General features: G+C 71.6%; 46 protein-coding genes (2 of these 46 only partly in view). 30 read left to right on the top strand and 16 right to left on the bottom strand.

Going from position 1 to position 57671, the window contains the following annotated elements:
* Together IEY88_RS13310 and IEY88_RS13305 are read right to left on the bottom strand one after the other, a co-directional pair.
* Positions 1-510 carry the 5' portion of a carbohydrate ABC transporter permease gene (locus IEY88_RS13310; protein ID WP_229693337.1) on the bottom strand. 441 nt of this gene lie to the left of the window's left edge, so 510 of the gene's 951 nt are visible here — the first part of the coding sequence; it begins with the start codon at positions 508-510; its stop codon lies off the left edge, out of view.
* Positions 511-521: 11 nt separating this feature from the next.
* Entirely contained in the window at positions 522-1475 is a 954-nt protein-coding gene (locus tag IEY88_RS13305; protein WP_189154999.1) for a carbohydrate ABC transporter permease, read from the bottom strand.
* Positions 1476-1659: 184 nt separating this feature from the next.
* Between IEY88_RS13305 and IEY88_RS13300 the strand changes: the two genes are divergently transcribed.
* The 3 genes from IEY88_RS13300 (at position 1660) to IEY88_RS13290 (ending at position 5406) form a co-directional block, all read left to right on the top strand.
* Positions 1660-3594 carry a DUF4832 domain-containing protein gene (locus IEY88_RS13300; protein WP_229693336.1) on the top strand — a complete coding sequence of 645 codons (1935 nt, stop codon included), beginning with the start codon at positions 1660-1662 and terminating at the stop codon, positions 3592-3594.
* Between the two features lie 77 nt (positions 3595-3671).
* The gene (locus tag IEY88_RS13295) at positions 3672-4895 is read left to right on the top strand and encodes a Gfo/Idh/MocA family protein (protein WP_189154997.1); all 1224 of its coding nucleotides are present in this window, start codon (positions 3672-3674) and stop codon (positions 4893-4895) included.
* A gap of 274 nt (positions 4896-5169) precedes the next feature.
* A complete protein-coding gene (locus tag IEY88_RS13290) occupies positions 5170-5406 on the top strand; it encodes a hypothetical protein (RefSeq protein WP_189154996.1) in 237 nt (78 codons plus the stop codon).
* Between the two features lie 104 nt (positions 5407-5510).
* On the opposite strand, the gene IEY88_RS13285 is transcribed toward IEY88_RS13290, so the two are convergent.
* Complete coding sequence (locus tag IEY88_RS13285; protein ID WP_189154995.1) at positions 5511-6371, bottom strand: hypothetical protein; 861 nt, start codon at positions 6369-6371, stop codon at positions 5511-5513.
* Between the two features lie 192 nt (positions 6372-6563).
* Here IEY88_RS13285 and IEY88_RS13280 point away from each other — a divergent pair, with 192 nt between their 5' ends.
* Together IEY88_RS13280 and IEY88_RS13275 are read left to right on the top strand one after the other, a co-directional pair.
* Entirely contained in the window at positions 6564-6923 is a 360-nt protein-coding gene (locus IEY88_RS13280; RefSeq protein WP_229693413.1) for a PadR family transcriptional regulator, read from the top strand.
* 43 nt (positions 6924-6966) lie between these two features.
* Entirely contained in the window at positions 6967-7923 is a 957-nt protein-coding gene (locus tag IEY88_RS13275; RefSeq protein ID WP_189154993.1) for a hypothetical protein, read from the top strand.
* Between the two features lie 56 nt (positions 7924-7979).
* On the opposite strand, the gene IEY88_RS13270 is transcribed toward IEY88_RS13275, so the two are convergent.
* Entirely contained in the window at positions 7980-8537 is a 558-nt protein-coding gene (locus IEY88_RS13270) for a fibronectin type III domain-containing protein (protein WP_189154992.1), read from the bottom strand.
* Between the two features lie 349 nt (positions 8538-8886).
* Between IEY88_RS13270 and IEY88_RS13265 the strand changes: the two genes are divergently transcribed.
* From IEY88_RS13265 to IEY88_RS13225, 9 genes are read left to right on the top strand one after another with little or no spacing between them, the layout of a single operon-like run.
* Positions 8887-10101, top strand: a complete 1215-nt coding sequence (locus tag IEY88_RS13265; protein WP_189154991.1) for a GlnX family signal transduction membrane protein — start codon at positions 8887-8889, stop codon at positions 10099-10101.
* Positions 10098-11072: a glutamate ABC transporter substrate-binding protein gene (locus IEY88_RS13260; RefSeq protein WP_189154990.1), complete on the top strand. Its 975-nt coding sequence runs from the start codon at positions 10098-10100 to the stop codon at positions 11070-11072. The genes IEY88_RS13265 and IEY88_RS13260 overlap by 4 nt, the downstream gene beginning before the upstream one ends.
* A gap of 10 nt (positions 11073-11082) precedes the next feature.
* Positions 11083-12384 carry a GlnX family signal transduction membrane protein gene (locus IEY88_RS13255; RefSeq protein ID WP_189154989.1) on the top strand — a complete coding sequence of 434 codons (1302 nt, stop codon included), beginning with the start codon at positions 11083-11085 and terminating at the stop codon, positions 12382-12384.
* Positions 12381-13379, top strand: coding sequence for a glutamate ABC transporter substrate-binding protein (locus tag IEY88_RS13250; RefSeq protein WP_189154988.1), 999 nt, complete (start codon positions 12381-12383; stop codon positions 13377-13379). The genes IEY88_RS13255 and IEY88_RS13250 overlap by 4 nt, the downstream gene beginning before the upstream one ends.
* Positions 13380-13381: 2 nt before the next feature.
* Positions 13382-13750, top strand: a complete 369-nt coding sequence (locus tag IEY88_RS13245) for an effector-associated constant component EACC1 (RefSeq protein WP_189154987.1) — start codon at positions 13382-13384, stop codon at positions 13748-13750.
* Positions 13747-15009 carry a caspase family protein gene (locus tag IEY88_RS13240; RefSeq protein ID WP_189154986.1) on the top strand — a complete coding sequence of 421 codons (1263 nt, stop codon included), beginning with the start codon at positions 13747-13749 and terminating at the stop codon, positions 15007-15009. Before IEY88_RS13245 ends, IEY88_RS13240 begins: the two co-directional genes overlap by 4 nt.
* Entirely contained in the window at positions 15006-17219 is a 2214-nt protein-coding gene (locus IEY88_RS13235) for a serine/threonine-protein kinase (RefSeq protein WP_189154985.1), read from the top strand. Before IEY88_RS13240 ends, IEY88_RS13235 begins: the two co-directional genes overlap by 4 nt.
* Positions 17220-17238: 19 nt before the next feature.
* The gene (locus tag IEY88_RS13230) at positions 17239-18525 is read left to right on the top strand and encodes a vWA domain-containing protein (RefSeq protein WP_189154984.1); all 1287 of its coding nucleotides are present in this window, start codon (positions 17239-17241) and stop codon (positions 18523-18525) included.
* Between the two features lie 4 nt (positions 18526-18529).
* Positions 18530-19261 carry a phosphotransferase gene (locus IEY88_RS13225; protein ID WP_189154983.1) on the top strand — a complete coding sequence of 244 codons (732 nt, stop codon included), beginning with the start codon at positions 18530-18532 and terminating at the stop codon, positions 19259-19261.
* Between the two features lie 36 nt (positions 19262-19297).
* Here IEY88_RS13225 and IEY88_RS13220 read toward each other — a convergent pair whose 3' ends face one another.
* The 4 genes from IEY88_RS13220 to IEY88_RS13205 all read right to left on the bottom strand — a co-directional run bounded on the left by IEY88_RS13220 (position 19298) and on the right by IEY88_RS13205 (position 23406).
* Entirely contained in the window at positions 19298-20650 is a 1353-nt protein-coding gene (locus IEY88_RS13220) for a maltokinase N-terminal cap-like domain-containing protein (RefSeq protein ID WP_189154982.1), read from the bottom strand.
* Complete coding sequence (gene treS / locus IEY88_RS13215; protein ID WP_189154981.1) at positions 20647-22314, bottom strand: maltose alpha-D-glucosyltransferase; 1668 nt, start codon at positions 22312-22314, stop codon at positions 20647-20649. Before treS ends, IEY88_RS13220 begins: the two co-directional genes overlap by 4 nt.
* A gap of 120 nt (positions 22315-22434) precedes the next feature.
* On the bottom strand, positions 22435-22893 hold the full coding sequence (locus IEY88_RS13210) for a nuclear transport factor 2 family protein (RefSeq protein ID WP_189154980.1): 459 nt from the start codon (positions 22891-22893) through the stop codon (positions 22435-22437).
* Positions 22894-22989: 96 nt separating this feature from the next.
* Complete coding sequence (locus tag IEY88_RS13205) at positions 22990-23406, bottom strand: DUF6892 domain-containing protein (protein ID WP_189154979.1); 417 nt, start codon at positions 23404-23406, stop codon at positions 22990-22992.
* A 207-nt stretch (positions 23407-23613) separates the two neighbouring features.
* Here IEY88_RS13205 and IEY88_RS13200 point away from each other — a divergent pair, with 207 nt between their 5' ends.
* Together IEY88_RS13200 and IEY88_RS13195 are read left to right on the top strand one after the other, a co-directional pair.
* Positions 23614-24183, top strand: a complete 570-nt coding sequence (locus IEY88_RS13200) for a hypothetical protein (protein ID WP_189154978.1) — start codon at positions 23614-23616, stop codon at positions 24181-24183.
* Positions 24184-24426: 243 nt separating this feature from the next.
* On the top strand, positions 24427-27306 hold the full coding sequence (locus IEY88_RS13195; RefSeq protein ID WP_229693335.1) for an AfsR/SARP family transcriptional regulator: 2880 nt from the start codon (positions 24427-24429) through the stop codon (positions 27304-27306).
* Between the two features lie 97 nt (positions 27307-27403).
* Here IEY88_RS13195 and IEY88_RS13190 read toward each other — a convergent pair whose 3' ends face one another.
* Entirely contained in the window at positions 27404-27844 is a 441-nt protein-coding gene (locus tag IEY88_RS13190; RefSeq protein WP_189154976.1) for a hypothetical protein, read from the bottom strand.
* A 118-nt stretch (positions 27845-27962) separates the two neighbouring features.
* On the opposite strand from IEY88_RS13190, the gene IEY88_RS13185 reads away from it, so the two are divergent.
* The gene (locus IEY88_RS13185; protein WP_189154975.1) at positions 27963-28796 is read left to right on the top strand and encodes a MerR family transcriptional regulator; all 834 of its coding nucleotides are present in this window, start codon (positions 27963-27965) and stop codon (positions 28794-28796) included.
* A 59-nt stretch (positions 28797-28855) separates the two neighbouring features.
* On the opposite strand, the gene IEY88_RS13180 is transcribed toward IEY88_RS13185, so the two are convergent.
* A complete protein-coding gene (locus tag IEY88_RS13180) occupies positions 28856-29920 on the bottom strand; it encodes an amidohydrolase family protein (RefSeq protein ID WP_189154974.1) in 1065 nt (354 codons plus the stop codon).
* Positions 29921-29982: 62 nt separating this feature from the next.
* Between IEY88_RS13180 and IEY88_RS13175 the strand changes: the two genes are divergently transcribed.
* Positions 29983-30450 carry a MarR family winged helix-turn-helix transcriptional regulator gene (locus IEY88_RS13175; RefSeq protein ID WP_189154973.1) on the top strand — a complete coding sequence of 156 codons (468 nt, stop codon included), beginning with the start codon at positions 29983-29985 and terminating at the stop codon, positions 30448-30450.
* A gap of 22 nt (positions 30451-30472) precedes the next feature.
* Here IEY88_RS13175 and IEY88_RS13170 read toward each other — a convergent pair whose 3' ends face one another.
* The gene (locus tag IEY88_RS13170; protein ID WP_189154972.1) at positions 30473-31141 is read right to left on the bottom strand and encodes a DUF4386 domain-containing protein; all 669 of its coding nucleotides are present in this window, start codon (positions 31139-31141) and stop codon (positions 30473-30475) included.
* A 168-nt stretch (positions 31142-31309) separates the two neighbouring features.
* Here IEY88_RS13170 and IEY88_RS13165 point away from each other — a divergent pair, with 168 nt between their 5' ends.
* The 8 genes from IEY88_RS13165 (at position 31310) to IEY88_RS13130 (ending at position 44083) form a co-directional block, all read left to right on the top strand.
* On the top strand, positions 31310-32509 hold the full coding sequence (locus IEY88_RS13165; protein ID WP_229693334.1) for a sensor histidine kinase: 1200 nt from the start codon (positions 31310-31312) through the stop codon (positions 32507-32509).
* Positions 32497-33168: a response regulator gene (locus IEY88_RS13160; protein ID WP_268241232.1), complete on the top strand. Its 672-nt coding sequence runs from the start codon at positions 32497-32499 to the stop codon at positions 33166-33168. Before IEY88_RS13165 ends, IEY88_RS13160 begins: the two co-directional genes overlap by 13 nt.
* 136 nt (positions 33169-33304) lie before the next feature.
* A complete protein-coding gene (locus IEY88_RS13155) occupies positions 33305-33817 on the top strand; it encodes a YbaB/EbfC family nucleoid-associated protein (RefSeq protein ID WP_189154971.1) in 513 nt (170 codons plus the stop codon).
* Positions 33814-34125 (top strand): WXG100 family type VII secretion target, encoded by a 312-nt coding sequence (locus IEY88_RS13150; protein ID WP_189154970.1) that lies wholly within the window; start codon positions 33814-33816, stop codon positions 34123-34125. The genes IEY88_RS13155 and IEY88_RS13150 overlap by 4 nt, the downstream gene beginning before the upstream one ends.
* A 17-nt stretch (positions 34126-34142) precedes the next feature.
* A complete protein-coding gene (locus IEY88_RS45075) occupies positions 34143-39713 on the top strand; it encodes a TNT domain-containing protein (protein ID WP_189154969.1) in 5571 nt (1856 codons plus the stop codon).
* A complete protein-coding gene (locus IEY88_RS13140) occupies positions 39706-41637 on the top strand; it encodes a TNT domain-containing protein (protein ID WP_189154968.1) in 1932 nt (643 codons plus the stop codon). The genes IEY88_RS45075 and IEY88_RS13140 overlap by 8 nt, the downstream gene beginning before the upstream one ends.
* 184 nt (positions 41638-41821) lie before the next feature.
* Positions 41822-43438, top strand: coding sequence for a RecQ family ATP-dependent DNA helicase (locus IEY88_RS13135; protein ID WP_189154967.1), 1617 nt, complete (start codon positions 41822-41824; stop codon positions 43436-43438).
* Between the two features lie 87 nt (positions 43439-43525).
* Positions 43526-44083 (top strand): DUF2231 domain-containing protein, encoded by a 558-nt coding sequence (locus IEY88_RS13130; RefSeq protein ID WP_189154966.1) that lies wholly within the window; start codon positions 43526-43528, stop codon positions 44081-44083.
* Between the two features lie 33 nt (positions 44084-44116).
* Here IEY88_RS13130 and IEY88_RS13125 read toward each other — a convergent pair whose 3' ends face one another.
* Genes IEY88_RS13125 through IEY88_RS13115 form a run of 3 tightly spaced genes read right to left on the bottom strand, consistent with a single transcriptional unit; the run spans position 44117 to position 47352 of the window.
* Entirely contained in the window at positions 44117-45541 is a 1425-nt protein-coding gene (locus tag IEY88_RS13125) for a pyridoxal phosphate-dependent decarboxylase family protein (RefSeq protein WP_189154965.1), read from the bottom strand.
* Entirely contained in the window at positions 45534-46802 is a 1269-nt protein-coding gene (locus IEY88_RS13120) for an ATP-grasp domain-containing protein (protein ID WP_189154964.1), read from the bottom strand. The genes IEY88_RS13125 and IEY88_RS13120 overlap by 8 nt, the downstream gene beginning before the upstream one ends.
* 4 nt (positions 46803-46806) lie before the next feature.
* Complete coding sequence (locus IEY88_RS13115; protein WP_189154963.1) at positions 46807-47352, bottom strand: hypothetical protein; 546 nt, start codon at positions 47350-47352, stop codon at positions 46807-46809.
* Between the two features lie 170 nt (positions 47353-47522).
* Here IEY88_RS13115 and IEY88_RS13110 point away from each other — a divergent pair, with 170 nt between their 5' ends.
* Complete coding sequence (locus tag IEY88_RS13110; RefSeq protein ID WP_229693333.1) at positions 47523-47750, top strand: DUF2188 domain-containing protein; 228 nt, start codon at positions 47523-47525, stop codon at positions 47748-47750.
* A gap of 103 nt (positions 47751-47853) precedes the next feature.
* Here the strand turns inward: IEY88_RS13110 and IEY88_RS13105 are convergent, their stop codons facing one another.
* Together IEY88_RS13105 and IEY88_RS13100 are read right to left on the bottom strand one after the other, a co-directional pair.
* Complete coding sequence (locus IEY88_RS13105) at positions 47854-49647, bottom strand: ABC transporter ATP-binding protein (protein WP_229693332.1); 1794 nt, start codon at positions 49645-49647, stop codon at positions 47854-47856.
* 105 nt (positions 49648-49752) lie between these two features.
* Positions 49753-51033 (bottom strand): MFS transporter, encoded by a 1281-nt coding sequence (locus IEY88_RS13100; protein WP_189154962.1) that lies wholly within the window; start codon positions 51031-51033, stop codon positions 49753-49755.
* A gap of 163 nt (positions 51034-51196) precedes the next feature.
* Here IEY88_RS13100 and IEY88_RS13095 point away from each other — a divergent pair, with 163 nt between their 5' ends.
* The 3 genes from IEY88_RS13095 to chvE form a co-directional block, all read left to right on the top strand.
* Positions 51197-53416 (top strand): ATP-binding protein, encoded by a 2220-nt coding sequence (locus IEY88_RS13095; protein WP_189154961.1) that lies wholly within the window; start codon positions 51197-51199, stop codon positions 53414-53416.
* An 83-nt stretch (positions 53417-53499) separates the two neighbouring features.
* Complete coding sequence (locus IEY88_RS13090) at positions 53500-56478, top strand: RHS repeat domain-containing protein (RefSeq protein WP_189154960.1); 2979 nt, start codon at positions 53500-53502, stop codon at positions 56476-56478.
* 197 nt (positions 56479-56675) lie between these two features.
* Positions 56676-57671, top strand: the 5' portion of a protein-coding gene (chvE, locus tag IEY88_RS13085; protein ID WP_189154959.1) for a multiple monosaccharide ABC transporter substrate-binding protein. The gene runs 99 nt beyond the window's last position; 996 of the gene's 1095 nt are visible here — the first part of the coding sequence; the start codon lies at positions 56676-56678; its stop codon lies beyond the right edge, outside the window.

Raw genomic sequence — 57671 nt, 5'->3', positions numbered from 1 at the left:
GTTCTTCACGAGCACGAAGTTGGGCAGCAGGGTGAAGATCGGCGGCACCATGAGCGCGGCGACCAGCAGGCCGAAGACCAGGTCCCTGCCGGGAAAGCGGAGCCGGGCGAAGGCGTAGCCGGCCATCGCGCAGCACAGCGTCTGCACGACCGTGATCAGTCCGCAGTAGACGAACGAGTTGAGCAGGTAGCGCAGGAAGTCCACCTTGGCACCGGAACCGCCGGCCTCCCGCGACTCCGCCACGCTCGTCAGCCCGAGCACCCGGAGGAAGTTGATCATCGTGGGGTTGTCCGGCAGCAGGCCGACGCCGTCCGAGTACAGGTCGGCCGCGGGGGTGAGCGCGGTGCGCACCATCCAGTAGAACGGGAAGATCGTCGCCACGGCGGCCAGGGCCAGCAGGACCCAGGCAGCGATCCGGCCCAACGGGATCCGGCCCTGCGACATTCGAGCCAGCGGGCTTCGAGCCGGCGCGATCCGGCCCGGCGAGACCTGGGTGCGAGTCGGTGTCACAGGCGCTCTCCTCATGCCAGATCCGAGCGGGAAGCACGCAGGAGCCGCATCTGCACGACGGTCAGCAGCCCGAGCAGCAAGGCGAGCACCACGGCGATGGCAGAGGCGTAGCCCATGCGGAAGTTCGTGAACGCCTGCTCGTAGATGTAGTAATAGATGACCCTGGTGACGCCGCCCGGGGTGTTCCTGATGGTCACCGCCACGGTGTCGAAGATCTGGAACGAGCCGATCAGGGAGACCACCAGCACCAGGGCCAGCACCGGGCGCAGCAGCGGCAGGGTGATCCGGGTGAACATCCGCCACTCGCCGGCACCGTCCAAAGAGGCGCTCTCGTACAGGTACCGGGGGATCTGCAGCATGCCCGCGTACAGCAGCAGAGCCGTGTAGCCGGTGTAGGCCCAGGTGTTGATGCCCGCGATGGTGGGCATCGCCCACGTCGGCGACGTGAGGAAGCCGGTGGTGCCCAGTCCCACGGCGCGCAGGACGTGGTTGACGAAGCCGATGTTGGCGTCGAGCATCCACATCCACAGCAGACCCACGGTGACGTTGGGAACCAGCCAGGGCACCAGCAGCATCGCGCGCACCGCCACCGACTGGGTCAGCCGGTGCATCACCGTGGCCAGGGCGAGTGCGAGCACGGTCTGCGAGACGATGTTCAGCACCACGTAGTAGCCGGTGACCTTGAGCGCGTTCCAGAACTTGTCGTCGTTCACGAGGTCGCGGTAGTTCTCCGCGCCCACGAGGTTCGGCGGGGCCAACAGGCCGTAGTCGGTGAGCGAGTAGTAGACGCCCAGCACGGTCGGATAGGCGTAGAACAACGCGAAGCCCACCAACACCGGCGCCAGGAACAGCCACGCCACTTTGCGGTCGTCACGTCGCCGTGGTCTCGCGGCAGGCGCGCCCGCGCCGAGGAACACTTCGCGATCATCACGGTGCCGTGGTGTCGCGGTCTTGCTGGCGACCATGAACACGCCTCCGCATCAGGGCCCTCGCACCTCACCTCTTGCCAGTGGGGCGCTGTTGCTACATATTGATGAGGAATAGTGAAACTTTGTCAATCCTCAAGCGGAACTATTTGGACCCTGCAGCTCTCCTCGTCCCCCTGGAGGTCGCTCCATGTCCACAGCCACATCCAAACGCAGGAGGTTGGTGGCCGCTCTGTGTGCCGCGGCTGTCGCGTTCCTGCCCTCCGCGATGCCCGGCCTCACCCACGCCGCGGACGTGTCCGCGCAGGGCGTCCCTGACCGCCCGGCGCCGGGCCCCGCCCCGGATCCGAGCCTGCCCGCCCACGCCCTCGCCACCGCCGACGCACCGCTGGACAACCCGCTCAAGGGGTTCGCCCGCTTCCTGCAACCGGGCACCGACCCGAACGCCGGCTACCCGCTCTCGCTGACCTGGGCCTACTTCGGCCTGTCCGAGGTCATGACGGACCCGAACAACTGCTCCAGCTACAACTGGAGCATCGTGGACAACGCGCTCAACACCATCGCGGCGGCCGGCAACCACGCGGCGATCCGCCTGTACATGGAGTATCCCGGCGGCGGCACGGGCACCCACCCCGGCAACGCGATCCCCGCGTGCTTCAACGGGCAGGTCGCCATGAGGCACAACGCCTACTGGGACGTCACGAGCCCGGACTACGACAACCCGTTCCTGATGACGGGGCTCAAGAACTTCATCACCGCGTTCGGCGCGCGCTACGACGGCGACCCGCGGCTCGGTTACATCCACTTGGGACTGATCGGTCTGTGGGGTGAGTGGCACACCTGGCCCTACGACACCGACACGTCGAGCGACACCTATCCCAACTACATGCCCACCAACGCGAACGCGGCCGACATCCTCAACACCTACAACCGCGCGTTCACCCGCACCAGGCTCGAGCTGCGCTACGCGGACAACGCGGGTGGTGCGTCGAGTTCCCTGCCGCGCATCGGTTACCACGACGACTCCTTCTGCTACCGCGAAGGCGGTCAGGGCGTGACGCTGCCGGTCTCGATGGGCGGCGCACCCTGGGCCCAGTTGCAGAAGGCCCTGGAGAACGGCGTGGAGAACCGGTGGATCACGGCCTCGATGGGCGGTGAGGTCCGGCCCGAGATCCAGCCGGTCGCGTTCGCCAGCTGGCCTGGCGGCTCCGGACCCGTCGACAACATGAAGGCGTGCATCGAGCTCGAGCACACCACGTGGAAGATCAACGAGCGCAGTCTGGAGTACTCCCCTGCCGATCCCAACGTGGCCGCGGCCGTCCGGTTGATGGGCTACAACCTCACCGTCCGCAACGCCTACTTCCACAACACCGCGCAGGGCACCACCAAGGTGGGCGTGCAGATCGACAACACCGGCGTGGCCCCGTTCTACTACCCCTGGACCATGAGCCTCGGGCTGAAGGACGCAGCCGGCAACGTGGTCAGGACGTGGGACACCTCCTGGGACCTGCGGCAGGTCATGCCGACCCGCATCCGCGCCTTCCCCGACTGGCAGGTCGGCGCCGACCCCACGTACCGGGACTTCGGGTACGCGAGGTACTTCGACGCCCCGGTCGACCTGAACGGCCTGAACACCGGCAACTACCGGCTCGTCCTGAAGGCCAAGAACCCGCTGGAGACGATCAACGCCAACGCCAAGAAGCTGCGCTTCGCCAACGCGGGCCAGAACGCCGACGGGTGGCTCGACCTCGGCGGGATGACCGTCGGCGCCGGCCAGTCCGCGAGGAGCTACGAGGCCGAGGCCTCGGGCAACACCCTGGCGGGAGGCGCCGTCACCGGTGCGTGCGGCGGATGTTCGGGCGGCACCAAGGTCGGCTACATCGGCAACGCCGGCACCCTCAGGTTCAACAACGTCGACGGGGGCACCGGCGGTACGCGCACCGTGACGCTGCACTACGCCAGCCAGGAGTCCCGTTCCGCCAGGATCCAGGCCAACGGTTCGGCCGCGCAGACCGTCAGCTTCCCGTCCACCCCGGACTGGGTCACCCCGCGGACCACCACCGTGACGGTGACCCTGCGCGCCGGGCAGGGGAACACCGTCACCATCTCGAACCCGTCCGGCTGGGCACCGGACATCGACAGGATCACCGTGAGCTGACCACGGGCGGCCCGGGGTGCCTGCGCCTCGGGCCGCCTTTCCCACTCCACCACCAGCGCCGCGCGGAAGGCTTCTCCATGACCGTCACCACCCACCGCGACCTCCGTCTCGGCGTCCTCGGCTTCGGGCTTCGCGGCTCGATCGCCCGCACCGCCCACCGCCCCGGCGCGGGCAGCCGGGTCATCGCACTCGCCGAGCACGACGCGGCCGCGCGGGCGGAAGCCGACAAAGCCTTCCCCGGAGCGCTGATCACCGCTGACCACCGGGAGGTCATCGAGTCCCCGCACGTGAACGCGGTCGTCGTGCTCACCCCCGACCACACCCACGCCGATCTCGCCTGCCTGGCCCTCAAAGCGGGCAAGCCCGTCTTCGTCGAGAAGCCCCTCGACATCTCGATCGAGCGGTGCGACGAACTGCTGCGCACCGCCTACGAGACCGGCAGCCGCCTCTACGTCGGGCACAACATGCGGCACATGCCGGTGGTCCGCCTGATGCGCGACATCATCACGCGAGGTGAGATCGGACAGGTCAAATCGGTGTGGGTGCGGCACTTCGTCGGATCCGGCGGCGACTTCTACTTCAAGGACTGGCACGCCGAACGCCGTTACACCAACGGCCTGCTGCTGCAGAAGGCCAGCCACGACCTCGATGTCCTGCACTGGCTCGCGAACGGCTACACCCGGCAGGTGCAGGCGTTCGGAGACCTGATGGTCTACGGCGACAACCCGCACCGCCGCGCCCCTGGCGAGCCCAAGCACGCCGACTGGCACAACGAGGACGGCAACTGGCCGCCGCACACCCAGCGCGGACTGAACCCCGACATCGACGTCGAGGACGTGTCAGTGGTGAACCTGCGCCTGGACAACGGAGTGCTGGCCGCCTACCAGCAGTGCCACTTCACCCCCGACTACTGGCGCAACTACACCGTCATCGGTGACGCCGGCCGCCTGGAGAACTTCGGCGACGGACCCGGCGCGGTGGTGAAGGTCTGGAACTCCCGCCGTTCCGCCTACCGCGAGCGAGCCGACGCCGAGTACCCCGTGCCGGACGCCGAGGACGACGGGCACGGTGGCGCCGATCCGCTCCTCGTGGACGAGTTCCTGCGGTTCGCGCGCGAAGGAGGCGTCACCGACACCTCACCCGTCGCCGCGCGGATGGCCGTCGCGGCCGGGGTGCGGGCCACCGAGTCGCTCCGCACCGGAGGCATGCCGCGTGAGGTGCAGGGCCTGGACCCGGAGCTGGTCTCGTACTTCGAGAGCGGGCAGGACCCGTTGGCGCGGTTGGAGGTCAGGCCCGCGTGACGGTCACGGTGGAGCCGCGCCGGTGGCCGGTTCCGCGGAACCTCACGCCCGCACGTGAGCCCGACTCGATCAAGCGGTAGCCGTGCTGGACGGGCCTCCACGTCCACTTGGCACCACGGCCCACCCGTCAACGTGTCTCCTGCGTAGCGAAGTCGCGTTCATGCTGAGAGCGGGCACCTGCTTGGTGTCCGCTCTCAGCATGCAGCTTGTCGGCTAGCTCCCTTCACCCGTCCAGCCCAGTGCGCAAGCGTGGTGGACGAGCGCAGGATGGCCGATGAACCACGAGGTCGGGAGTGAGCTGATGAGCCGGTTCGTGAACGACATCCGCGATGCCATCAGTCGCGGTGATCTGCCGAGAAGGTTCCGCCCGAACGACGTGCGTCGTGCGTGTCCCGGCTGGGCTGATCGCACCTACGGCGTGTTCCTGCCGAAACACCGTCGCGGCAATCCCGGCGAGTACACCGCCTACTTCGAGCGCCATGGCGACGGCAGATACAGCCTCATCCCCTGAGTGTCCTGCGTCCACGTGACGGTCGCGCCAGCCGGGAAACTCCCCAACGAGCAACAACGCGATCTGCGTCGCACCGCCCTCAACGGTTCAAGGGCGTTGACGCCTCACGCCCGCGTGACGGTCACGGCAGGGGTGCGCTCTTTCTGCCGGGGATTCGCCGAGTAATGGGCGACGGCGATCGCTCCGGCGATCGCCAGCACGAACCCGATGACCGCGGCGGTCACGTACCCGTCGCGGACGTGATCGCCGAGGTAGACGAGTCCGACGAACGACGAGAGCGCCGTGTTGGTGGTGAACATGACCGCGGTGACCCCGGTCGGGCCGCCCCTTTGCAGCGCCATCGCGAACAGCACCGCCGCGGTGACTCCGTTGAGGACGATCGCCCAGGCCGCGGGTTCCAGGACGAGTCGCCACAGAGCGTCCGGGAGGTGGAGCGTTCGTGCCGAGATGCCGACGACGCTGTAGGCGACACCGGAGCCGAACGCCAGTGCCACCGTCGCCCGGACCTGGCCGTGGCGCCTGGCGTAGACGGCGATCGCGGCCACCGGAACCGCCACGCCCACGAGGACCCAGCGCCACTGCGGTGGGAGGGCCTGCGCGCGGCCCGGCTCCGCGGACACGCCCAGCAGGACCAGGCCGATCGCGCCGACGAGCAGCGCGCCCCATCCCGGTGCACGCAGGCGCGCGCCCATGAAGGCGCTGATCATGGCGGTCACGCCGACGCTGAACGCGAGCATCGACTGCACGAGGAACAACGGCAGCCGGTGCAGTGCCGCGGAGGCGCAGGCGAATCCCAGCAGGTTCACACCGAGACCGAGGAAGTAGAGCCACTGGCGTCGCAGAGCGATGAGATCGAGAGAACGTCCGCCGTACGCGCCCGCGCGGCGGACACCTACGGACTCCAGGATCGAACCGCTGCCTGACGCCAGGGTCGCCAGGCCGGCGAGGAGGTAACCCAGAGCCATTCGTCCATTGTGTCAGCCGGTGGTCGTCGACCTTTCAACGTCCCCACTGAAAGGCGGCTGATCCAGCAGCGCTCGAGCACCTGGTCAACGCAAGGTCAGCGATCGGCTACTCAGTGTGGAATGCACAACGCCGGGCTTTGCCATAGGTCGGTTGACGATATATGTCGGGCACTGTAACTTCACGGCGTGCCGATGCCGCTGCGTGAACCCACCTTCTTCATCCTCACCTCGCTGACGACCCAACCGCTGCACGGCTACGGCATCGTCCAAGCCGTCGCGGCGCTCTCGGGCGACCGCGTCCGCCTGCAGGCGGGCACGTTGTACGGCGCGCTCGACCGGCTCAAGGACGACGGCTGGATCGAGCTCGACCGCGAAGAGGTCGTCGACGGCCGCCTGCGCCGCTACTACCGGCTCACCGACACCGGCGCCGAGGTCCTCGCGGGCGAGACCGCACGACTGCGCGCCAACGCCGACACCGCCGCGGCGGCACTGCGCGCCCGCGCCGACCGCGGACTCGGCTTCGGCACCAATCCCGCCACCGGCCTGGCCTGACCCACCCCAGAACCCCACCTCAGAGCCCCGAAGGAGCCCGTTCGTGACCCTCAGCGACCCCGCGTCCCGCCTGGAACACGCCTACCGAAGACTGCTCCGCTGGTACCCCGCCGGCTACCGCGCCGAACGCGAGCAGGAGATGCTGGGCACCCTGTGCGAGATGGCGGAGCCAGGCCAGACCCGGCCCACGGCACGGGAACGGGCCAGCCTGCTCGGCGGCGCCGTCCGAGCCCACGCGCGCGAGGCGGGCGACGGCATCCGAGGCGCGACCGCCGCGGCCACGGTCCCGGTCGCGGCCCTGGTGACCGGCTACCTCGTCGCGCTCTGGGCCCTGACCGCCCTCGACGGCACGGGCCTGACCGAGTCCGTGGAAATCGGCTCTGTGCTGGACCACCTGGCGCTCGCGATCATCACGTCGTTCTGGCTGGGTGTCGTGGTGTCGGTACTGCTCGGCCACACCCGGTCAGTCAGGGTCTTCGCGGTCGCGGCGGGCCTCACCGCGGCGTCCACGCCCTACGCGAGCGCCCACCTGACCGTGGCGGTCGGTGCCCTGCTCGTGCTGGTCGCGCCTTCCCTCCGGCCCGACCGGGGCGAACTGCGGAACGCCGGACGTCTCGCCGCGCTCGTCACCCCGGTGTCGGTGGTCTTCGCGGTGGCCACCTTCGCGGTGTCGGTGCCCGCCGGCAGCAGGCAGCCCTACTCGATGCACCTCGACGCGCAGTCGCTCCAGATCGGCATGGCCGTCGCGCTCGTCGTCGCCGTCGTCCTGGTCCTGCGCCGCACGGGGGCGCGTGGCCTGCTCACCGGCCTGGTGATCGCGAGCGCGGCCACCTACACGCTCATGCCGATCCACGACCTCCTGCCGCGGGGCACGTTCCTGGCCGCGACGGTCCTGTACGGACTCCTCCCGGTCGTCGCGAAAGCGGCCGTGGCGTTCACGGCGGCGACCACGGCTCTCAATCACCTTCGCCGCGTTCTCCGCCGGCCGCGGACCGCCTGACGTCGCGGGAGAGGTGGGGTCCGCACGGCACGGACCCCCACCCCGATCACCAGTGACTACCGCCGCCCAGCCGGACCCCCAAGAAGTAGGAGTTGGCCAGTGCGTAGCAGTCCGACTGGTGCGACGACACCCTCGAAGCTGTAGTCGGCGTACGGACCCGGGTTGTTCTTGGCCGCGAAGAACCTTTGCTGCGACGCGGCGTTGGGCTCCGTCAGACTCAGGTAGAACTGCGCCCTGGTCGCCTTGACGTTCGCACCGGCCACATTGGACACACTGCTGGCGCCCGCCCGTTCGGCGACCACGCGGAACTGCAGGTGCTGCCCCGGCGAGTACCAGGCCGTGTCGATCCGGTACGACTGGTCGCACAGGCCGATCGAGTGCCAGATCGGGTAGGGGCGCCTGGTCCACCCGGTCCCCCTGTTCTCCTCGATCCACAGCGCCGCCGGCTGCGACTCGAGCGAACAGGCCCAGGAGAGCCAGATGGTTCCCGGCTCGGCGCCCGCCCTGATCGTCGGCGGGATCGGTGGTGCTCCCACCGGCTTCGCGGACACCGTGCCGGAGAACCCGCTCTGCCCGGCCTGGTTCGCCGCTGTCACCTTGAACTCACAACGCACGTGCCGGGCAGTGTCGTCAGGCCGTTTGCCAATGGCACGAACGATCGAGTTTCTGTCCCGCGCCGAGGTCGGCGAATCCATCAGCTGCGAATGGATTTCGTCGCCGACTTCCCCGCGCTGCGGTTCCGGCGTCGCGATCTGCCGAGGCAAGCGAGTGAACTCGACCGATTCCCGGAAACTTCGTTTGACGCGTAACTATTCTTCGCCGTTGATCGATGTTCCGCGTTGGGCGATCTTTCACAAGGGGGCGTTGGTGGTTGTGCCGGCACGTGACAGGCAGGCGACCAGGGCCCGCTTCCTCACTGGAATTCCGCGCCGCCAGGCATATTCCAGCCCGCCGGGGCAGCTCGTGGTCATTCTCGTCGTGCTGGTGGCGTTGTGCCTCGGCGCGGGCGTCGCCGGAGCGTTCGACGTGCAGCAGCGGCGGGCCGCGCTGGACCGGGTGATCGACCGCGGCGGCCCGCTGACCGGTGCGGCGATGGACGTCTACCAGTCGCTTTCGGACGCCGACGCCACCGTGGCTGGTGCGTATCTCGTCGGTGACGTCGAACCGGCCGAGCTGCGTGACCGGTACCGGACCAACATCGCCGAGGCGTCCGCCGCACTGGGCACCGCCTCGCTCGCCGAGGGCACCGAGGCCGACCTGACCACGTTGAACACCCACCTGCCGGTGTACACCGGGCTGATCGAGACGGCCAGGACGCTCAACCGCCAGGGGTTGCCCCAGGGGGTCGCCTACCTCCGGGAGGCCTCCACCGTCGCGCAGACGGTGATGCTGCCCGCCGCGGAAAGGCTGCTGGGGCAGGAGAACGCCCGGCTGCGGCAGGCGCAGCAGGAGGCCTCCTCGGTGGACCCGGTCGTGATCGGTGCGGCGGTGCTCGTGTTGCTGGCGCTCCTCGCCGCGCAGGTCCACCTCGCGCGCACCACCCGCCGGATCTTCAACGCGGGACTGTTGGTGGCCACGGTGTGCGCGGTGGCGGCGGTGGCGTGGCTGGTCACCGCGTCCGTCGTCGCGGCGGCGCACGCCCACGCGGGCAGGACCGAGGGCACGGCACAGGTCGCGGTGTTCTCCGAAGTCCGGGCCGAGGCGCTGAAAGCACGGTGCGCGGAGTCGCTGATCCTCGTCGCACGGGGGAACGGGACGGTGCACGAGGCCGACTTCGACCTCGCCGCGGCGAGGCTGAGCGGCAGGTTGCTCGCCGACGCGGAACGGGCGGCCACCACGCCTGGGACGCGCGACGCGGTGCGGCGGGCCGGTGAGCAGTGGTCGAACTGGCTCGCGGGCCACAAAGCGTTGCGGGAGAAGGACGACGGCGGCGAGTTCGACCTGGCCGTGAAGCTCGCGACGAACGCCGGGCAACAAGGCGGCACGGCGAGCCCGTCGAGGACGGTCGACGACGAGCTGGGCAAGGCGATCCAGATCGCGAACGAGCGGTTCGAATCGGAGTCGGCGCACGCGCGGAACGCGCTGGCGTTTGGCGACCTCGGCGTCGCGGTGCTCATGGTGCTCGCCGCGCTGGGAGTCGGGTTCGGTTACCTGCCAAGGCTGCGGGAGTACCGATGAGGCGACTGCTGCTGGCCACCGCGCTGCTCCTCACGGCCTGCGCGACCCCGGAGATGGCGGTCACGCCGACGCTCCCGCTGTCGGTTCCCGCGCCGGTGCCGACCCAGATGCAGGTGCCGCCGGAGATCCCGGTGGAGCGGAGGACCGACTGCCGCGCCGAGCAGAGCTACCGGCCGCAGGGACCGCTGCCGGCGCCGGAGCAGCTGCCCGCGGGCTCGGCCATGCTGAGGATCAGGGAGAAGGGCAAGATCGTCGTCGGCGTGGGCAACGCCTACCTGCTGAGCTTCCGCGACCCCGGCACCGGGCAGGTGCGGGGGTTCGAGGCGGCGCTCGCGGAGGAGATCGCGCACGCCATCTTCGGCGGCGACCGGGCGAAGGCCGCGGACCACGTCCAGTACCGCGTGACCGACGCGGCGGACCGCATCCCGGCCCTGCGCACCGACCGCGTCGACCTCGTGCTCTCCAGCATGACGATGACCTGCGAGCGGTGGCAAGAGGTCGCGTTCTCCGCCGAGTACTACTCCTCCCAGCAACGACTGCTCGTCCACCACGACTCGGGCATCGACGACCTAGGCCGGCTCGGCGGCCGGAAGGTGTGCGCCTCGCGGACGAGCACGAACCTGCGTCCCATCGCGGAGCACCCGGCCAAGCCCATCCCGGTCGCCGCCGCCAACACCGCCGACTGCCTGCTGCTCCTGCAACAGGGTCAGGTCGACGCGGTGTCGACCGGCGACATCATCCTGGCCGGGCTCGCCGCGCAGGACCCGACCACCCGCATCGTCGGACCCCAGCTGCGGTCCGACCCCACCGGCATCGCGATCGCGCAGCACCGGCTGGACCTGGTGCGGTTCGTCAACGCCGTGCTGGAACGGGTGGTCGCCGACGGCACCTGGCGGCAGCTGCAGCGGACGTGGCTCGCGGACCAGCTCGGACCGGCCGAACCGCCGGCGCTCCAGTACCGGCCGGAATGAGGGTGACACGGTGATTTCCTCGGTGCACGACGGAGTGCCGCGTGGCGGGAACCCCCGCATCCACCTCCTGCGGGACCGGATGCGCTGGGCGACGGGAACGCCACCCGGCCGCCTGAGCGCGATGGCGGCGGTGCTCGTGGCGCTCTGCCTGCTCGCCGGGCTGGTGGGCGCGGTCGACATCGCGCAGCGCCGGGCCGCCCTGACCGAGGTGACCCAGCGCGGCATTCCCCTGGCGCGCGCGGCATTGGACGTGTACCAGTCGCTGTCCGAGGCGGACGCGGCCGCGAACAGCGCGTTCCTGGTGGGAGACAAGGCCGGCCCGTCCGAACGCGCCGGGTACCTCGACCACGTGCAGAAGGCCGCGGTCGCGCTGAGCACCGCGGCGGCCAACGCACCCACCGCGACCACGGAGACGGTCGCCCGCCTGACCGCACAGCTCACGAACTACGCCGGGCTGGTCGACACGGCGCACACCGAGAACAAACGTGGTTTCGCGCTCGGCGCGGCCTATCTGAGGCAGGCCTCGGCACTCGTGCGCGAGGTCCTGCTGCCCGACTCGCTCGCGCTGTACCGCGAGGAACTCGGAAAACTCACCCAGGCCCAGCGCGACGCGAGCTCGGTCGCCTGGCTCGCGATCACCTCGTGCCTGCTCGCACTGGCCGCGCTCGTGGCGGTCCAGCTGTACCTGCGGGAGACCACGCGCCGCACGCTGAACCGCGGGCTGCTGGTGGCGACCGCCGCTGTGCTGCTGTCGATCGGCTGGCTCGTCACCACCTCGTTCGCCGCGGCGAACGAGGTCGACACGAGCCTGCGCGGCAAGTCCCGGACGGAGGCGCTCGCCGAGGCCCGCATCAACGCGCTCACCGCGCGCAGCACCGAGGCCCTGGCACGCGTCGAACGCAGCAACGCCGACCCTTACGAACAGGAGTTCCGCGCCGCACGCGACAAGCTCAACGCGGGCAAGGACAGCCTGGGATCGCTCGCCGGGGCAGCCGAGCGGTTCGACGAGCAGTCGGAGGAGAAACGGACCGTGGAAGCCGCCATCTCGCACTGGCGCGACTGGCAGGAGCTGCACGAGCGGAACCGGTCCACCCCTGCGACGGCGGACTGGAGCGGCACCGCCAAGCTCGCGACCCAGCTGGACGAGAAGCTGGCGGAGGCGCTCCGGCGCTCCGAGGAGACCTTCCAGAACGGCGCGGCCGGCGCGGTGAACTCGTTGCGCGGCGCGGACTTCGTGCTCGTGACGTCGATGCTGGTCGCCGCGGCGGCCGCGGGCCTCGGCATGGCGCCCCGGATCCGGGAGTACCGATGAGAACCAGGAAACTCGTCGCCGTGGCGGCGGCTCTGTGCCTCCTCACCTCCTGCGGCCAGGCGGTGACGGTACCGGCGCGCACGACGCTGGAGCCGTTGCGGCCTCCCGGCATGGACGACACCAGAGGTGCGCTGGCACCGACGCAGTGCCCGCCGGGCACGGGCCCCGAGTTCGTCCCGGAGCGCAGCAGCCTCAAACCGGCCGGCATCGCCCCAGCACAGGCGCCGCCGGGCAGCACGCTCGCGGAGATCGTGCGGCGCGGCCGGCTGGTCGCGGGGGTCGACCAGAACCTCAACAGGTCCAGTTCGCTGAACCCGCGGACCGGCCTGCTGGAGGGGTTCGACGTCGACGTCGTGAAGGAGATCGCGAAGCAGCTGTTCGGCGACGAGAACGCCGTGACCCTCGTGGAGGTCAACTTCTCGAACAACTTCCCCAAGCTGGCGGCCGAGGACGTCGACCTGCTCGCGGACTCGATCACGATCACCTGCGAGCGGCGGTTCACCAAGAAGGTCATGTTCAGCTCGGACTACTTCATCTCCGGCCAGCGGGTCCTGGTGCCGAAGACCTCGGGTGTGAGGTCCATCGAAGACCTGAGGGGCAAGCGGGTCTGCGCTCCGAACGGCACCACGTCGATGGGCAAGCTCATGGAGCCCGCGCTCGGGGTGGTACCGGTCGGCGTGCGGGAGTTCCCCGACTGCCTGGTGCTGATGCAGCGCGGCCAGGTGGAGGCGAGCTCCACCACGGACAGCGTGCTGCTCGGGCTGAAGGACCTGGACCCCGCCACGGTCATCGTCGGCGAGCGGTTCTCCGAGGAGCACCACGGGCTGGCCATGCGTGAGAGCGACGAGGAACTCGTCCGGTTCGTCAACGGCGTGCTCGAACGGATGCGCGCCGACGGCACGTGGAAGCGGTTGTACGAGAAGTGGCTGCGGGACCCGGACGAACCCGGCCCGGTTCCGGAGCCACCCCCGGCCCACTACATCGACGAGGAGTAGGCATGAGTGCCGCGATCGAGATCCACGACAGCCCCGACGCGTTCGCCGAGCTGGAGTCGCTGCACGGGTGGCTGCTCAACCGGCCCGACCTGCGCGGCGTCTCGCTCGGCAAGCCCGAGCGGAGTCCGCAGGAGATGGGCTGGCTCACCGACGTGCTCAGCGTCTCGGTCGGCAACGGCGGTGCCGTCACCGCGCTCGCCGGGTCGCTCGCCACCTGGCTCGTCAGCCGCCGGTCCCACATCAAGATCAAGGTCACCGGCCCGGACGGCCGCAGCACCGAGGTGGACGTCAAGCAGGCCAAGGGGAACCAGGCCACGGTGGAGGCGATGCTGCGGGAGGTGCTGGAGGAGCACGAAGGCGGCACGACGTGAGCGAACACCAGCCGGTCCTGCCGGACCCCGCCGCGTCCCGTGCGGTGCTGATCGGGACGAGCTCCTACACCGATCCCGCGTTCCCGGCGCTGCCCGGCGTCGAGAACAACCTGGACGACCTCGCGAGGATGCTGACCTCGCCGCACGGCGCGGGACTCCCGCCGGAGAACTGCGTGGTGCTGCACGACCCTCCCGACCAGATCGGTGTGGGCAGCCAGATCACCCGCGCCGCGGCCGAGGCCGAGGACGTCCTGCTCGTCTACTACGCCGGGCACGGCGAGATGACGTGGGACAAGAAGAACGAGCTGTGCCTGACGATGCGGGACACCATGCCGGACTCGTTGCGCACGTCGGCGTTGCGGTGCGAGGACCTGCGTCACTACCTGCACCGCAGCCGGGCGCGGACGCGGGTGCTGATCCTCGACTGCTGTTACGCGGCCAGGGAACTGCCGGACACCATGTCCGCCTCGTCGAGCGTGATCGAGCACGTGGGGGTCAAAGGGGCGTACGTGCTCGCCGCCGCGTACGGCAAGGCGCTCGCCCCGGCAGGCATGCGGAACACGCTGTTCACCGGCGAACTGCTGCGCGTGCTGGACGAGGGCGTACCGGCGGAGCCGACGATGCTGCTGACGCTCGACGCGTTGTTCCGCGAGGTGCTGGCGAGTCTGCGGGGGCAGGGGCATCCGGAGCCCAGCTGCAACCACAGCAACAACGCCGCGTGGCTCGCGCTCGCTCCGAACGCGGCGCACAAGATCCATCGGGCGCTGCAGGACGTCGAGGCCCGTCTGGCGGAGCTCGACGAGGTCGAAGCACGCACGACGGCGGCCTGCGACCTGACGATCGACCGGATCAAGGACTCCGGCCTGCCGCCGTTCGTCCCCGCCGCGCCGGGGCTGCGGCAACGCCTGAAAGCACTGCAGGCCATGGCGATGGGCGGGCGGAGACCGGAGGAGGCCGTGCTCGGCGCGCTCGACGCGGACGTGACCGACGCGGGTGCCGCGGCGGAACGGCAGCGCCTGCGCGCCGAGGAGCCGTTGGCGACCCGGCACGAGCTGCGTCAGCGGCTGGACCTCTACCGGCTGGTCGCGGCCAAGGAGGGTTTCGCCGAGGAGATCGACCTCCGCAGGAAGTACGACGTGGCCTGGAACCTGCTGTGGGTCAAGCCGTGCGACCTCCCGGCCGCGGTGCACGCGGTCGAGGCCTCGGTCCAGGCGGTCGTGCGCCGCAGAGAGCGGAAGCGAACGGAGAACCAGCGGTGAACGCATGCGCCCGGCCGGGCTGCAAGGGAACGATCGACGAGTGGGGCTTCTGCGACGACTGCGGGCACAAGGCGAAGAGCGCGAGCCCGCCTCCTGCTCCGGTGGTGCCCACCGCGGCGCCGGCATCGGTACCGGCATCCGTGCCGAGCACGGCACCGGGTCAGACCGCCCCCTCCCGCCCGACCTCCGTGCCGTGGCGGCGTTCCGGGGTCGTGCTGCCGTCGTTGCCCCCGCGCGACCCGGCCACCGAGACCTCCGCCGTCGTCGTGGTGCCCGAGACCAGGCGGCACTGCCGTCGGTGCAACGAGCCCGTCGGCCGCGGCGCCGCCGGTGAACCGGGTCCCACCGAGGGTGAGTGCCCGAAGGACGGCGCGCGCTTCTCCTTCACCCCCGGTCTCACGAAGGGCGAGCAGGTCGCGGACCGCTACGAGATCGTCCGCTGCCTCGCCTACGGCGGTCAGGGCTGGGTCTACCTCGCCAGGGACACGCACCTGAGCGACGCCGACACCGTGCACTGGGTCGTCCTCAAAGGACTGATCGACACCGATGACCCCTCCGCTCTCGACCAGGCCATCAACGAACGCCGGCACCTGCTGAAGGTCAAACACCCGAACGTCGTCAAGATCAACGACTTCGTGACGCACCGCGACGCCCGCAGCGGCAGGCTCGACGGCTACATCGTGATGGAGTACGTCGACGGCCCGTCGTTGCAGGAGCTGTTCCTCGAGCACCGCGACCACCGCGGCCAGCGCGCGCCGCTGCCGCTCACCCACGTGCTCGCCTACGCCATGGACGTGGTGCAGGCTCTCGGTCACCTGCACTCGCTGGGCTTGCTGTACTGCGACTTCAAGCCGGACAACGCCCTCTACGCGGGCGGTGAGGTCAAGCTCATCGACCTCGGAGCGGCGGTGCGGGCGGACGACCCCGGCGACACGCTGCTCGCCACCCCGGGGTTCGCCGCGCCGGAACTGCGGGAGAAGGGCCCGTCGGTCCAGTCCGACCTGTACACCGTCGGCCGCACCCTCGCGGTGCTGAGCATCGAGTTCCACGGGTTCACCAGGGAGGAGAACTGGTACGCCCTGCCCTCTCGCACCGTGACGCCGTTGTTCACCGCCCACGAGGCGTACTACCGCCTGCTGCGGCGCGCCACGCACATCGATCCGGGCAAGCGGTTCTCGTCGGCCGAGGAGATGTACGGGCAGCTGGAGGGCGTGCTGCACGAGGTCCTCGCCGCGCAGGACGGCACGGCACGGCAACCGGTGTCGACGCGGTTCTCCATCGAGCGCAGGACCTTCGGCACCGAGTCCACTGAGGACGACGAGATCGACTGGACGCGGACGCCGGACGCGTTGCCCTCACCGCTGGTCGATCCCAGGGATCCCGCCGCCGCACACCTGGCGTCGATCACCGCGTCCACCCCGGACGACCTGATCACCGCGCTGGAGGCGATCCCGGTGGAGAGCGACGAGGTCAAGCTGCAGCTCGTCGCCGTGCGGATCGCCCACGGTCAGCTGGAGCAGGCACGCGCGGACCTCGCCGAGCTCGCGGAGGCGGCACCGGGCGACTGGAGGCTCGCCTGGTACCGCGGGATCCTCGCGATGGCGGCGGGGCAGCCCCGCGACGCGGTGGCGGAGTTCGACGCCGTCTTCGACGCGGTGCCGGGAGAGCTCAGCCCGAAGCTGGCGCTCGCGGCGGCGGCCGAGGCCTTCGGTGACGACGAGCGCGCGGGCGAGCTGTACCGGTTGGTGTGGCGCACCGACACCCGTTACGTCAGCGCCGCGTTCGGACTGGCACGGGTGCTGCGCAGGCAGGGCGACCTGGCCGCGGCGGTGGAGGCGCTCGACGGCGTGCCGGAGTCGTCCAGCCAGCACGTGCCCGCCCAGGTGGCCGCGATCCACGCCCGCCTCTCCCCCGACGCCGCGAAGCCGCACCTGCTCGACGCGTCCGCCCGGCTGGAACGCCTGCGGATGGGCATCGAGCAGCAGGCGGACCTGTCGGTGCGGGTGCTGGAGGCCGCACTGGACTGGGTGACCGCCAGCGCCGAGACCGGCCACACGGGCGAGGTGCTCGGCCGTCCGCTGGAGGAACGGGAGCTGCGCTTCGGCCTGGAGCAGGCGTATCGCGACCTGGCGAGCGTCACCGACGCCGCGAGCCGCCGGATCGAGCTGGTCCGCGAGGCCAACAGGGTCCGTCCCAGGACGTTGTTCTGACGAGAGACGAGGTGCTCAGGTGAGCGAGTCGCCGGACTTCACGCTCAGGGTCGACCACAACAGGTACCTCCCCGAGGGGCAGCGCTCCATCGACGCGGTGATCTCCGTCAGCACGGCGGGCGAACGCCGGGGACCGGCGCCCACCGCCGCCCAGGTCATCATGATCGACTGCTCGAGCTCGATGAGCGGCGACAAGATGGTGCAGGCGCGCCGGGCGACCGCGACCGCGATCAAGATGCTCAACGACGGTGTGGCGTTCGCGGTCGTGGCGGGCACCAACTCCGCGCGGATGGCCTACCCCGCGGACAGGACGATGGTGATCGCGTCACCGCAGACCAGGAAGGAGGCCGCGAAGGCGGTCGGGCGGCTCGACCCCAACGGCGGCACCGCGATCGGCACCTGGCTGGACCTCGCGAACGAGCTGCTGGCCGGGCAGCCGGCGGAGATCAAGCACGGCATCCTCCTCACCGACGGGCACAACGAGCACCAGACGGAGGAGGAGCTCGCGGCGGCGCTGCGCCGGTGCCGCGACCGGTTCGTCTGCCACAGCCTCGGCGTCGGCAGGCACTGGGCGGCCGAACCGCTGCGCGCGGTCGCGGACGCGCTGCACGGCGACGCGAACGGCCTGCCGGACGAACGCGCGCTCCCCGACGTGTTCCGCGCGATGGCCGAGGACTTCATGAGCACCGCGGTCGGCAACGTGGCGCTGCGGGTGTGGACCCCGCGGGGCAGCCGGGTCCGCTTCCTCAAGCAGGTGTACCCGAACACCCTCGACCTGACGGACCGCCGCACCGAGGTCTCCGCCCTGGTCGGTGACTACCCGGCCGGTTCGTGGGGCGCGGAGACGAGGGACTTCCACCTGTCCGTCGAGCTCCCCGCGGGCAACGTCCTCGACGACGAGGTGCTCGCCGCCCGCGTGCACGTCGTCGCCGGAGGGCGCGAGATCGGCCGCGGTCTGGTGGAGGCGATGTGGACCGATGACCCGGTGCAGTCCACCAAGATCGCCCCGATGGTCGCGCACTACACCGGCCAGGTCGAGCTGGACCAGGTGATGCAGGAGGGCATCGGCGCGCTGCGCGACGGCCGCACGGACGAGGCGACGGTCAAGCTCGGGCGAGCCGCCCAGATCGCCGACGAGTCGAACCGCGAGCCGGTGCTGGACGCGATCAAGGGGGTCGCGGAGATCATCGACGCGAAGACCGCGCGGATCCGGCTGCGCGGGAGGATGGAGGACGTGGACGCCGAGATGGCGTTGCTGGAGTCGCGCAAGACGGAGCGGTGGCAGCGTTCAGACGGGGGTTCGTGACGCGATGGGGTGGGAGTCGCTCGGGCAGTGGGGTCACGACGTGGTGCGCGTCGAGCCGCTCTCCGGCGGTGTGGCCAACGACGTGTGGAGCCTGCGCATCGGCGGGCGCCTCGCAGTCGGCCGTCTCGGCACCAGGAGCGACGCCGATCTCGCCTGGGAGACCGGGCTCCTGCAGTACCTCGACCGCGAGGGCCTGACCGTGCCGGTGCCGATCCCCACCTCGGACGGCAGGCTCTTCCACGACGGCCTGGTGGTCATGACCCACCTCGAAGGCGGACCGCCCGAGACGCGGGCCGACTGGCGCCGGGTGGCCCGCACGCTCCGCGAACTGCACCGGCTCACCCGAGGATGGCCGCAGCGGCCCGGCTGGCGGTCGTCGACCGACCTGCTGCGGGCAACGACCGGGACGAAGATCGACCTGGAGGCGATGCCCGCCGAGGGCGTCGCGCGGTGCCGGGCGGCGTGGGCACGGCTCGCCGGACGTGCGACCTGCGTCGTGCACGGCGATCCCAACCCCGGCAACGTGCGCGTGACCGCGAACCACATCGGGCTGATCGACTGGGACGAGGCGCACGTCGACGTCCCCGACCTCGACCTCGTCCTGCCCGGCAACGCCGCCTGTCTCGACGACGGCGCGTTCGACGTCGCCGCGCAGGCGTCGGCCGCGTGGGAGGCCGCTGTCTGCTGGGACGACGACTACTCGAAGAAGCGGCTCGCCGAGGTTCGAGCGCTCTGAGGTCCGGCGCGGGCCTGTCGGCCCGCGCCGGGCCCGTCACACCGGCCAGGCCGGTGCGCCCGTCACGGTCTCCGCGATCGCGGACAGCGGGATGACCATCCACTCAGGACGGAACCGGTGCTCGTGCCGCACCTCCAGCACCGCCCGGTCCAGCTCGACCGCGGTCAGCAGCGCACCACCGAGCGTGCGATCGGGCGACACGTCCGCGTACCCGGCGCGGAAGGCGTCGCGGTTGTGCTCCAGCCACCGGGCGGCCTTGGGACGCATCGCCACGTCGTCGGCGCCCACCAGCAACTGGGCCGCCGCGTAGTGCAACGACCTCAGTGCGGTCGCCACGTCGTGCTCCGCCGGGCGCGGGCGGGAGCGTTCGGCGGCGGTGCCGTGCGGTTCGCCCTCGAAGTCGACGAGCACCCACGTGTGCGGCGAGCGGAGCACCTGGCCCAGGTGCAGGTCGCCGTGCACCCGTTGCAGGCGAATCGGTTCGCCGGTCGCGAGGACCGCGTCGAACCGGGCACGGATGCCCGCCTCGAACTCCGCCAGCGACGGCACCTCGTCCAGCGCGGCGTCCAGGCGGGTGTGCAGGGCCGCCACGAACTCGACCTCGTCACCCGGACCGGCGACCTGCTCGCCCAGCGTCTCGCGCAGGTCCGCGTGCACCTTCGCCACCGCACGACCCAGCCGGTGCGCCTCGGCGGCGAAGTCGCCGCCCGCGCTCTGCGGGTCGTCGCTCGGGTTCGCGAGGAAGTCCCGCACGCTGGCGGTCGCCATCGGCCAGCCCAGCGCGCCCAGCGGCACGAACTCGTGCAGCACCGCGAACGTCGTGCGGACTCCGTCCAGTTCGGACTCCAGGGAGCCCTGGGGCGCCGCGATGTGCGGGTCGCCGACCGAGTGCAGTGCGTCGTGCAGCACCAGTTCCGGGTTGTCGCCCGGGGTCAGCTCGCGGAAGAACTTCAGCACGTGCCGCTGGCCGTAGACGATCGAGCAGTTGCGCTGCGGGCCGGGGAACGGGCGTCCGACCGGCGCGGCCGCGTACCTCGGGGGCACCGCGCCGCGGAACCGCAGGCCCGCGACCTCCGCCAAGTCCTCGAAGTGGCCGAGCAGCACGGCGGTGAGCTCCGGGTCGTACACCGCCTCGTACGCCACGCGTTCGCCGGCGGCGCCGATCCGGGCGTGCTCCAGCCGTTCCGGCAGTGCGTCCCGCACGCCCACCAGCAGCTGGTACCGGCGCCCCTTGCACGCCAGCACCAGGTGGACCAGCGCGGGATCGCCGTGGTGCAGGACGGTCGCCCGTTCGCAGGTCACCGGTCCTCGGGCGCGGAACCACGGCTGGCTCTCGAGCCAGCGGTCCAGCTCCTCGGGCAGAACCGCCACGGCCTCGCTCGTCGTCACTTCTCGTCGCCGCCTTCCACGTCGGAGTTCAGCTGGAACCAGTAGAAGCCGTGACCGGGCAGCATCAGCTGGTACGGCAGCTCGCCGACGGCGGGGAACCGCACGCCGCCGGTGAGTTCGAGCGGCACGGCGCCGGCGTGCTCCGCCAGGTCGAGCTCGACGGGTTGCGGGAACCGGGACAGGTTGTTCACACACAGCACCACGTCGGTGCCGAGCGTGCGCAGGTACGCGAGCACGGTCGGGTTCGAGCCGCCGAGCTCGGTGAAGTCGCCGTGGCCGAACGCGCGGTGCTGCTTGCGCACCTCGATCATGCGCCGGGTCCAGTTGAGCAGCGACGACTGGCTGCGGACCTGCGCCTCGACGTTGAGGCCCTGGTAGCCGTAGACGGGGTCCATGATCACCGGGAGGTAGATCCGGCCGGGGTCGCAGCTCGAGAAGCCCGCGTTGCGGTCCGGGGTCCACTGCATCGGTGTGCGGACGGCGTCGCGGTCCTGCAGCCAGATGTTGTCGCCCATGCCGATCTCGTCGCCGTAGTACAGAACGGGCGAGCCGGGCAGTGAGAGCAGCAGCGCGGTGAACAGCTCGTGCTGGTTGCGGTCGTTCTCCAGCAGCGGGGCGAGGCGGCGGCGGATGCCGATGTTCGCCTTCATCCGCGGGTCCTTGGCGTACTCGGCGTACATGTAGTCGCGCTCTTCGTCGCTGACCATCTCGAGGGTGAGCTCGTCGTGGTTGCGCAGGAAGATTCCCCACTGGGCGTTCTCCGGGATCGCCGGGGTCTGCGCGAGGATCTCCGAGATCGGGAACCGCGACTCCCGCCGCACCGCCATGAAGATGCGCGGCATCAACGGGAAGTGGAACGCCATGTGGCACTCGTCGCCGCCCACGGCCTGGTCACCGAAGTACTCCACGACGTCCGACGGCCACTGGTTCGCCTCCGCGAGCAGCACCCGCCCGGGGAACTCGTCGTCGACGACCTTGCGGCACTTGCGGAGGAAGTCGTGCGTCTCCGGCAGGTTCTCGCAGTTGGTGCCCTCGCGCTCGAACAGGTACGGCACGGCGTCGAGCCGGAACCCGTCGATGCCCACCTCGAGCCAGAACCTCAGCACGTCCAGCATCGCGTCCTGGACGGCGGGGTTGTCGTAGTTGAGGTCCGGCTGGTGGCTGAAGAAGCGGTGCCAGAAGAACTGCCCGCGCACCGGGTCGTAGGTCCAGTTCGACGACTCCGTGTCCACGAAGATGATCCGCGCGTCGGAGTACGCGGAATCGTCGTCGCTCCACACGTAGAAGTCGCCGTACGGGCCCGTCGGGTCCAGCCGCGACTGCTGGAACCACGGGTGCGCGTCACTCGTGTGGTTGAGCACCAGGTCGGTGATCACGCGGATCCCGCGCCGGTGCGCCTCCTCCAGCAGGTGCTGGAAGTCCTCGACGGTGCCGAACTCCGGCAGCACCGCGCGGAAGTCGCTGATGTCGTACCCGCCGTCGCGCAACGGCGAGGCGTAGAACGGCGGCAGCCAGAGGCAGTCGACACCGAGCCACCGCAGGTAGTCCAGTTTGGACGCCAGGCCGCGCAGATCACCGGTGCCGTCACCGTTGGAGTCGCAGAAGGCGCGGACCAGAACCTCGTAGAAGACAGCACCTTTGAACCAGTTAGCCTCGTGCTCCATGGCACCTCTCGCTCACACATGTCGACGGATTGCGGCAGAGTGAGGCACTGCGGGCGCCAAGATCAAATCGTTCACCGGATCAGGTGAGGTGCCGCTTCACGCGTCGGCCGCGGTGATGCTTCAGGCGCCGTCGAAGCGGCCGTCGAGCTCCCCCGGCTGCAAAACCTCGGTGGAGTTGTGCTCGCGCACGATGCGCCACCCGGCCGCCGTGCGGTGCCAGACCAGCGAGGTCGTGGTCCGGATGTCCGTGACACCGCCGGGTGCGACGATCCTGGCCAGGAACCGCAGGGTGGACGCCGCGAGGCCGTCCGCGGCGATGACGTGCGGGCCGTCGTCGACGACGTGCCACGCGGACACGACGCCGCGGAAGACGGGCTCCCAGATCGCGCCGTAACCGGTGGCCGTCGTCGACACCCGGCGTTCGGGGTCGAAGTCGTCGTAGAGGCGGACCTCCGGCGAGCTGAAGTCGTAGAACTCGCCGAAGGTGCGCGCGAAGCCGAACGGCTCGTCGCCCTCGCGGCGGTCCCAGCCGAACACCCACCGCGTGTGCAGGTCCTCGATCACCTGTTGGTCGTTCATGATCTCGACGCTAAGCCGGCGGTGGCTCCTGCGGCAGGGTGTGCCACACCCTGGCAAGGCTAGGCGGTGCCGTGTCCTGGAGCCCCTTCTCGGAACTCAGAGCCAGTCCGCCTCGATGCCGCGGGCACGGAGGGCCTCCAGAGCCTCCTCGTCGCCCGTGTAGAACAGCGTCATCGACTTCAGGTGGGGAAAGTGCCGCACGTCGGCGAACTCGGCGACGTCGAACAGCCCGTCCTCGCCGTCCCAGTTCGGCGCGATCTCGAGGTAGATCTCGTTGCCGCCGTCCATCTCGATCCGGGTGATCCTCTCCGCGAGCTCGGCGGGGACCTCGAGCGCCTCGAAGTAGGCCAGGGCCTCGGGCACCGCCTCCACGCTCCCGCCGTCGTAGGTGAAGCCCTGCTCGGCGGCGTACTCGCGCAGGTCGAACCTCGGCAGGAGCTCCTGGCCATACATCAGCTCCTGGACGACGGCGAGCTTGAAGTTGGTGTCGGCGAACGGAATCGGCTGGCTCATGCCCACACCGTATAGGCAGCGGCTCAGGGCGTACGCCCTGCTCCGGCGGCCGGAACCGCTGACGTGCCGCCGAGTTCAGTCTCCGTCCAATCTGCGTCCAGTCCGCCGGGTGAGCCTGGTGGTCCACGGCTGGAGCACCAGCTGACACATCCCGCACCGCAGCAGAAGAACGCACCCGTTCGTCATTTCAACCAGAGGGGTGTTCCAGTGTCAGCACGCTTCAAACACCTGTTCACATCAGCCCTGGCGCTCATGGCCGTGATCGTGATCGCGGCTCCGGGAGCGTCGGCGTCCGTGCCGGCCTCCAAGCCGGGCCTGAACAAGACGTCGTCGTACAGCGCGGCGGACGTCAAGACCAACGCGTGGCCGATCAGCCCGCCCCGCGTGTTTCCCCCGGGCACTCCCTGCTATCGGGAGGAGGTCGTGGAGCCCGTCTACGAGACCAGCCAGGGAACGAAGATGTACGAGTTCTACTTCGGGGCGAACGTGTGCATCTTCAGCGACCACATCTACGTGTACGACCCCGAGTCCGACGTGCTGTACCCCGGCGCGCAAGATCCACGGCTGGCCTCGGTGACGTGGTCCGCGAGGAACGTGGTCACGCCGGTCGACAACCCGGCCACCCCGAACAACGTGTACACCTACTCGGCCATCGACGTGGTCTTCTGCCCCGATCTGCCCCAGCCCAGCGCGTGCCAGCAGTACCACCACCAGCTGGGCCTCCAGTTCACCCGCGGCTGGGTGTACCCCATCGGCCGCTTCGACCGGATCTCCTGACCTCGACGGCACCGGCCTTCCTGGCCATCTCCGGAAATGGCTGTCTCCCACCGTTCCGGGTGTGCGGCGGTAGCACGTTCCTCTGCCCGTTTCGTGATCACCCGGCGATCACGAAACGGGCAGGCGGCTCTGGAACGCGGACTCGCAGATCCCGGGTCGGGCCCGAATGCGACCGCCTGCCAACGGGATCCGGTCGTTGCCGCGGCCGAACCGCCTGTGCCAGCATGGCATCGGCGTTCGGGGGTGTCGTTGCGCGTCCAGGTTCTCGGCCCGGTGCGGGCCTGGCACGACGGCCGGGAGATCGAGCTGGGGCCGGCGGGCAGACGCGCGGTGCTCGGCCTGCTCGCCCTGGCCGGCGGGCGGGTCGTGCGGCGGGCGGACCTGGTGGACGCGCTGTGGGGCGAGAACCCGCCGCCCAGTGCGGCCAACGTGATCCAGACGCACGTCAAGCACCTGCGCCGGTTGTTCGACCCCGGGCGGCACAGATATGCGCGCAGCACCAGCATCCCGTTCGTCGGTGACGGTTACGCGTTGCGCATCCCGGACGACGAGGTCGACGTGGACCGGTTCCGCGCCCTCGTGTCCGCCGCCGGACGGACGACCGTCGCGGAGGAGGCCGCCGGTCTGCTCGGCACCGCGCTCGGATTGTGGCAGGGACGGCCGTTCGCCGACCACCCCGGACTGGCCGGGCACGCCAAAGTCGTCGCGCTGCTGAGCGAACGGCGCAACGCCCTGCTCACCCACGCCGAGACGATGATCGGGCTGGGCCGGGCAGCGGACCTCCTGCCACTGCTGGTGGAGCACGCGGCCGGCCACCCGTTGGACGAGGCGGTGCAGGCACTTCTGGTGCGCGCCTACGCCGCGGCGGGCAGCCGGGCGGACGCGTTCGCCACCTACGACACCACTCGGCGGGTGCTGCGGGACGAACTCGCGATCGGCCCCGGAGCGGAACTCGTCGGTGCTCATGCGGAGTTGCTCGGCGAACCAGTGCCTGCTGTGTCTCGTCAGGCCGGTCCGGTGCCGGCCCAGCTGCCTGCCGGCACACCCGGTTTCCTGGGCCGTGCTTCGGAACTGGCCGTACTCGACGGACTGCTCGCCGGACGCGACCCCGCCGCGACGGCGGTGATCGCGGTCTGCGGAACGGCGGGTGTCGGCAAGACGGCACTGGCCGTCCATTGGGGACACCGGTTGCGCGCCCGGTTCCCGGGCGGCCAGCTGTACGTGGACCTGCGCGGGTACGAGGCCGGGAAGCCGCTCGCCGCCGCGGACGTGCTGGGCGGGTTCCTGCAGGCGCTGGGGGTCGCCGGGTCCGCGATTCCGGCCGGCCTGGACGGACGTGCGGCCCGGTACCGGACCGAGGTGGCCGACCGGCGGCTGTTGATCGTGCTGGACAACGCGGCGGCGGTGGAGCAGGTGCGGCCGCTGTTGCCCGGTTCACCGTCGTGCGTGGTCGTGGTGACGAGCCGGGACAGCCTGGCGAGCCTGGTCTCGGTGCACGGCGCGCGGCGGCTCGACCTGCGGCCGTTGCGGCGGGGTGACGCGATCGTGTTGCTGCGCGAGCTGATCGGCGACCGGCCGGGTTCCGAGTCCGCGATGGCGGCGTTGGCCGAGCAGTGCGCGTTCCTGCCGTTGCCGTTGCGGGTGGCCGCGGAGCTCGTGGTCAGCCGGCCGGAGACCGCGCTGGCGGAGCTGGTCGGGGAGCTCGGCGACCGGCAGCGGCGGCTGCGGCTGCTCGACGGCGGCGGTGACGGCCGGGCGGCGGTGCGCGAGGTGCTCTCGTGGTCCTGCAAGCACCTCCCGGACGAGGCCGCGCGGCTGTTCCGGTTGCTGGGCGTGCATCCCGGCCGCGACTTCGACGTGGCCTGCGCCGCCGCGCTCACGGACCGCGACCCGGACACCGCGGGCCGGCTGCTGGACGTGCTCGTCCGGGCGCACCTGGTCGACCGCGGCCCGGCCGGGCGGCACGGCATGCACGACCTGCTCCGCGCCTACGCCGTCGACCTGGCGCAGGACGACCCTGAGCGAACCGCCTCGTTCGACCGGCTGCTGGACCACTACCTGACGTCCGCGATCGAGGCGATGGACGTCGTCTACCCCACCGGCCGCGTGGCCGTGACCACGCCGGCGGCCGACCCCGCCCGGATGCGCGCGTGGCTCGACGCGGAACGGCCCAACCTGACCGACCTGTGCGCGTTCGCCACCGGTCACGACCGCCCCGGGCAGGCGATGCGCCTGGCCGAGGTGCTGTACCGGTACTTCGAAGCCGGGCACCACCGCGAAGCACTCGTCATGCACACCAACGGTTTGCGCGCCGCACGTCTGGTCGGCGACCACGAGGGTGAGGCACGGGCTCTGACGAACCTGGGCGCCGCGCACCGCCTGCTCGGCCGCTACAGCCCGGCGGCCGCACGCCTGCGCCAGTCGCTGCGCCTGCACCGCGACCACTCCGACCGCGCCGGTGAAGCCCGCGCGCTGTCACACCTCGGCATCGTCGAGGACCGCCTCGGCGACGTCGACGCGTCCATCGGCTACCTCCAGCAGGCGCTCGGCCGCTACCGGGAACTCGGCGACCGGCACGGCACGGCCTCGGTGCTGACCAACCTCGGCACCGTGCAGGGCCAGACGGGCGACCACGCGGGCGCCGCCGAAGCCCTGAACGCGGGCAGGGAGCTGTTCCGCGCACTCGGTGACCGAGCAGGCGAGGCGACCGCGCTGACCAACCTGGCCGACGCCTACACCCACCTCGGCCGCCACACCGCCGCCGCGGCGCACCTGCACCAGGCACTCGCCCACTTCCGCGACCTCGGTCACCGCTACGGCGAGGCCGCGGCGCTGTCGACCCTGGGCCAGGTCCACGTCCACCTGGGCCGCGCCGAAGAGGCGATCGGGCTGCACGAGGAGGCGCTGGAGATCTTCCGGGAGACCGGGCACCGCTACGGCGAGGCGAACTCGCTGAACGGCCTGGCCGAGGCCCTGCGCGCGGCCGGTCGTCCGGGCGCGCCCGCCGCGCACCGGGAGGCGCTGGCCATCGCGACCGAGACCGGTGACCTGGACGAGCAGTCACGTGCGACGGCCGGTATCGCGTCAAGTGACGAGGACGCGTCGAACGGTCTGCGAGGCTGAGCACGTCCACAGTCCACTTCGGACCCGGCCTGTCCCGCACGTAGCGGGTCGTCGACGGCGCACGTGTCAGCCCAGTGGCCGACGCGGGTGGCTCCGGTCAGCGGCGGCCGGTGGACAGGACGACGAGGAACTGACCGCCGCCGGCCTCGACCCCCGCGGTCACCGGCAGGCCCGGCACCAGGCGGGAGAAGCGGTCCTCCAGCCATTCCGCCGCCTCCTGGGCGTCCTGCCGCGTCGGGCAGCGGGCCACGAGTTCGCGGCCGCCCTTGCGTTCCAGCCGGCCGGCGACGGTGATCAGGGGCGCGGGTTCGGCCACGTGCAGGCGGTCCGGCCAGGCGATGACGACCTTGACGGCGCCCTTGCGGGTGTTACAGCCGCGGTGGGCCAGGCGTTCGGCGATCTTCGCCTTCCGGTCCGCGGTCCGGCTGTCCACGCTGGGGCCGCGCGGGTCGTTCACCGACATGCCGGGATCCACCGGCTCGTCGCACACCCAGCACCGCCAGCCGTCGCGTTCGGCCACGTCGTCGAGGAGACTCACGCGGGCAAACCTAGCCTGCCCAGGCCGGTCGCCCGGTGGCAGCCGAGGTTGCACCTGACGTAGCGGCATGTGCTGTCCTGTCCTCCATGGCACCGCAGCTCGAAAGGCACCGTCCTCGATGCACCTCTCCTTCACGCCGCCCCGCCAGGTCAAGATCGGTGACGCCGCCGCCTTCGCCGGAACGACACCGCGCGCCATCCGCCACTACCACCAGATCGGTCTGCTGCAGGAGCCCGGACGAGGCACGGACGGCCGCCGCCGCTACGGCTACGACGACATGATCCGCCTGCTGTGGATCCGCAGGATGGCCGAGGCGGGCATCGGGCTCGACGACGTGCGGGCCACGTTCGACGGCACCCAGGACATCGACGAGAACCTGCGCCGCCTGGAGGAGACCCTGGCCGCCCAGGAGGCCGACGTCAAACGGCAGCGGGCGGCGGTCCAGCGCTTGCGAGCGGTGGGCAGTCCTCTGGGCCTGTTGTCGGACCTCGTGACGGACCGGCTCGGCCACCTGCCCCCTGGCGCGGTGCGACCCTCCGACGTGGACGCTCTGATGGTCACGGAACGGATCTTCGGTCCGCTCGCCGCCGCGGTCCAGGCCAGCACGTTCATCGTGCTCGCCACGCACCCCGAGTTGCGGGCCGAGGAGGACCGCCTCGACGCGGCCGAGGCCTCCCTCGACGACGGGGTCGAGCCCGACGACCCGCGCGTCGAGGAGCTGGCCGCACAGCGGTACGCCCACCTCAAAGAGATAGAGCACGCCATCGCGGCTGCCGGTCTGGAGGCGGCCGAGGCAGCACTCTTCGAGCGAGCCGACGACGACGAGGAGCCCGAAAGGCAGATGAGCGCCTACGAGGCGTTCACCAAGATGCCGTACGACTTCTCCCCCGCTCGGCTGCGCTGCATCGAGCTCGCGGGACAGCTCCTCGGGCGGGAGGCGGCGGACAGCTGATCGCGCGGCGCGGATTCCTCCTGGGCAGGCGCCCCTCGGTCAGGTGCCGCGCCGGCGCCTCAGCGGACGCGCTCCCCCGCGATCCAGACGCCGGCGATGTTCCGGGTGGCCGTGATGTCCTCCGAGGGATCACCGTCGACGAGGAGCAAGTCCGCGCGCCTGCCTTCCTCGATCGCGCCGCGGTCGTGAAGGCGGAAGATCCGCGCGGGTAGCGACGTCGCCGCCGTCAGGGCTTCTGCCGGGGTCATCCCGGCGGCGACCAGGAGTTCGAGCTCGTGGTGCAGGGACTCGCCGTGCTCCGGGGCGAACGGCGCACCCGGCGCGGAGTTGGCGTCCGTGCCGGCCAGCACCCGGATCCCGGCGTCGCGGAACGCGGTCACCGTGTCCCGTGCGTGCTCGTAGCGGAACCCGGCCGCCGCGAACACCTTCGCCGTGCCCTCCATCATCGTGAGCGTCGGCACCGACACCATCCCGGCCTCACGCATCCGGGCGATGGTGTCGTCGTCGAGCACGGCGTCCAACGGTGCATGCGTGCTGACGTCCACACCGGCCTCCACGGCGACACGGAACGCACCGGTCGTCACCGCGTGCGCGACGACGAGCAGATCGTGTTCGTGCGCCGCCTCGACGAGTGCGTTCACGGTCTCCTGGTCCATGCCTTCCGGCGGAGCGGCCTCGGTGACGACCTTGACGTAGTCGGCTCCGTCGGCGACACGTCGCCGCACGAACGCCCGCGCCTCGTCCGGACTCGTGACGATCCCCTCCGGCGGAAAGCCCGGCAGCCTCGCGTGGTGCCCGCCCGGCGCGGCCGCCGGGATCGTGGCGCTCAGGAGCTGCGCCACGCCCTTCCGCCGCCGCAGGTCGTCGACGAACCCGACCGGCCACGCGGCCATGTCCAGCGCCGTCGTCACTCCTGAGCGGGCGAGGTCCTCCAGGTCGGCCCGGCCGCGCACGACGTGGACGTGGGCGTCGACCAGTCCTGGCAGCAGCACCCTGCCCGTCCCGTCGACGACCTCGCCGGCCGCATCGCCGTCACCGAGCACCGTCTCGCCGAACACCACCCGCCGCGGCCCGCTCACCGCCCCACCGCCGAACACCCGGACGTTCTCGATCGCCGTCGTCATGAACCCTCCCCGATTTACCTTTTGCGAAAGCTATCACGAAAGCGTTCGGGTAGGCTCCGTCCGTGCCCACACCTCGCGAGCTGTCCTCGCTGTCTCTCGGCCAGCACGCCGTGCGGCTGCAGACCTTGCTGGAGCGCCACGTCGTCGACGTGCTCAAGCAGCACGGGCTCTCCCGCGGCGAACTCGACGTCCTGGGTGCCCTGGCCGCCGGCGGCGACGTGCGCCCGCAGGAACTCTCGTCGCAGCTGCTGCTGACGACCGGGGGCCTGAGCAACATCCTCCGCAGACTCGAAGCCGACGGGCACATCACCCGCGAGGCCAACGCCGCCGACGCGAGGAGCAGCATCGTGCGCCTCACCGAACGGGGAGCGGCCACCGCACGGGACACCGGAGCGGCCGTCACCGAGGCCCTGGCCCGCGCGCTGGACGCGGTCGACGAAGCAGTGCTCGACGCGGCCAGCGAGCACCTGCACCACGTCCTCGTCAGCCTCGACGAGGACGCACCGGTGCACCGCGGCCTCCCGTGGTGAGGCCGGCGCGCGACGGATCCGGTCAAGCCACCGGCGCCGGGGATCGGACGCCCCGGACCAGCAGGTAGAGCATCAGGCCGAACTCGGCCAGCCACGTGGGAAGCGACACCACGTCGCGGACGAGACCGGGCAGGCCGGGCAGGGCGAACGCGATCAGCGGATCGGCGATCCACGCGACACCACCCACGACGAGCAGCACGCCCAGCGGCTTCGGGAAGAGGCCGGAGCGCAGGGCCAGGTAACCCATGGGCACCAGCCACAGGCCGAAGAACACGCCACCGAGGGTGTAGCCGTACCCGTGCAGCTCGAGGAGCAGCAACGCGAGGCCGTCGTCGCCCGCGGGATCGGTGGCGACTCGCAACGCCCCGGCGTGGAACGCGAGGTTGAGCAGGATGGAGCCCGCGCCGACCGACACGAAGACCAGGAGCGCCGTCGCCGCACGCTCGTCCACGTGGTGCAGCAGGCGTTGCAGGGCGAGGCCGAGCAGGACGAAGACGACCGCCATCAGCACGTCCGCCGCGAGACCCCACCGGAAGAGCGTTTCGTGGGTCACGACGTTAGCCGCGGTGGCGGTGGGATCGCCGGGCGTGTGCACTCTGGCGCGCACGACCAGTTCCGCCCAGGTGCCGAGGACGACGAGTGCCAGGTACAGCAGGCCGGCTGTTCTCGCGAGCGTCTGGGGCTTGGTCATGGTTTCTCCTCGTGGCGCGACGCCGGTAGCGGTGATGACGACACCAACGCTGTCGCGCCGGAGCCTCCGGCGACTCCCCACGGAGGCTCGGCCGTCTCCACCCCGGGGTGGAGGCGATCGAGCCTTCCGACGGATCTGCGGCGCACCCCGCGCCTTTACGCTTCGGCCATGCCGGAACTGCTGCCGCGTCCGTGGTCCCGTGTCTGGCGCTACCTGCTCGCGGCAGCCGTCGGCGCGGCGGCGTGGTGCGCCCAGACCGCGGTGGTGCTGTCCGGGCCGCTGACCCAGCCGCAGCAGGACGTCGTGGGCGCGGTGCTGGTCCTCGACTTGCTCTGCGGCGCGGTGGTGCTCGCGCTCCTCCCGTTGCGGCGGCGGCATCCCCTGCTCGTGGCATGCCTGACGAGTGCGGCCTGCGCTGTGTCGGTGGCGAGCACGGGCCCGGCCGCGCTCGCCGTCGCGTCGATGGCGGCACGGCGGCAACGGGTGCCGGTCGCGGTCGCCGCGACGGTGTTCCTCACGGGCGCGGTCGTGTCCGAGTCGCTGTACCGGCCTCGTTTCCTGTTCGCCGAGGGCGGTGTCTTCGAGTCGGTGGGCGGCGTCGTGCTCAGCGGTGCCTTCTTCGCCGCGGCCGTGGTCGCGGGGTACTACGTAGCCGCCCGCCGCGAACTGGTCGGCTCGCTGAGCGAGCGCGCCCTCACCGCGGAACGGGAGCAGGCGCTGACGGCGCGGGTCGCCCGCGACGCGGAGCGGAACCGGATCGCCCGGGAGATGCACGACGTGCTGGCGCACCGCATCTCCATGGTGGCGCTGCACGCCGGGGCGCTGACCTACCGCGAGGACCTGGACCGCCGGCAGACGGCCGCGGCGGCGCACACCATCCAGGAGAACGCCCGGCTGGCGCTGGCCGAACTGCGGGAGGTGCTGGGTGTCCTGCGGGCGGACGGAGCAGCGGAAGACTCGGCCGAACCTCCACAACCGACACTCGCGCAGTTGCCCGCGCTGCTCGCCGACGCGCGGGAGGCCGGTTCGGCGGTCCGGCTCGACAACGGCGGGCTGGTCGGGCGGCAGTTCCCGGAAACCCTGTCGCGCACGGCTTTCCGGATCGTCCAGGAAGCTCTGACCAACGCCAGGAGGCACGCGCCTGGCGAGCCCGTCGTCGTGCGACTCAGCGGCGCCGCCGGAGGTGTGCTCGAAGTGGAGATCCGCAACCCGCTGGGCGACCGGGTGAGCGCGGCGCCGTCGCCTTCGCCGGGAGTGGGGCTGCTGGGCCTTTCCGAGCGTGCCGCACTCGCCGGCGGAACCGTCACCCACGGGCCACGGCCCGACGGGTCGTTCGTGGTGACCGCGAGACTGCCGTGGCAGAGCTGACCGCGGTGCGACTCGTCGTGGTCGACGACGACCCGCTGGTGCGAGCGGGCCTGCTGATGATCCTGGGTGGCGCCGAGGACGTGACCGTCGTCGGCGAGGCAGCCGACGGGCGGGACGCGGTCGACGTGGTCGTGCGCGAACGACCGGACGTCGTCCTGATGGACGTCCGGATGCCCCGGATGGACGGCCTGGCCGCACTGCGGCAGCTCCGCGACCGGGGATCGCCGGCCCGGGTCATCGTCCTCACCACGTTCGACACCGACGAGCTGGTCGTCACGGCACTGCGCGAGGGCGCGGCAGGATTCCTGGTGAAGGACACCAGGCCCGCCGACATCGTCGCCGCGGTGCGCCGCGTGGCGCTCGGCGAACCGATGCTCTCGCCGAGCGTCACCAGCCGCCTCATCGCCGCGGTCACCGGACAGGGCGACGACTCCCGGCGACGCGCCGCCCGCGCGTTGATCGCCCGGCTGACGGACCGCGAACGCGAGGTCGCCGTCGCGGTCGGCGAAGGGCTGACCAACGCCGAGATCGCCGAATCGCTGCACCTCGGCCTGGCCACCGTCAAGACGCACGTCGGGAACGTCTTCGCGAAGCTCGAGGTCACCAACCGCGTCCAGGTCTCCCGGTGCGTGCAGGACGCGGGCCCCGCGCCGGGATAACCCGGCACTCCCCCGAAGCCGACTTCAGGTCATCATCGCGAAACCACTCAAACGAACGGAACCGACTCGCTAAGTTTGGTGTCTGAACTTTCGGGATGCGTGCGTGTGTCCTTCGGTCGATCAGGGGAGGGGACACATGAGTGACGCTGCAGCGCGTAGGGCTGAGCTTGAAGCGCGCAACGCCGCCATGCGGGAGAACGTCGACAACTTGATGGCTGACCTGCGCCGCCGCACGAGCGAGTTCGCCGGCGCGCAGGCCCGTGCGGCCGCCGTGACCGGGGCGGCCACGTCGCCGGACGGACTGGTGCAGGTCCAGGTGAACCCGGCCGGGGTGCTGACGGACCTCCGGTTCGCTCCCGCCGCGTTCCAGCGGTCGACGCCGGAGAAGCTGGCCCGCTCGGTGATCGAGACCGCGCAGACCGCGGCCCGGTCGGCCCGCGAGCAGGTCGAGGGCGTCCTCGCGCCGCTGCAGGGTCAGACCGACCTGTCCGAACTGGTCGAGGGCGCGCCCTCGTTCGCCGACCTGTTGCGGCCCCCGCCTCCGCCCACCGCCGAGGCACCGCCGCAGCGGGGCAGGCCACCGCGGGTCGACGATCCCGACGACGACGAAGGCTTCGGCAGCGTGCTCAAAGGTCCGGGTCAGCGATGACCGGCAGCTTCCGGATCGAGGTCGACGAGGTCCGTTCGGGCGCGGGCTCGTTCGGAGTGGCCGCGGAGATGCTCGCCGACGCGGGCACCACGCTCTCCAGCGCCCTGTCCGCGCAGGGTGCCTGCTGGGGTGGCGACGAGTCGGGCCAGCAGTTCTCCAAGGACTACGTGCCCGCCGCGGAGGGCACGCTCAAGGCGTTCGGCCAGCTGGCCGAGGCGATCCAGGCGATCAAGACCGCGTTGAACGAGACCGCCAACACGCATCAGAGCACCGACCAGAACAGCAGCGGTGGCCTCGGCGCGCTGTAGGGGGTTGAACGGGGATCATGTCGATCACCATTCCATCGGAGATCACCTGGCTGTTCCCCATCGTCGTCGGCGAGAGCTGGCCCGAAGGCGATGAGGACAAGCTGAGAGCACTCGGCGATGCCTGGCGGGCCGCGTCCGCCGACATCGACGAGGTCATCACGCAGGCCGGGAACGCCGCCACGAAGTCGTTCGGCGCCATGGAGGGCCAGGCCGCCGACGCCTTCCAGGAGTACTGGAAGAAGTTCGTCGAGGGCGCGGACGCCTACCTGGTGAAGCTGAAGGAGTCGTGCGACGGCCTCGCCGGCTCGTGCGACAACACCGCGCTGGAGGTGGAGTACGCCAAGTACGCCATCATCGCCGCGCTGATCATGCTCGCGATCGAGATCGCGGCTCTGATCGCGGCGGCCTTCGGCACGTTCGGCGCGTCCACGGCGGGCATCCCGATCGCCCAGGCGGCCACCCGCATCACCGTGCAGATGATCTTCCGCAAGCTGATCACCGCGATCCTGCGCGAGATGCTCACCGAGGTCGCCATCGACGCGGCGATCCAGGGCATCCAGATGGCCAAGGGCGATCGCAAGAGCTGGGACTGGAGCAAGACCGGCAGCGCCGCGCTCTCCGGAGCCATCTCCGGCGCGATCGGTGGCGGCATGGACTTCATCCCGACCAGGGGAGCGGCCGGCGCGGCCGGCAACGCCGCCCAGGGCCCCGGTGGCCTCGGCAGCAGCGTCGTCGAGGGCGCCGTCCGCGGTGGCGTCGAGGGCGTCGCCTCCACCGTGGCGAACGCCGCGGTCACCGGCGAGGACATCACCTTGGGCGACCTCGCGCGCAGTGGTGTCTCCGGCGGTGTCTCGGGCGGCATCGGTGGGGCGACCTCGCACTACGACACTCCGACGGCGCCGAACGCCGGCGACGGGCCGGGTGCCCCGCCACCGCCTGGAGGTCCGCCCGGCGCGCCTCCCGCCGGACCGTCCGGTGGTCCTTCCGGTGGCCCCTCTGGCGGGCCTCCCGCCGGGCCTTCCGGCGGACCCTCTGACGGACCGTCGGGCGGGCCGTCCGGCGGACCTTCGGGCCCGCCCGCAGGCCCCTCGAACACTCCGGGCAGCACCGGCTCGCACTCCGAGACCAGTGCCGCGGCCGCAGCTCCGCCCGCTCCGCCGGCTCCGCACGCGCCGGCGTCACAACCCCAGTCCGGCTCCCCTGCCTCCGGCGGACCCGCGCCGTTCGGAGGGGGTGGGGCGCCCATGGGCGGCGCTCCGGCCGGCGGTGCGCCGAGCGGGAACCCGGCAGGTGGCAGCCCGTCGGCAGGCACTTCGCGGCCGGCCGGCTTCACGCCGACGAGTCCGGGCGGCTTCGGCGGCCCGGCGCCCGGCGGCGCACAGGGACCCGGCAGTCCCGGTGGTCCGGGAAGCCACTCCTCGTCAGGTGGTCCCGGCGCGGGCGGCTACGGAAGCCACGCTTCCAGCGCATCAGGCGCACCCGGTAACCCAGGCTCGTCGAGCGCACCCGGATCTCACGGCGCCGGCGCGTCAGGCGGCTACGGTTCCTCTGGGGCAGGCGGCCAGGGGAGCTTCCCCGGACACGGCGGGCCGGGCACACCCGGTGCTCCAGGTGGGCCGAGCGGCACCGGTGCGTCCGGAAGCCCCGGTGCACCAGGCAACTACGGCGGACCCAGCAACCCCGGCGGCTCTGGCAACTCCGGTGGACCGTCCAACTTCGGCGGACCCGGCAACCCCGGCGGCCCTGGTAATCCCGGCGGGCCAGGCAACCCCGGTGGACCTGCCAACTTCGGCGGACCCGGCAACCCCGGCGGCCCTGGTAATCCCGGCGGGCCAGGCAACGCTGGTGGACCATCCAACTTCGGTGGACCCGGCAACCCCGGCGGCTCTGGCAACCCTGGCGGCTCTGGCAACCCCGGCGGGCCATCCAACTTCGGCAGCTCCGGCAACCCCAGCGGGCCAGGCAATCCCGGCGGACCGGCCAACTTCGGCGGCCCCGGCAACCCAGGCGGGCCCGGCACCTCTGGTGGACCGGCCAACTTCGCGGGGCCGGGCAACCACGGCGGCCCCGGCAACTCGGGCGGACCGTCGAACTCCGGCGGACCCGGCAACCCCGGCGGACCGGGGAACTTCGGCACGAGCGGGCAGGGCGCCCCGACGGGGCCTGCCCCGGCCGGCGGGCCTGGTAGCGGCGGTTTCGGTGGCATGCCGGCACCGAGCGGGAACGGCCCTCAGGGCGGGAACGGCCCTCAGGGCGGGCCGCCCACGGGTAGCGGTTTCGGGGTGGGTGGGCCCTCTGCCACAGCGGGTGGTCCGCCGCGCCACGACGCGGGTGCGACCTCCAGCAGCCGAGCGGAGACCCCGCCGCAGGCGTTGTGGCACACGGGACGTCCCGACGGCGGGATGCCGTCCACCGGAGTCCCCGATCAACGCGGCGGCGCACCGGGCACGTTCGGCGGGCCCAATGCCTTCGGCGGTCCGAGTGCGTTCAGCGGGACGCCTTCGACACCTGGGACGCCACAGCAGGGTGGCCCGGCTCGCCAGTCCCCGCACCCCGACGCGGGCGGGCACCGCCCCGAACCACGTCCGAACCAGTTCGGGCCCGACACCACGAGGGCACCGGAGGGTCAGCGACCGGCCTGGACCCCGCCTGGCTCCACCCGACCCGACATGCCCGCAAGGCACGACACCGCGGGCCGACCGGACACCGGCCGCTCCCCCGAACGGACGGACGGCGCCTCTCGGCCCGCACCTCCCGCCCGCCCGGACGCCGTCGCTCCGACTCGTCCAGACACCGCGGCTCCCAGCCGCCCGGACACCGCGCCGCCCGCTCGCCCGGACACCGCGCCGCCCACCCGTCCAGACGCCGCCACCCCAACCCGTCCAGACACGGGTGCACCCACCGACCCCGCACCAGCAACCCGCCCAACCGAACCGGGTACCAGCGAACCCCCACGGGACCCCGCGACCCGACCCGACCAGCCGTCCAGCGGGGACACAGCACCGCCCGGCCTCGGCGACGTCGACCGGTCCGCACCGGACCTGTCCGGCGAGGCCGGGGACGGGCCCGCGCCCGACGCGGACGGTGACGGGCCCAGCCCCGACGGCGCCGACGGTCCCGCTCCCACGCCCGGACCACGGGTCGACGAGAACGGCGTACCGCTCACCTACCTGGGGACGCGTCAAGGCGAGCACCCCTTCGCCGCCATGGGCGAGTACGTGCCCATGGGCGGGGACCGCTCCAACGGCATGGGCAGCTACGACCAGCGCACCCGTGACCTCATCGGCGACCACGCCCCGTGGGGGTCGCACAGCGATCGGGACGACTTCAACCAGCACCACCGGCCGGACGGGACCTACCGGACCAACCAGTGGCCGCCGCACGGTGGCGCGGTTCCGGGGTCGCAGCGTGACGTCACGTTGCCGCCGGGGACCGTGCTCGACCGGTTCGGCGGGGAGACCGGCCGGTTCCTGTCGCCGATGGGTCCCGACGGGGCGCCCTACCACTACCGCGACCGGGCGATCTTCCCCGACAACGCCGAGTCCGGGTACCACATCTACGTCGTGGCGGACCCGGACGGGTTGCGCGGCGAGCTCGCCGACGTGGCGCCCGCGCTGGGACAGCCGGGTGGCGGACGCCAGTTCACGCTGCCCGAAACCGCGAGCGTCGAGCAGTTGCTCGCCAGTGGTGCGATCCGGGAGGTGCACGTCGCGCCGCCGGGCAACCCGATCCTGCCCGCGGACTTCGGCGACACCCACGGCACGCCCACACCCGACGCCCTCGCGCACAGCCCGGCGGACGGTCCGAGCGACCCCGGCACGCCCGGAGACACCGATCCCGCGGACAGCGCCCCGGGAGACGGCAACCCCGCAGACAGCAACCCCGCGGACAGCGACCGGATGCCGAACCTGGACGCCGTTCCCGAAGCGCTGCGGCCTCTGGCCGAGTCCAGCGGGTTCGCCACCCCGGCGGGCGGGGCGCTCTTCGACCCGACGGACGTGCGCACCAGGAACGCCGCGAACGCGGTCGCGCCGATCCCCGGTCACTTCGTGCTCGACGTGCACAGCGACGGCCGGAGCGCCTACGTCGGCGGGCAGCGGCTGAACGGTGCCGAACTGGGCGCGCTCGCGAGGGGTCTCGGCTGGAACGGCACGGACCCGATCGTGCTCGTCGGGTGCGAGGCCGGCAGGCATCCGGACGGCCTCGGCGCCGACCTGGCGCGCGGCACGGGGGCCACGGTCATCGCGCCCACGGAGCGGGCCTGGTCCGGCGCGAGCAACACCACGCCGTACTCGTCCAGCCCCGACTACGTCGACGCGAACGGACGCACGTACCCGAGGATCCCACCGGACGGTGGCTGGAACGCCTTCTCCCCCACCGGGGACATGACCCCGACCGGGTCGGGCGGGCTGCCCGTCGACTCCACTTCGGACACCGTCACCCCGCAGGCGTCTCCGCGCATCCCGGCGGACCCGTCGCGCGGGCTCATCCAGTCGAGCTTCCTCCCGCCGAGGGTGGGCAACCGGGACGACCCGATCCCCATCCCGGTGGACGACCGGGGTGCGGCGGACCCGGCCTCGCAGGGGAATCCGGTGCGGCCGCTCGGCACGAACGAACCGCTGATCGGCAGGCCCGGCCTCACCCCCAACACCGCGTACCGAGTGGACGGACGCGGCACCTACTACACCGACAGCCGCGGCGTGATCACGCACGCCGACCTCCAGTCGCCCAACACCCGCGACGGCAACAACCCCGACGTGCGGCACCCGGCGCCGAACACCACCTACCGCGTGGACGTCGACGGGGCCACGCACCAGTACACGACCGACAGCCAGGGGTTCCCGCCCCGCTACCAGGAATGGGAAGCGCCCTACTGCGTCAACCCGAACGCCCCGGTGCAGGTGCCGGCCGCCGGCGCGCAGCCGGGCGACCCGCTCGGGCCGCTCGCGCACCGGGAGGCCTTCAGCGACCGCACGAACCTGCCGCCCGACACCATGTTCGAGGTCCCCGGCCGCGGCACGTTCTACACAGGACCGGCGGACGCCAGCGGCTTCGGCCGGGTGATCGCGGTCGAGGCGACCTCGAGCCCCGGTGGCGTGCGGGACAACGCCAACCCCGACCTCAACAACTTCCACCCGAACTGCCGTTACGTCCTCGACGGCAACTACGTGATCCAGACCAACGACCACGGCCATCCGGGGGAGGCGACCGACGAGCGCACCTACGGCCCCAGCAGGCGGTCAACCCGCAGCGAGTGGTCGCAGGAGATCGTCGGCAAGGTGGGCGGCCCCCTGTACGACGGCGGCCACATCAAGCCGAACCAGGTAACGCAGCCCACACCGGACGCCGTCGGCCAGTTCCCACAGCTCACCACCCAGAACCAGGGCAAGGGCACGACGGACAACCGCCAGACCTGGTACGGCGCGGACATGCAGGCGTCCAGGGAACAAAAGGCCGGCAGTACGATCGCCTGGCACGATTTCCAAGCCGACGGTGGACCGGTCCCGCATCAGGTGCACTCCCGCTTCGTGATGGTCGGCCCTGACGGAAGGCCGCAAATCAAACTCAGGAGATTTGACAATGTCTGACGCGGACCCCGCGATGACCGACGCCGAGCGGGGACGTCGGTACGAGGAGCTGGTCCAGCAGATCGGGATCGCTCTCCTGGAGGCCGCGCCGGACGGGTGGCTCCGGCTCGACCTGGTCGCGACCCTGGCGTCCAGCGCGCAGGACTACGGCCTGGTGGTGTTGCTGAACGACGGGACGTCGGCGGAGGTGGATCCCCCGGCCGAGGCCGCGGATGCGTTCGTGGCGCTGCGCGAGCTCATGTACCTGCCCGGGCGGGGCGCGTTCTTCTCCGCGCGGTTCATGATGAGCCCGCCCAGCGAGTACCACATGTACTACAACTTCCAGAACGACCCGGTCTGGGACCCACCGGTGCCCGACGAGGTGTTGCGCAAGGACCTGGAGCGTTTCCCCAGGCCGGAGGACAAGGTCCCGAACTGGGTGCGCCGCAGGCTCGGCATGCCCGACCTCCCGCCGAACACGGAGCCCGCGGGCGTCGGCTCGATGCGGGACCTGGAGCGGGGCGTCGCCGACCTGCTGCTGATGCACGCGCCCACCGACTGGACCCAGCTCCGGGTCGGCTACCGCGCCGCGGGGTCGTACGTGGAGATGCCCGGCTTCGTGCTGGGCCTGGACGGGCAGCTGCGGCCGTGGAACCCTCCCGCGGCGGCGGCCGAGGAGTTCGCCGCGATGCGGGCCAGGACGATCCCGCCCGGCAAGGGCCCGTGGTCGGGCACGCAGATGATCATCGAGTTCCCGGTGCGCACCTCCACGAGCTACACCGTCGACGACCCCGGCTGGAACACCAGGCCACCGGCGCCCGCGGTGCTCGACGACCTGCGGCGCTTCCCCCGCTCACCGGAGTTCGTGCCGGCGTGGATGCGGGAGATCGTGCCGGACGTCGAGCAGGTGCTCAACGCCCGTGCGCGGTTCCGCGAGGCTCGGGTGTTCGACCGCCGCGAGCCGAACGGCCGTCCCGTGGTCAACCGCCCGCCGGTCCCCGCCGACGAGGTCGCGGGGGTGCTGCGGTACCTCAACGAGGCCCACCTCGTGCTGGGCGGTCGAGGCCACGACACCGACCTGTTCGTGCCCGACAGCGCGCCGGACGTCCCCGCGGGCTTCCACACCGACGGCACCTGGCTGTGGCCCGCGTCGATCCCGCACTACCTGGCCAAGCACGGCGTGCCGCCGGAGGCCGAACTGGTCGGCCACATCCGGTCGGCGAACTTCACCCCGCCGCCGGTCGACACCGCGACGGCGGCACTGGCGCACACCGCGCTCACCGGCGAGGCGCCCGCCGCACCGGCGCCGGCAGAGTTGTCCGAGGGCGACCGCAAGCAGTTGGCGCAGATCGCCCTGGCGCTGTCGGAGGCCGGGATCAACCCGAGGGCGTACAGCCTCGACGGGCCCGTGGACGAGAGCTGGTGCCTGGAGCGCGCCGGGGACGAGTGGCAGGTCTCGCAGTACGAACGCGGGCGGAGCTTCGCCGCGCGCAGCTTCCCCACGCTGTTCGAGGCCGGGGCGTACCTGCTCGGCACGCTGACGATCCTGCCCGCCCGCCTGCGCGCGGGCGGTGCCGACACCAACACCGTCGCCGCCCTCAACGACTGGCCGATCCAGCCGCTGCCCGGCGAGCCGCCGCTGACCCTGCTGACGCACAAGCGGATGGCGACGCTGATGGCGGGGCGGGAGGTCCTCCGGCACGGCGGCCCCGGCGGCAACCTGGTGTTCACCCCGAACACCGCATTCCAGGAGATGTCGTTGCGCGCCGAGCGGGAGGCCGAGGGGTCACGCCGCTACCGGGTGACCCGAGACCTGCGCGTGCTGGCCGGGACGACGGTGCCGTGGCACGGCCAGCCCGGCGGGGGTCGCGGCTACCTGTTGCCGCGCTCGGTCGGCGAGCACCTCGCCGACGGCAGCCTCGCCGACATCACCGGCGGGGAGTGAGCCGCACTTCAGACGTGGGTGAGATCGCCGCCCGGCCCGACGGCTTGCCCGGTGCCGGCGATCTCGCGCACGCGCCGGCGGACCGCAAACGTGACGTTGCCCGATGTTTGACCGGACGCTGCCGGGCTAATTCCTCCGCACCGGATGACGAACCGAGCGGAGACAACCCGAATGTGCCTGCGCCATGTCCGCTGACGAGCAGCTCCTCAGAACGGCGGAAGAGGTCTTCGGCTGGACCGCGCTGCGCCCCGAGCAGAAGCGCGCCATGCGGCACCTCCTCGACGGCGGGGACGCGCTGGTCGTGATGCCGACCGGCGCCGGGAAGTCGGCCATCTACCAGGTCCCGGCGATCCTGCTCGACGGCCCGGCCGTGGTCGTGTCGCCGCTGATCGCCCTGCAGCGGGACCAGGTCGCCTCGCTGCGGGCGGCCGGCGCGCCACCGGCGGCGGCGGTCAACTCCGGTCAGCCCGCGGAGGCCACCGAGCAGGCCTGGCAGGGGTTCACCGAGGGCAGGACGAAGTACCTCTTCCTGTCCCCCGAACAACTCGCCGACGCCGGCACGCTCCAGCGGCTGAAGGGCGCGAGGCCGTCGTTGTTCGTCGTCGACGAGGCCCACTGCGTGTCGGCCTGGGGACACGACTTCCGGCCCGACTACCTGCGGCTGCGGCACGTGATCGAGCGGCTGGGCCACCCGCCCGTGCTCGCGCTCACCGCCACGGCGAGCGGCCCGGTCCGCGCCGACGTCGTCGAGCACCTCGGCCTGCGCGACGCGGCGGTGATCGTCGCCGGGTTCGACCGGCCCAACCTGCACCTCGCCGTGCGGTTCTGCACCGACGACGACCAACGCCGGCGGACGGTCACCGACTGGGTGGCGGACCGCACCGGGCCCGGCCTGCTGTACGTGCCCACCCGCAAGGACGCCGAGCGGTACGCCGAAGACCTGGCCGCGCGAGGCGTCGCCGCCGAGGCCTTCCACGCCGGCATGAAGGCCGCTGACCGCAGGCGGGTGCAGGACGGCTTCATGCGGGGCGACGTGCGCGTGGTCGCGGCCACCTCCGCGTTCGGCATGGGCATCGACAAGCCGGACGTGCGGTTCGTCGCGCACGCCGCGACGCCCGGTTCCCTGGACGCGTACTACCAGGAGATCGGCCGTGCGGGCCGCGACGGCGAGCCTGCGGACGTGGTGCTCTTCCACCGGCCGGAAGACCAGGGCCTGCAGCGGTTCCTGACCGTGAGGACGCTCGACCGCGAGTGCGTGCGCGAGGTCGCCACCGCCGTGCGCCGCCGGCGGGCCGGCATCGCGATCACGGAGCTGGCGCGGCGGCTCGGCCACTCCCGCCGGAAGGTCACCGCCGTGGTGAACCTGCTGGAGAGCGTGGAGGTCGTGCGCACCGGTCACGACCACGTGCGGTACGAGGAGGGCGCTCCCCCACCGGCGAAGGCCGTCGCGGCGGTGGCCGGGGAGGCGGAGCGGCAGGAGAACCGGGACCGCTCGCGGCTGGAGGTCATGCACGGGTACGCCGACACGCGCGACTGCCGCCGGCGGTTCCTGATCGGCTACTTCGGTCAGGAGCTCGACCAGCCCTGCGGCCACTGCGACAACTGCGACGAGGGCGTGTCCGACGTCGACTCGGGGACCAGCGAATACCCGCCGAACTCCCCGGTGCGCCACGAGCAGTGGGGCCGCGGCACGGTCGTGCACCACGAGGCCGACCGGGTGATGGTGCTGTTCGACGACGTCGGCTACAAGACGCTCTCGCTGATCGCCCTGCGGGAGAGCGGAGTGCTCACGCCGGTGTGATGACCGGCGGTGCGAACGTCGGCTGCGCGCGGACACCTGTGTTCACGGCAGCGGGAGTGGGCGGTGTGCCGGCGGGTATCCGCGACCATGAACCTTCATGAGGCGTTGCGGGCTGTGGAGAACCTCCGGGCCGCCGACCGGCCGGCGGTCGCGGTGGCCGCCGTCGCGCGGCGGCTGGTGTCGCGGTCGCGGGTGCGCGAGGTGCTGCGCGGATCGTGGCTCGGCCACCCGCTGCACCCCCTGATGGTCACCGTGCCGATCGGGGCCTGGGTGTGCGCGTCGGTGCTGGACGTCCGGGCGGGCAACGAGGACGCGGCGCGGCGGCTCACCGGCATCGGGCTCGCGGCGGCACCGCCCACCGTCCTGCTGGGACTCGCGGACTACGACCGGCTGAACCGGAGGCAGCAGCGCGTGGGCGTGGTGCACGCGATCGCCAACACGTCCGCGCTGGCGTGCTTCGCCGCCTCCTACGCCGCACGGCGGCGCGACGCCCACACCACGGGGAAGCTGCTGAGCCTGCTGGGGTTGTCGGCGATGGGCGTCGGCGGCGCGCTCGGCGGACACCTCTCCTACGCCCAGGGTGCCGGTGTGTTCCGGTGGCAGCGCCCAGCCGAGGACGGCAACGTGCACCTGCTGGAGGCGTGAGCCGTCAGCCTCGCAGGTTGTCGGTCGCGGAGCTCAGCGCGGCGTCAGCCTCGTCGAGTTCGCGGTCCGGCCGGCGGCCACGATCGCGGTGAGCACGCCGTCGAGGTCGGCCCGGGTGGTGCGCGGGTTGATCGTGCACAGCCGCAACGCAAGCACACCGTCCACAGTGGTCGTCGCGATGAACGTGCCGCCGCTGTCGTTGATGGTGCGGCAGATCGCCGTCTGGACCTCGTCCGGGCCGTGGCGGTAGCGCAGGCAGACGATGCCGAGGCTCGGTCCCGCCACCAGGTCGAGCTCGTGGCTGGCGGCGACGCGGGCGGCGACGTGCTCGGCCTGGTCCAGGCCGTGGTCGATGGCCGCGCGGAAGGCCGCCACGCCGAAACCCTTGAGCGACAACCACAGTTTCAGGGCGCGGGCCGCGGTCGTGAACTGGACGCCGTGGTCGGAGAGGTTCGTCTCGGCGGCGGCGGGCCGGGAGGCGGTGAGGTAGTCCGCCCCGGCGCGGAACCGGTCGATCGTGAAGGCCCTGCGCAGCACCTCGGGGTCGCGCACCAGCACGCACCCGATCTCGTAGGGCTGGAACAGCCACTTGTGGGGGTCGATCACCACCGAGTCGGCCTCGCCCAGGCCGCGCAGGGCGGTCCGGCCGCGTTCGGTCAGGGCCGCGGCGGCACCGTGGGCGCCGTCGACGTGCAGCCACAACCCCTCCGCACGGCTCAGCGCGGCGAGTTCGGGCAACGGGTCGATCGCGCCGGCCGAGGTCGTTCCCGCGTTCGCCAGCACCAGGAACGGCCGCAGTCCCGCGGCACGGTCGGCGTGGACCGCCGCCAGCACCCGCGCGGCGTCCAGGACGGGCAGCACCCGCACCTGGTCCCGCCCCAGCCCGAGAACGCGGCACGCCCGCAGCACGGCGGGATGGGTCTGGTCCGAGCAGTAGAGGACACCACCGGACGCGTCCTCGCCGAGGCGGTCGTCGCGCGCGGCGGCGATCGCCGTCAGGTTGGCCAGCGTGCCACCCGGCGTGAACACGCCGCCCGCGCCCTCCGGCAGCCCGAGCAGGTCAGCGAGCCAGCGCGCGGTCACCAGTTCGACGGCGGCGGGTCCCGCGCCCACCGGCCACGCTCCGGGCGAGGTGTTGAAACCGGAGGCGAGCAGGTCGCCCAGCACTCCCAGGAAGTTGCTGGCACTGGGGATGAACGCGAGGCAACCGGGATGGCCCAGCCGCAGCGAGCGCGGCAGGACCTCGTTGGTCAAGAACTCGACGAGCAGGCCCGGATCGGCCGGCTGCTCCGGCGGCGGTTCGTCCAGCACGTGCCGCAGGTCGTCCGGCGCCGCGCCCGTCCTGACCGGCTGGGCGCGCAGGCCGGTGAGGTGGTCGACGACGAGGTCCACCACCCGGTGCCCGAGCTCGCGCATGCGTTCCGGTGGCAGCTCGAGCCATCCGGCCCCGTCAGACATCGCCGACCACCACCGCGCGGCGCACGGCACGGACCCATTCCCGCGCCTCGGCGGTGAGCTCGGGTGCGGGTGCCACGGAGGCAGCCGGCGCGGGAAGCTGCAGCAACGCCAGTTCCTCGCCGGGGCGGACGGCGTCTCCGGGACGGGCGTGCGCCCACAACAGCGCCTCGCCGGGACGCAGCGCGACGAGATCGCCCTGGCCCGTGTGCCGGAGCCGGCCTGCCTCCAGCCGGTGCACACCCGTCTCGACTCCCCTGCCCAGCACCCCGGTCCGGTCCGCGGTGACGACCAGCTGGCTCAGCTCCAGGTGCGGCGTCCGCACCGCCTCGACCGGCAGCGACGGCACCAGGGTGGCGAGGGCGTGCGTGCCGAGCGTGGGAAGCAGCCCCGCGGCGCGTTCCTGGGCCTGCACCAGCGACACCACCGTCTGGAACCTGGGGTTGATCTCGATCGCCAGCACCTCCGCCTCGGGTGTGACGAGCAGGTCGAGGCCGAACGCGCCGAGGAACCCCAGTTCGTTCAGCCGGTCACCCACTCGCGCGCACACCTCGCGGCAGCGGTGCGCGGCACCGGGCGGGAGGACGTCGTCGGCGATCAGCTGGTTGCCGCAGTGCGCGCCCCAGTACGGCGTGAGAGCGGGGATTCCCACCAATTGGTGCGACAGCGCGGACACCACGGTGCCGCTCCGCGTCACGCACCCGCTCACCGTCACCGCGATCCCGTCGACGTGAGCCGAGACCCGCAGCGTCTCCCCGCTCCACTCGCACAGCACGTCGTCGAGCTGCCGCGGCGTGGTGACCAGGCGCGTGCCCTTGCCGGTGAGGTTGTTCGCCCGGCGTTGCACCACGAGCGGAACCGTTGCGGCAGCGGGAAGTTCGCCGTCGACGACCCACGTGCGGGGCGTCCTCGCACCGGCCTGGGCGAACAGGGCCAGCGACGTGATCTTGTCGGCCGCGCGGGCCACGGCGGCCGGATCGGCGGCGAGCAACCGCAGGCCTTCTGCTGCCGCCCAGGCGTGGGCACCGTTCCCGTCCTCGGGGGCGAAGCTCACCGCGAACCCTTGCGGCGCAACGGGTTCCTCGGGCAACTCAAGATCCGTCTCGCGGCGGTGGTCGCGATGGGCGATGCGCAGCCATGGGATCACCGCGGCGGCCACCGCGCCGAGGAACGGCGACCTGTCGTGCCACGTCAGCTCAGGCGCGTTCTGCCGCAAGAGCTTCACACCGTCACCGAGGGGCACACCGCTGATGGTCAGCACCACGTGGTCAGAGAACGGTGAACGTGCCGAGCGCCGACTGCCTGGTGATCCCGTCGTCCGTCAGGCACCGCACCAGGTCGACCGCGGGCGCGGCCTGCACGGCCTGAGCTGACCGCCCGGCGAACACGCCGTCCGTGATCGTGCCGATCTTGGTGATCACGTCGGCGCCGGGCGCGGACGTGACGGTCACGGTGTAGGAGAACGTGCTGGTCGTCCCGTCCGCCCAGGTGATGACGCGGCTCTCCGGGACCGCGGCCAGCGGTTCGAGGCAGCCGGCGTCGCGGTCGACGGTGAACTCGCTGCTCCCGCTCGCGGTGACGGCCTGGCCCACGCCGGCGCAGGACGTGTAGTCGTCCCGCACCGTGGTGCGCAGCGGCCTCGGCACGAGCACGACGCCGGGTGAGTACGACCAGTCCGACGACGTCGTGCACACCACGGCGGCCACCGGGTCCGCGAGCGCGGTCGCGGCGGGAACGGCAGCGGGTACGAGCGCGGCCACGACAACGCTGATGGCTCGGGAGGACTTGGCGAGAAGTGCCACTTGTTCACGCATCCAGATCTCGTAACGCCACAACGGTCAACGGATCCTATTGATCAGCGGTCGCCGAGCGTGATCACTGGAACGGGTGGTCTTGCGGCCAACGCGCGCACCGGATGTCCGGTGTGTCGGAGAACCGTCTTCTGGGCATCCCCCCACCGATCCGACCAACCAAGGAGGCACTGATGCAGGGTGACGTCGAGACCTACCACGAGAACGGGACCTGGAAGAACAAGGTCGAGGGCGGCGCGCAGGCCTCGAGCACCCACGACACCAAGGAAGAGGCGACCGCCAGGGGGCGCGAGATGGCCATCGACCGCGGCGTCGAGCACATCATCCGCAACCTCGACGGCACCATCGGCGAGCGCAACACGTACCCGCGAAGCCGCGACCCGCGCAACACCCCCGGCTGATAGCCCCACCGCGGCAGCGGCCGGCGGGGTGAACAGTCCGAAGTGGACGTACCCGCCCGGTCGCGCCGCCGGAAGCACTCCCTTCCCGGTCCGCGAGCACAGGTCAGCGAGTGCCGACGGTCTCGTCGAGGAAGCCGCCGGACTGGTGGTGCCACAGCTTCGCGTACATCCCGTCGGCGTCGAGCAGTTCCGCGTGGGTGCCCTGTTCGACGATCCGGCCGCGGTCGAGCACGATCAGCCGGTCCATCTGCACGACCGTGCTCAGCCGGTGTGCCACGACGATCGCGGTGCGGCCCTCCATGAGCCGCCACAGCGCCTCCTGGACCAGCACCTCGCTCTCCGAGTCCAGCGCGCTGGTCGCCTCGTCCAGCAGCAGGATCGGCGCGTCCCGCAGGATGGCGCGGGCCAGCGCGACCCGCTGCCGCTGTCCGCCGGACAGCTTGATGCCGCGTTCGCCGACCATCGTGTCGAACCCGTCGGGCAGCGCGTCCACGAACTCCGTCACGTGCGCGGCACGTGCGGCGCGGTGGATCTCGGCGTCGGTCGCGCCCGGCCGTGCGAACGCGATGTTCTCGCGCAGCGTCCGGTGGAACATGGCGGGGTCCTGCGGCACGTACCCGATCAGGCCGCGCAGGTCGGCCTGGCTCAGGCGGGCGATGTCCTGGCCGCCGACGAGGATGCGGCCCCGGTCGACGTCCATCAGCCGCAGGAGCAGCCGGGTGAGCGTGGTCTTGCCACCGCCGGAGCGGCCGACGAGCCCTATCCGCGTGCCCGCGGGGATGTCCAGGTCGAGCCCGTCGAACAGCGGCTCGCTCCCGCCGTGCGTGAACACGACGTTCTCGAACCGGACCCGGGAGTCCTTCACGCGCAACGGTTCCGGGTCCGGCAGGTCGAGCACGGTCGGCGGGTCGAGCAGCAGTTCGGTGAACTGGGCCGCCTCGGTGAGCGAACTCTCCACCTGCCGGTAGATCTGGTTGAACTCGAACATGATCCGCGTCGCGTTCCCGAAGTAGGCGAACGTCACCACGATCGCCTCCACACCGAGCCCGTCGCTGACCCCGATCGCGACCACGAGGCCGAGCACGTTGGCGAGCACGGACAGCGGCGCGATCACGGTGTCGATGCGCAGGTTGCTGTAGTCCCACGACCGCAGTGCCAGCGTTCGCTGCCTGGCGGCACGGGTCCGGTGTTCCGCGCCCTCCCGCGGCTCGGCGGCGAACGCCCGCACCGTCTCCATGTTCGTGAGCGTGTCCGAGACGTGGCCGGACACCTGGGCGATGGCGGCCTCGCGCTCGTCGACCAGCCGCTGGCGGCGGCGGATGAGCGGCGCCACCACGAATCCCGTGACCAGGATCAGGCCGACCAGCACCGCGACGAGCACCGGGTTGTAGCTCCACAGCACGACGCAGGCGAACCCCAGCGGGATGAGGTTGGCGAAGATCTTGAACGCCAGCGTGTCCACGAAGTCCTCGAAGCGGAACGCGAAGCTCAGCACCCGTTTGGTCAGCGACCCGGCGAAGTTGTCGTGGAAGAACGCCGCGTCCTTGGCCAGCAGCTCGTCCATCGCGAGTGCGGACAGGCTCTCGATCCCGCGGCCGTCCACGCGGTTGAGGCAATGCAGACCGATGCGCCACAACAGTTCCGAGAGCAGCATGAAGCCGCCGAAGGCCAGCACGTACGGCAGGACGGTGCTGAGGTTCGTGCCGCCACCACCCGCGAGTTTCCCGACGAGTCCGCCGATCGCCAACGGCGCGAGGTAGAGCTGGCACGTGACGCCCAGCGCGGGCGACACGAGTGCGCCCGCGGAGAGGAATCCGTGGCGCCGCAACTCTTTTCCGTACAGGCGCAGGGCGAGCGTCACCGCGTTCTTGCGGACGGGCTTTTCTGGTTCCGGCACGGTTGTACGCCCCCTCCCCCGAGCTCGGCTTCCTCATGCTCCCGCAGGGAGTCGGGTGGCGGCGATCGAATATTGCCGCGTGGGCCCGGCCGGCGCGGTCCCGGATCAGAGGTTCCGGTACCGCCTGCTGAGAAATCCCACGGCGAAAGCCGCGGACACGCCCAGTCCGGCAACGATGATCACGACCTCCGGGTCGCCCGTGCCCAGCACGGTCCCGGCGAGCAGTGCGGACGCGGGGTAGGCGAGGCCGGCGCAGGTGGCCAGCAGGCTCATGACCCTGCCCAGCGCTCGCGCAGGCACTGTCCGCTGGAGCATCGTCATGTAGAAGACGTTCACCATGGCTTGCAGGGACGCGGCGGTGAACATCGCCGCGGTCGCCATCACCAGCGAGGAGCCTGCCGGGACACTGGCCAGCGCGAGTCCTTCAGCGACGCCCAGGCAGAGCGCGATCAGCCCACGACGGCGCAGGCGGAGCAGTGCCGGGCCCAGCAGTGCGCCGGCGACCGAGCCGGCACCGAGGCCGGCCATCACGACCCCGAAACCGGGGGCTCCCCGGCCCAGCGAGTCCTGGGCGAAGACCGGCAGTGCGACCTCGATCAGGCCGACCGCGGCGAGGTTGAACACGAGCGTGGTCAGCAGGGTCATCCTGATCAGCGGAGAGCCGGCGGCGTACCGCAGCACCGACCGCCAGGTCCGCAGCCGGTCGCTGTCCGCACCACTGTCGTCGGCGTGCCGCGTCTCCGTCTCGACCGCGGGCCCGGACGGCCGGATCGCCAACAGGGTCAGGCTGGACACCAGGAAGGTGATCGCGTCGATCAGCAGCCCCACACCGCTCCTGAACGACCCGACGAGCATCCCACCCAGCGCGGGCCCGGTGATCCTCGACGTGCTCTGCACGATCTGGATCAGGGAGTTGCCCGCGGCGAGCGACTCGGGACGCACGATCTGCGGTAGCACTGCGAACGAGGCCGGCATGAAGATCCCGCCGAGGACGCCGAACGGGACCGCGACCGTGATCATGGCCCACAGCGGGATGTGCCCGTTGAGGACGAGCACGACGAAACCGAGCACGACGAGAGCACGGAGCGCGTCCGCGGCAAGCATCACCCGCCGGGCGCCCAGGCGGTCGGCGAGCGCTCCGCCGACCGGGAGGAAGGCCAGCCTGGCCGTGCCGTAGCAGGCCAGCACCACGCCGAGGTTCGCCGGGCCGCCGCCCTGGTTCAGCATCACGAACGGCAGCGTGACGAGGTAGATGCCGTCGCCGATCTGGGAGAGCAGCTGGCCCGCGAGGTACAGCGCGAAGCGTCGTTCCCGCAGCGGAGCCGACAGGCGGACGGCAGGTTCTCCGGAGGTCACGCCCGCGACGCGGCGTGAACCTGTCGTCACGCGCACCTCCCCCGGGCCGTCGCGCCGCCGATTCCAGGACTCATGGTGCCACCGTGCCTCCCGTGGTGGGACCTTCGGCCAGAACCGGTGCGATTCGCCGACTCCCACCGAGGTGGTGATGCGATCATCGGTGGACCGCGACGCCCCAGGGGGAAGTGCTGACATGGGTGGAACGTTCGCCGAGCAGTTGCGCGGGTACCGGATCGCGCTGGGCCTGACCCAGCAGGCGCTGGCGGAGAAGGCGCAGCTCAGCGAGCAGGCGGTGGGCGCGCTGGAACGCGGCGACCGCCGGTACCCGCAGGCGGTCACGGTGGACCGGCTGGCGGGGGTGTTCGGCCTGTCGGGCGCGCAGCGGCAGGCGTTCGTCCAGGCCGCGTCCCGCAAGGGCAAGCCGCGGGTGTGCACGGACGTGGTGGTTCCCCGCCAGCTGCCCGCCGACGTCGCGCACTTCACCGGCCGCTCGGGTCAGACGTCCGTCGTGGCGGAGGCTCTGCGGTCACCGGGGACCGCCTCGGTGGTGGCCGTCACCGGAATGGGCGGGGTCGGGAAGACGTCGCTGGCCGTGCACGTCGGGCACCTGGTGGCCGGCGACTTCCCGGACGGGCAGCTGTACCTCGACCTGCGCGGGCACAGCGATCGGGCACCCGTGGCACCGCTGGAGGCGCTCGGGGTGTTCCTGAGGGCGCTCGGGCTGGCGGGCACGGCGTTGCCGGCGACCGTGGACGAGGCGGCGGCGCGGTTGCGGACCGAGCTGGCGGGGCGGCGGATGCTGCTTGTGCTCGACAACGCGGCCGGCGAGGAGCAGGTCGCTCCGCTGCTGCCGGGGACGGCGGGCACCGCGGCGATCGTGACGAGCCGTCAGTCGGTGCTCGTGGCGCAGGCCCGGCAGGTGCGGCTGGACGTGCTCCCGGAGGAGGACGCGATCACGTTGCTGGCGCTCACCGCAGGTGCGGAGCGGGTCGTGGCGGAACCCGGTGCGGCGGCCGAGGTCGTGCGGCGGTGCGGGTGGCTGCCGCTCGCGGTGCGGCTGGCGGGGGCGCGGCTCGCGGCACGGCCGGGGTGGTCCGCGGGGGCGCTGGCGGCGCGGCTGGCCGATGCCGGGCGGCGGCTGGACGAACTGGACGGCGTGCGGGTGTGCTTCGCGCACTCCATCGACGGGCTGGCGGGCAGCGACGATCCGGTCGATCGGGCGGCCTCGGCGGCGTACCCGGTGCTGGCGTGGCCGGACCTGCCGGACCTGCCGGTCCTGGTGGCGGCTCGGTTGCTGGACATGGGCGAGGCCGAGGCGGAGCGGGTGCTGGAACGGCTGACCGCGGCCTGTCTGCTGGAAGCGCCGTCGCCGGGCCGGTACCGGTTGCACGACCTCCTGCGGGTGTACGGGGCGGGCATGGCCGGGCCGGGGCGGGAGGCCGCACTGGTCCGGGTGCTGCAGCTCTACAACGCGGTGGCGTGGCGTGGGCTCGCGCTGGCCAACCGCGGCTCACCACGGCTGAAGTTGGCGGCGGACGTCGACGACGCACCCGACCTGCCCGACCCGTGGACGTGGCTCGAAGCCGAACGCGCGCACGTCGTCGCGGCGGTGGCCCAGGCGGAGAGCGGCCCGGTCCCCCTGCTGGCCGTGGGGCTGTTCGAGTTCTACCGGACCCGCGGGCTCTGGCGGGACTGGCAGCTGGTGTGCGAGAAGGCGCTCAGCCACCCCGTCAGCGACCTGGTGCGCGCCTACCTGCACAGCGACCTGGCGGTGGCCCGGGCCGAGCTCGCCCAACGCGGCGCCGGCGACCACCACGCGGCGCAGCAGCACATCCGTGCGGGCGTCGCGTTGTTCGAGGAGCAGGGCGACGACCACGCGACGGCCAGGGCGTTGAACAACGCCTGCTACGTGTTCAGGCTCGGCGGTGCCGTCGAGGAGGCCATCGAGTTCGGCGAACGCGCCCTCGCCCGGCACGAGGACCTGGGCGACCGCGGCTGGACGCACGGCCTCACCCTCGTGAACCTGGCCGAGTTGCACGGGCAGGCGGGCGACCACGAGGCCCGGCGCCGGCACCTCGCCGAGGCGCTCGCGGTGCTGGAACCGCTGGACGACGCCCACGGCCTGGCCTACGCACTCGTGGTGCTGGGCCTCGCCCAGCGCGCGGAAGGACACCTCGAGGAAGCGGTCGGGACGCTGACCCGCAGTGCCGCGCAGTGGCGGCGGATCGCGGACGCGCCGGGCGAGGCGAACACGTTGACCGACCTGGGCGAGACCCTGCTGCGCGCGGGGCAGCCGGAGGCCGCGCGCGAAGCACTGGCACAGGCAGCGGCGTTGATGGCCAGGATCGGTGACCACAAGGGGAAACTGCGCGTCGCCGCACTGCTTGCTGAAGTACCGGAGCCAACTGTGTAGGCGATCTGTAGAGCTTGTCGCTGGGCTGATCGGACGCGCGTCGCCAGAGTTGCGGGTGCTGTCCGATCAACAAGGGGGGCCTTGTGACCGCACGCCCATCCGCGCTGCGCAAAGGAATCGTCCTCGCCGCACTCCTAGCGCTGTCGACGACATCGGTCGAGGTGGTGTTCCCTCGGCCCGCGCCGGCGGCACCTCAGGACCTGCGGGCCGACACCAGACCCGGCGTCCTGTCCGCCCCGACGATCGTCGACGCCGCCGCGTACGCCGCGCCCGGTGGCTCGACCCACCTCCACACGGCGAACCGGCGCAACCGGGTGTCCGCGAAGGGCACCGGCTCCGGCGGCGGCACCGTCCGCCACCACTTCGAGTTCCACACCTCCACCGCCGGTACCGCCGCGACGCTGAAGGCGACCTGCACGAGCGCGGCCTCCGCACCGGGCACGCAGGCGGGGTGCCGGCCCACCGCGGACCTGCCGGACGACACCGCGATCGTCGTCAGGGCGAGGACCAGCGACGGCGTCCTGCACTCGGCCTGGTCCGCGTGGTCGCTGTTCCGCGTCGGGGCCGCGACTCCGGCCGCGCCGACCATCACCTGCCCGTACGCCAACGGTTCGTGGCACGACACCCCGCCGTCGGAGAACGTCACGTGCACGATCACCGCACCGGGCAACGGGTTCAGCGCCCCCGGCTACGTCAGGGTCACCGTGGACGGGCGGCCGCAGGCGACGAACTTCACCGGCGGCGCCCCTGGTCAGCTCAAAATCGTGCCCTCCGCCGACCCGAACGTCGCCAAGGCGACCATCACTGTGCCGAACTCGCAGGGCCTGCACACGATCCGGGCTCAGGCCGAGACGCCGGCGGGCACGCTGTCGGCAGCGGCGGACCACGGGTTCGGGTACGGCGGCAGCACGCTGACCAGTCCCGCCGCGTCCCCGCACACGACCACGACGGGCGCCGTGCGGATCTCCGCCTCCGGTCCGCCCCACGGCGGCTCCGCGCCGCCGACCGCGACGGTGCGCTGGCGTTTGGCCGGTTATGGCGGCACCAGCGAGACCACCGGCTGGAACACGGCGGCCAGCGCGCCGCTGACGGTGACGGACAACGGCGCCGCGGGCGTGACGGTGTCGGGCACCTGGGACGCGGCCGCCGAGACCCGGGACGGCCTGCTCGACGCCGATCCGAACACCGCGGGCATCCAGGCGACCCCGCTGGACGCGCGCGTTCCGGCGTTGATGGACGTCCAGGTGTGCCTGACGTACTCGGCGTCGACCCGGTGCACGTGGTCGCAGTCCAGGACCACGGTGCTGCGGGTGCCGCACGCGTTCGGCGACGGGTTCCCGACCGCCGAGGCGGGACCGGGGCAGGTGGCGCTGTGGACGGGCGAGTTCCACACGGAAGCCACGGACATCTCCGCGCCCGGCTATGCGGGTGACCTGACGGTGTCCCGTTCTCACTCCACGTTCGCCGGCGCCACCGATGCCGTCAACGGCGTGTTCGGCCCCGGCTGGACCGCGCGGTTCGACGGCGCGGAGGCGGGTGTCGCGGGTATGCGGGTCGTCGACAACACCCGGCTCGACGGAACGATCGCGTTGATCGACGGCGAGGGCTCCGCGCTGGTCTACTCCTCCCCCACCGGCATCCGGCGCACGGGCGCGAACCTCGGCGCGGGCACCTGGGTGGCGGCCGACGAGGAGACGTCGCTCGACGCGGGCAAGCTGACCGTGGCGGGCACCGGCGCGGCGACGACCATCGCCCACACCGACGACGAAGGCACTATCACGACGTTCACCACGTCGTCGGCGCCGACCTTTGCCACGGCGGGAAAGTTCCGGCCCGGCTCCATCTCCGAGGCGGGCAGCGCGAGCAGGACGACCTACAGCTACGACCCGGCGAACGGGCGGGTGACGAGGATCGTCGCTCCCTCCGCGCCCGGCGTCACCTGTGTCGACGGGCAGGGCCGGTACACCAACGCGGTGGGCTGCCGTTCAGTGCGCTTCGACTACGGCACAACGGGTTCCGCCACCGGGCGGCTCGTCGCGGCGTGGCTCGACATCTACCGCCCGGACAAGCCCGGTGGGGCGGGCATGGACTCGATCAAGGTCATGGCCTACACCTACGACAGCGCGGGCCGGCTCGCGACCGCGACCGATCAGCGCAACAACCTCGGCACCACCTACGGCTACGACTCGGCGAACCGGCTCACGTCGGTGAAGCCGGCCGGAAAGGCGCCGTTCCAGTTCGGCTACGTCACGGCACCTCAGGTCAAGCTCGCGTCCGTGCGGCGCGACCGGCCCGAGGGCGGCACGGCGACACTGGCGTCGTTCGTCTACGACGTGCCGGTCACCGGTCCAGGACTGCCCGACCCGTCCGGCGGGTCCGTCGCGAGGTGGAACCAGGTTTCGGCGCCGCAGAAGGGGTTCGCCGTCTTCGGTCCTGACCACCCGGTGACCGCCACGACCCCCTCGGGCATCGCGGCCGGCGACTGGGAGCACGCCGCCCTGCCGTACACCGACGACCGGGGCCACACGGTCAACACCCGCACGGTCAAGTCCTACGCCCCGGTCGTCGCCGGTGACGGGGACGGCTGGGCTCTGGGCACTCCCGTGTCCGTGAGCACCGGCGTGGACCTGAACGGCGCGCCGTCGCCGGGTGACGTCGTCGCCGGTACCAAGAGGACGGTTCGCTACACGGTCGCCGCCAGCGCCGCACACCCCGAGTGCGGCGCGAAACCGCAGTGGGCGGGCCTGGTGTGCAAGACCTACCCGGCTGTGGGCCCGGCACTGCCGACGACCACGACGACGGCGTACGACTACCGGCTCGAGCCCACGACCGTCGTGGAGACCTCTGGCTCGGTGACCCGTGCGGAGACCACGATCCGCCTCCCGGACGGCCGGGTCGCGTGGACCGAGACCGCAGTGGCCGGTTCGGCGGTTTCGACGAAGGAGTACGAGTACGACGCGAACACCGGCGAGCTGACGAAGGTGACGGCACGCGGGCCGGACGGTTCGGTCGTGGGCACGGTGACCGCGAGCTACGACTCGTGGGGCCGCAGAACCTCCTGACCAGCCGTCGAACGAGGGCCCTGTCCTCCCGGGCCATTCGTGTTCTCGATGCCCCGCACGACTCCCGCTTGATCCCTCCACCGCCAGTTGTTAACGTGCACATCCGCTTGTGGCGCAGGTCACACGCTGAGTGTGCCTTCGGCCTGCCTCGTCACCGCGGCGACCGTCAATGATGTTGGTCCGCGCGAGGAGCCGGGATGCGATCGTCGAAGTTCGTGCTGCCTGTGATCGTGCTGCTGGCGACCGCGTGCGGTGCGCCCGCCGCGGGGCAGCAGGGCAAGCCGCTCGAGAGCGCGCTCGTGGGCGTCACCATGCCGACGACGAAGTCGCAGCGCTGGACCAGCGACGGCGAGAACATCAAGCGCGACCTCGAGTCTCGCGGGCACCGGGTCGACCTGCGGTACGCCGAGAACGACGTGCCGAACCAGGTCAAGCAGGTCCTGGCCCAGATCGCCGCCGGCGCGAAGCTCCTGATCATCGCCTCGGTGGACGGCTCCGCCCTCACCCAGCCGCTGGCGATGGCCGCGGAGGCCGGGATCCCGGTGATCGCCTACGACCGGCTCCTGCGCGGCAGCCCGAACGTCGACTACTACGCGACGTTCGAGAACTTCCGGGTGGGCGTCTACCAGGCCGAGTCACTGCTGACCGGACTGGAGCTGCGCAACGCCGACGGCGGTCCGGGTCCCGCGCCCGGTCCGTTCAACGTCGAGCTGTTCGCGGGATCGGCGGACGACAACAACTCGGTGTTCTTCTTCAACGGCGCCATGTCCGTGCTCAAGCCCTACATCGAGCAGAAGAAGCTGGTGGTGCGCAGCGGTCAGACGGAGTTCCAGGCCGTGACGACCCTGCGGTGGGACGGCGAGACCGCCCGCAAGCGCATGGAGGAGATCCTCACGACGGCGTACCGCCGCAACAAGGTGAACGGCGTGCTTTCGCCCTACGACGGCATTTCCCTCGGAATCCTCACCGCGCTGAAGAACAACGGCTACGGGCCCGCCTTCCCGATCGTGACGGGTCAGGACGCCGAACTCGACTCCGTGAGGTCCATCATCGCGGGCGAGCAGTACTCGACGATCTACAAGGACACCCGCGAACTGGCGAGGGCCACGGCGTCGATGGCCGAGGCCGTGCTGAAGGGCCGGACACCGCCGCAGCTCAACAACCTCAACGACTACGAGAACGGCGTCAAGATC

The sequence above is a fragment of the Lentzea pudingi genome, from assembly GCF_014646255.1.
Classification (GTDB): domain Bacteria; phylum Actinomycetota; class Actinomycetes; order Mycobacteriales; family Pseudonocardiaceae; genus Lentzea; species Lentzea pudingi.
This window is presented reverse-complemented; position numbering and strand designations above follow the sequence as displayed.

Excerpts from the sequence above, each read along its gene's own strand:
- IEY88_RS13305 (WP_189154999.1), bottom strand. The coding sequence starts at position 1,475 with ATGGTCGCCAGCAAGACCGCGACACCACGGCACCGTGATGATCGCGAA.
- IEY88_RS13295 (WP_189154997.1), top strand. The coding sequence starts at position 3,672 with ATGACCGTCACCACCCACCGCGACCTCCGTCTCGGCGTCCTCGGCTTC.
- IEY88_RS13290 (WP_189154996.1), top strand. The coding sequence starts at position 5,170 with ATGAACCACGAGGTCGGGAGTGAGCTGATGAGCCGGTTCGTGAACGAC.
- IEY88_RS13285 (WP_189154995.1), bottom strand. The coding sequence starts at position 6,371 with ATGGCTCTGGGTTACCTCCTCGCCGGCCTGGCGACCCTGGCGTCAGGC.
- IEY88_RS13280 (WP_229693413.1), top strand. The coding sequence starts at position 6,564 with ATGCCGCTGCGTGAACCCACCTTCTTCATCCTCACCTCGCTGACGACC.
- IEY88_RS13260 (WP_189154990.1), top strand. The coding sequence starts at position 10,098 with ATGAGGCGACTGCTGCTGGCCACCGCGCTGCTCCTCACGGCCTGCGCG.
- IEY88_RS13250 (WP_189154988.1), top strand. The coding sequence starts at position 12,381 with ATGAGAACCAGGAAACTCGTCGCCGTGGCGGCGGCTCTGTGCCTCCTC.
- IEY88_RS13245 (WP_189154987.1), top strand. The coding sequence starts at position 13,382 with ATGAGTGCCGCGATCGAGATCCACGACAGCCCCGACGCGTTCGCCGAG.
- IEY88_RS13225 (WP_189154983.1), top strand. The coding sequence starts at position 18,530 with ATGGGGTGGGAGTCGCTCGGGCAGTGGGGTCACGACGTGGTGCGCGTC.
- treS (WP_189154981.1), bottom strand. The coding sequence starts at position 22,314 with ATGGAGCACGAGGCTAACTGGTTCAAAGGTGCTGTCTTCTACGAGGTT.
- IEY88_RS13210 (WP_189154980.1), bottom strand. The coding sequence starts at position 22,893 with ATGAACGACCAACAGGTGATCGAGGACCTGCACACGCGGTGGGTGTTC.
- IEY88_RS13205 (WP_189154979.1), bottom strand. The coding sequence starts at position 23,406 with ATGAGCCAGCCGATTCCGTTCGCCGACACCAACTTCAAGCTCGCCGTC.
- IEY88_RS13185 (WP_189154975.1), top strand. The coding sequence starts at position 27,963 with ATGCACCTCTCCTTCACGCCGCCCCGCCAGGTCAAGATCGGTGACGCC.
- IEY88_RS13180 (WP_189154974.1), bottom strand. The coding sequence starts at position 29,920 with ATGACGACGGCGATCGAGAACGTCCGGGTGTTCGGCGGTGGGGCGGTG.
- IEY88_RS13170 (WP_189154972.1), bottom strand. The coding sequence starts at position 31,141 with ATGACCAAGCCCCAGACGCTCGCGAGAACAGCCGGCCTGCTGTACCTG.
- IEY88_RS13165 (WP_229693334.1), top strand. The coding sequence starts at position 31,310 with ATGCCGGAACTGCTGCCGCGTCCGTGGTCCCGTGTCTGGCGCTACCTG.
- IEY88_RS13155 (WP_189154971.1), top strand. The coding sequence starts at position 33,305 with ATGAGTGACGCTGCAGCGCGTAGGGCTGAGCTTGAAGCGCGCAACGCC.
- IEY88_RS13150 (WP_189154970.1), top strand. The coding sequence starts at position 33,814 with ATGACCGGCAGCTTCCGGATCGAGGTCGACGAGGTCCGTTCGGGCGCG.
- IEY88_RS45075 (WP_189154969.1), top strand. The coding sequence starts at position 34,143 with ATGTCGATCACCATTCCATCGGAGATCACCTGGCTGTTCCCCATCGTC.
- IEY88_RS13140 (WP_189154968.1), top strand. The coding sequence starts at position 39,706 with ATGTCTGACGCGGACCCCGCGATGACCGACGCCGAGCGGGGACGTCGG.
- IEY88_RS13135 (WP_189154967.1), top strand. The coding sequence starts at position 41,822 with ATGTCCGCTGACGAGCAGCTCCTCAGAACGGCGGAAGAGGTCTTCGGC.
- IEY88_RS13130 (WP_189154966.1), top strand. The coding sequence starts at position 43,526 with ATGAACCTTCATGAGGCGTTGCGGGCTGTGGAGAACCTCCGGGCCGCC.
- IEY88_RS13125 (WP_189154965.1), bottom strand. The coding sequence starts at position 45,541 with ATGTCTGACGGGGCCGGATGGCTCGAGCTGCCACCGGAACGCATGCGC.
- IEY88_RS13115 (WP_189154963.1), bottom strand. The coding sequence starts at position 47,352 with ATGCGTGAACAAGTGGCACTTCTCGCCAAGTCCTCCCGAGCCATCAGC.
- IEY88_RS13110 (WP_229693333.1), top strand. The coding sequence starts at position 47,523 with ATGCAGGGTGACGTCGAGACCTACCACGAGAACGGGACCTGGAAGAAC.
- IEY88_RS13095 (WP_189154961.1), top strand. The coding sequence starts at position 51,197 with ATGGGTGGAACGTTCGCCGAGCAGTTGCGCGGGTACCGGATCGCGCTG.